Here is a 55360-nt window from a genome sequence, read left to right on the forward strand (position 1 = left end):
TTCTCTTCCGGGGGTTCCCGGTGAGGGCGTACTTCCAATAAACCCGACCGGTGGAGACGGGTCACGCCACTCGAACCCGTGGCTTGACGGAAATGGCCGGCCTCGGTAAAAGGTCGCGCCTTTTGACCGCACGGCGCAGCCACTGCCCCAACCGGGTCAGGGCGACTGTCGTCCGGCGGCACGACCGACCGCCCAGGCGCCGGCCGGCCGCTGCGCCCGGGGCCGTTGTCAGACCCCCGCGAGAAGATCTCCTCATGACGATTCTCACCGCCGATGAGGCGCTGTTCCGCATGTCCGACCGCACCGAGTACGAGGCCGCGCTCCGGCGCCTGCGGGAGGCTTCGCAGGCGTACTACGGCGACGGCGACAGTGCCCTGGACGACGCCACGTACGACCGGCTCCGGCTGGCCGTCCTCGCCTGGGAGGAGGAGAACCCGGCGGAGGTCGCCGCGGACTCCCCCACCGGCCTCGTCGCCGACGGCGCGGCCCCGGCCGGGGACGTCGCGCACACCACCCGCCTGCTGAGCCTGGACAACGTCTTCGACGCCGAGGGCCTGGTGGCCTGGGGTGCTTCCGTCCAGCGCCGGCTGGGCCGGGCCCCGGAGGGCGGGTTCACCGTCGAGCCGAAGATCGACGGCGCGGCCGTGGCCGCCCGGTACCGGGGCGGACGGCTCGTGCAGATCATCACCCGCGGCGACGGCAGCCACGGCGAGGACGTCAGCCATGTCATCGGCCAGATCGACGGGCTCCCCGAGCAGCTGGCCGGGGCGGCCACGGTCGAGGTCCGCGGCGAGGTGGCCTTCACCCAGGAGCAGTTCGAGACGGCGAACGAGGTCCGCACCGCCCACGGCGCGCAGGTCTTCGCCAACCCGCGCAACGGCGCGGCGGGCACGCTGCGGGCGAAGGACCGGCCGTACCGGCTGCGGATGACGTTCTGGGCGTACGGGGCGGTCGAGCTGGACGGCGAAACGTTCCTGCCCGGCGGGGGCACGCACGCCGAGGCCCTGGCCGCCGTGGCCGCCGCCGGGGTGCAGACGACCGCGGACTCCCCCGCCGGGCTGCGCGTCGTCGCCGGCCTCGCGGAGGCGCAGCGGCAGGTCGACGCGATCGCCGCCATGCGCGCGGACCTGCCGGTCGGCATCGACGGCGTCGTCGTCAAGCTGAACGACACCGCCGAGCAGGAAACGACCGGGCTCGGCTCCCGGTTCCCGTACTGGGCCATCGCGTTCAAGCTGCCCGCGGTCGAACGGCAGACGGTGCTGCAGGACGTGGTGTGGGAGGTCGGCCGGACCGGGGTCCTCGCCCCGACCGCGATCCTCGCCCCCGTCGAGATCGACGGCACCACCGTCACCCGCGCCACCCTCCACAACCCCGCCGACATCCGCCGCCGCGACCTCCACCTCGGCGACACCGTGACCGTGTACAAGGCCGGCGACATCATCCCGCGCGTCCAGGCGGCCGTGGTGCGGCTGCGCCCGGCCGGGGCGGCGCAGGTGCCGCTGCCCGAGGCGTGCCCCCGCTGCGGCGGCGAGATCAGCAAGGCCCAGGAGCGGTGGCGCTGCGCCAAGGGCACCTCGTGCGCGCTGCCCGCACTGATCGAGTACGCCGCCGGGCGCGAGATGCTCGACATCGACGGCCTCGGCAAGACGTACGTGGCCTCCCTGGTCGAATCCGGCGCCGTCACCGACGTCGCCGACCTCTTCACCCTCACCGTCGACCAGCTCACCGACGCGTCCGGCAGCGCCAAGCGGGGTGCCAAGCTCGCCGAACAGATCACCGCCGCCAAGGCCCGTCCCCTCAGCCGCGTCTTCTGCGCACTGGGCGTGCTCGGCACCGGGCGCAGCATGTCCCGCCGCATAGCCCGCCACTTCGGCACGATGGACGCGATCCGCGAGGCCGACGCGGCCGCGATGCAGGACGTGGAGGGGATCGGCCCGGAGAAGGCCCCGGTCATCGTCGAGCAGGTCGCCGCCCTCGCCCCGGTCATCGACAAGCTGATCGCGGCGGGCGTCACCATGGCCGAGCCCGAGGAGCCGTCGGCGGCGCAGGGCGCCGGGCCGCTGGACGGCAAGGTCGTCGTGGTCACCGGAAAGATGGCCGGCCCCCTGGAGGGGCTCGGCCGGTCGGAGATGAACGCGCTGATCGAGAAGGCCGGCGGGCGCGCGGGCAGCAGCGTCAACTCCAAGACGTCCCTCCTGGTCTCCGCGCCGTCGGCGAGCGGCAAGCCGAGCTCGAAGGCGGTCAAGGCCGCCGAACTCGGCGTGGAGGTCCTCACGCCGGAGGCCTTCGCCGACCTGATCGCCGACCACGTGGCCTGACCGGCCGTGCCGGTGGCGCCGTACGGCGCACCCGTGCCGGAGTAGCCGGAGGCGATCAGGGCCTGCACCCACGAGCCGCGGTCGGTCTCGATCCCGACCACGACACCGGCCGCGTCCAGACCCTCGCCGCCGTGCCGGGCGACGAGTTCGTGCAGCTTCGCAATGCCCTCCACACCCTCTGACAGCTTCGCGGTGGCCAGCTTCCGGCCGGTCTCGTCCCGGATCTCGACGTCGTGGTGGTCTTCGGCCCAGTCATCGCCGATCAGCAGCAACTCGTCCTCCTGGTCAAGTACGTCACCATGCAGCCTGCGGAAGGCGCGGCACGCGGCCTAATGGATCCAGTGCTCACGCCCCACTGCCCGGCGGGCACGCCACCCCATCAGCGGTCTGGCCTCCCGGCCGACCAGCAGGGGCACGGTCTGCCCCCAGAACTCGCAGTGGCTCCGGCGATGGAAGTGCTCACCTGCTGGCGGCTACGGCACCGAGTCTCTACGACCCGGCAAGTCCCATTAGGCGATGGCGACGGCTTGGAGGGGGCTGAGGGCGGCGGCGCGGCGGGCGGGGAGGGCTGCCGCGGCGGCGCCCACGGCGAGGGAGAGGGTGACGACGAGGGCGAGGGTGCCCCAGGGGAGGGTGAAGGTGTACTGGGGGATGGCTCCGTTGGCCAGGCCGCTCACCTTCCAGGCCCCGAACAGGCCGCCGGCCAGGCCCAGCAGGGTGCCGTAGGCGGCGACGGCGAGGGATTCGAGGCGGATCATGCGGCGGATGCCGGCGCGGTCCATGCCGATGGCGCGCAGGACGCCGATCTCGCGGGTGCGTTCGGCGACCGACATGGCGAGCGTGTTGACCATGCCGAGTGCGGAGATCACCACGCCGAGGGCGAGCAGTCCGAAGACCATGGTGATCAGTTCGCCGGCGACGCCCGCCTGTTCGCGGACGAGCCGGTCGCGGCTCTGGACCTTCAGCAGCGGGCTGTTGTCGACGGCGCCGCGCAGCTGCTTCTCCAGGTCCGCGGAGGTGGCGGCGTCCTTGGTGCGTACGAGGACACGCTGGACGGAGTCGCGCAGGTGGCTGTTCTGCTGGACGTCGCCGCGCCAGGCGAGGACGTCCCGGGCGGTGGGGTTGTCCCGGTAGATGCCGACGACGGTGTAGGAGCGGCCGCGGTCGCCGCCACCGGGGCCGGGGCCGGGGCCGATGCTCGCGTCGACCCGGTCGCCGGCGGTGATGCGGTTCTCGCGGGCGAAGCTGTCGGACACCGCGATCCGGCCCGGGCCGATGCCGGTGGCGGAGCCGCTGGTAAACCGCAGCCTCATGACCTCCCCCACGGTCTTCGGGTCGACCCCGGAGACCTGCCGGGCGAACGCGCCGGTGGAGAAGGTGGAGTCCGCGACGGCGGAGGCGGCGGCGACGCCGGGGATCGCGGCGAGGCGCTGCAGGGCGGCGGGGTCGACGGCGGTGGTGGTGTTGCGGGTGCTGATGACGTAGTCGGCGCTGAGGCCGGCGGCTGCCTGGGAATCCAGGGCCCGGCTGGAGGAGTGGTCGATGACGGCCAGTCCGGAGACCAGCGCGGTGCTGATCATCAGGGCGACGGCGGTGGCGGCGGTGCGGCGGGGGTCCCGCAGGGCGTTGTCCTTCGCGAGGTCGCCGGCGACGCCGAGCCGGGAGGCGCCCCGGCCCAGGAGGCGGATGACCGGGCCCGCGAGCAGCGGGGCCAGCAGGATCAGGCCGGTCACGAGGATGCCGCAGCCGAGCATCGCGGTCCGCAGGTTCGCGTCCGAGGCGTCCTTCGCGTCGCTCAGCGAGACCAGCAGGCCGACGCCGGTGAGGAGTACGGCGGTGCCGGCCGCGCCCCGGATCCGGGACAGCGCCGCGGACGGGGGCTGCTCGGCGGTGCGCATCGCCTCGACGGGGGCGATCCCGGCCGCGCGCCGGGACGGCAGCCAGGCGGCGAGGACGGTGACGCCGACGCCGACGGCGAGGGAGGCGAGCACCGGGGCGGGGCCGATCACCAGCGGGCCCTGCGGCAGCAGGTCGTCCGCGGTGCCGAGCAGGCCGGGCAGGACGGTGGCGACGCCGAGCCCGAGGGCGAAGCCGAGCACGGAGGCGAGCAGGCCGACGAGGGCCGCCTCGGCGAGGACGGAGCCGACGACCTGGCGGCGGGTGGCGCCGACGGCCCGGAGCAGTGCGATCTCCCGGGAGCGGCGGGTGACGAGCATGGTGAAGGTGTTGATGATGAGGAATGAGCCGATGAAGAGCGAGACCGCGGCGAAGACCAGGGGCAGCCGGGAGTGGCTGCGGGTCTTGGTGTCGATGAAGACCTGCTGCTGGCCGGCCTTCGCGGCCGCGGTGGTCGCCTCGGCGCGGTCGGCCGGCAGCAGCGTGCCGATGCGCCGGGCGAGGTCGGACGGGTCGGTGCCGGGCGCGGCGGACAGGTCGATGCCGGTGTAGCCGCCCGGAGTGGCGAACAGCCGCTGCGCGGTGGCCTTGTCGAACACCGCGAGGGTGCCGCCGGACGTGACCCGGGTGTCGTCGGTGGAGACGGTGCCGACCAGCCGCATCCGCAGGACGGGGCCGTCGGCGGCCAGGGTGACGGTGTCGCCGAGGGCGTACGCGCCGGCCGCTGCCGTGCCGCGGTCCAGGGCCACCTCGCCGTCGGCGCGCGGGGCGCGGCCGGCGGTCAGCGGGTGGCGGCCGTCCTTGCCGTCGGGGCCGGGGACGTACGCGGCGGCCAGTTTGCCCATCGCGTTGTCGGCGCGCATCGGGGAGCCGTCCTTGGCGGCCAGCGTGACCGAGCCGTCGACGGTCGGGCGGGCCGCGGTGACACCGGGTACGGCGGCCAGCCGGGCCACGAGCGCGTCGTCGAGGGCGGTGGTCCGTTCGCCCGCGGGGGTGCCCGGCGGGTATTTCGGGTCGACGGTGACCGCGATGCCGGCGTGGCTCTTCGAGAGGGAGGCGCGGTAGGCGGCGGTGGTGGAATCGGCGAAGACGAGCGAGCCGGAGATGAACGCGACTCCGAGACAGACCGCGAGGACGGTCATGGCCAGGCGGGCCTTGTGCGCGAGGACGTTGCGCAGGGCTGTTCGCAGCATGGTGGGCTTTCGAGGGGTGCGGGACGGGGAGGGGACGGGCAGCGGCCGAGGGCGGTACGCGGTCAGTGCGCGCGGCCCTGGGCTTCGAAGGCGAGCATCCGGTCCAGGACGGCGCCGGAGGTCGGCTCGTGCAGTTCGTCCACGAGGCGGCCGTCGGCGAGGAACACCACGCGGTCGGCGTAGGAGGCGGCCACCGGGTCGTGGGTGACCATCACCACGGTCTGGCCCAGTTCCCGTACCGAGTCGCGCAGGAAGCCGAGGACTTCGGCGCCGGAGCGGGAGTCGAGGTTGCCGGTCGGCTCGTCGGCGAACACGATCTCCGGGCGGGAGGCCAGGGCCCGGGCCACGGCGACGCGCTGCTGCTGGCCGCCGGAGAGCTGGGCGGGGCGGTGGGCGAGGCGGCCCGCGAGGCCGACGGTGGCGACGACGGCGTCCAGCCATGCGGTGTCGGGCTGCCGGCCGGCCAGCCGCAGGGGCAGGATGATGTTCTCGAGCGCGGTGAGGGTGGGGAGGAGGTTGAAGCCCTGGAAGACGAAGCCGACCTTCTCCCGCCGCAGCCGGGTGAGCTGCCGGTCGTTCAGGGCGGACAGCTCGACACCGCCGATCCGGGCCGATCCCGCGGTGACCGGGTCGAGGCCGGCCATGCAGTGCATCAGCGTGGACTTGCCGGAGCCGGAGGGGCCCATGACCGCGGTGAACCTGCCCCGCGCGAACTCCACCGTCACCGCGTCCAGGGCGGTGACCCGGGTCTCGTCCTTCCCGTACGTCTTGGTCAGGCCGGACGCGCGGGCGGCCGGCTCCGCGAGCCGTGTGGAGGGGGAACCGGAACCGGGGGAAGGGGACGTCTGCGACATGGGTGCTCCGCTGGGGCGTGCGACGGCCCGCGAGGAGTTCCGGGGGCCTGGGATGCATCCATCGTCACGGCCATGGGCTGTGCAAACATCGTTCCGGAGAACGTAGTTGAGCTCTGCCGAAAGGACGGCGGCACGCGGTCTTCCTCTGCCGAAGGGAAGAGGAAGACCGCGGCCGGGCGGATCCCGCCGAGGGCCCGTCAGGTGGCCAGGCCGGTCCGGTGGGCCAGCAGCGCCGCCTGCACCCGGCTGGTCGAACCGGTCTTGTCGAGGATGGCACCGACATGGGTCTTCACCGTGCCGATCCCGATGCCCATCCGCGCGGCGATGTCCTGGTTCGACAGCCCCTCGCCGAGCATCGCCAGGACCTCCCGCTCCCGGCCGGTGAGCCGCGCGATCCGCTCGTCCGCGGGCGCACCGCCCGCATGGTCCGCGCCGCCGGAGCGCAGCATGCGGGAGATCACCGCCCCGGTGACGCCCGGGGAGAGCACGGCATCGCCGGCGGCGGCCGCGCGGACCGCGCTGATCAGCTCCTGGGGCCCTTCGTCCTTCAGCAGGAAACCGGCGGCGCCCTCGCGTAGCGCCCGGACGACGTTGTCGTCGTCGCCGAAGGTGGTCAGCATGACGACGCGCGGCGCGGGATCGAGGGCGAGCAGCGGGGCGATCGCGGCCAGCCCGTCGCACACGGGCATGCGGATGTCCAGCAGCACCACGTCGGGGTGGTGTGCCGCGGCCAGCTCGACGGCCTGCTGCCCGTCCCGGGCCTCGGCGACGACGTCGATGCCGTCGGCATGCCGCAGGATCAGGCGTACGCCGTGCCGGATCATCGTTTCGTCGTCGGCGAGCAGGACGCGGACGGGCCGGTCGGACAGGGCGGGCCGGGCGGGCCGGTCGGGCTCGGTCAACGGGTCTCCCAGGGTGCGGCGTCCCGGACCGACGGGACGGTGAAACGGTCGATGGCGATGAGCCGCTGCGCGGCGTCGAAGCAGTAGCGGGCGACCCGCAGGGTGCCGGGGCGGGACTCGGTGCCGCCGTTGAACGGGTAGATGCAGCCGGCCGCGGCGGCGGGCCGCGGCGGCTCGTGCCCGGTGGCGGCGGCCCGGACCGCAGCATTGTCCAGGACGCCCAGCCCCGCCACGTCGCCGTACGTCATGCCGACGCGCGGCAGCGGGCGCGGACCGGCGAACTCCGCCCGCGGCGCGGTGGCGTACACGAACATGGTCCCGAGGACCATGAGCACGCTCAGCACCACCAGCCCGAGGGCGGGCGTCAGCACCTGCACGACCCGGCCATGGCCACCCCCGGCGCCCCCGGCGCCCTCGGCGCCCCCGGCGCCCTCGGCGCCCCCGGCGCCCTCGGCGCCCTCGGCGCCCTCGGCGCCCTCGGCCTCCGCGACGTCCGCGACGTCCGCGACGTCCGCGACGTCCGCGGCATCCGTGACGGGCAGGCGGTCCGCTCCCCGCTCTCCGGTGCCGCCCGGCCGGCCGGTCGCGGGGGTGTCGCCGGGCTCGGCGGGCACGGCCGCATGCACGCGGAAGCCGCCGGTCGGCAGCGGGCCCGCGTCGAACGTCCCGCCCAGCAGCCCGACCCGCTCCCCGAGCCCCGTGAGCCCGCGGCCGGTGCCCTCGGGGGCGGCGGGGGCAGGGGGCACGGGCGGGGCGCCGTTGCGGACGGTGACCTGCACGGTCTCGTCGCCGTGCACCACCGTCACCGTGACGTGGGCGGCGCTCGCGTAGCGGTGCACGTTGGTCAGGGACTCCCGGACCAGCCGGTGCACCGCCCGGCGCACCCGAGCCGGCCGTGCGTCGAGGTCCGGCCCGATCCAGTCGAGCCGTACGGCGATCCCGCCGTTCCGGGACCCGGCCACCAGGGCCTCGATGTCGGCGCGGGTCCCGGTCGCGTCGGTGAGCGCCTCGGGCCCGGTGTCGCGGCCCAGCGGCCCGAGCACCCCGAGGGCCTGGCGCAGCTCCCGCATCGCGTCCCTGGTGGTCCGCCGTACCAGGACGGCTTCCTCGCGCAGCTCGGGGTCGGCCCGTTCGAGGGCCAGCTCCAGCCCGCCCGCGTGCAGCGAGATGAGGCTGAGCCGGTGTCCCACCATGTCGTGCATCTCGGCGGCGATACGGGCGCGTTCGTGGATGCGGGCCTCGCTGTCGGCGAGCCGGCGGGCCCGTTCGGCGGCGTCTCCGCGCTCGCGCAGCGCCTGTACGAGGCGGCGCTGCTGCCCGTAGGCGGTGCCGACCAGGCCGGGGACGATCACGGCGGTCGGTGTGAGGATGAGGCCGAGCGCGAGTCCGTACGACACCTGCCCCGGACCGAGCCAGGGCGCGGCCACGGTCGCGGCCGCCACGACCAGAGCGGCCGCGGCTGCCGGCAGCCGGGCACGGCGCCGTGCCTCGACCGTCCGCCGCGCCACCGAGTACGCGGTCGCGGCCGCGACCGGCCCGACGCAGAACGCGAGCCCCGTCAGCGCGGCGAGGGCGAGGAGCACGGCCGCGGGGAAGCGGCGGCGCAGCGGGAAGAGCACGGCGCCGGCCGCCAGCGCCGGCACGGGCACGTACGGGTGGGGCAGCAGTTCCAGGCCGGCGACCGCCACCCACACGCCCAGCCCCGCCAGCACGACCCCGGCCGTCTCCGCCATCGCGCGCACGGCCCGGCCGGGGGACCCGGCGGGCGGATGGACACGGACGAGACGACGACGGAACGGAGCGGTACGCAACACGCTGACCAGTATCGATACCAAACGGGGCACCGGCATGCGCCTCACGGCCGATCCGCCCCTCTGCCGAAAGACAGAGAACAGACAGAGAACAGAGAGAAGACTCAAGACGCGCGATGGGCGAGCGGACCCACGAACGGGCGCGCCGGTGATCCCGGTCCGGGCCGCCGCTCGTTACGGAGGACACCCGAAAGGAGATCCACCATGCCCGCAAACCCATCCGCACAGCAGCCCACGACCGAGCTCGACGCCCGCTACAGTTCGGCACTCAACCCCCGCCCGGGGGCCGAGGACGTCACCGCCACCGAGTGGGCCGAGGCCCAGCGGCAGCTGGAGACCGCCGAGATCTTCTGGGTGTCCACGGTGCGGCCCGACGGCAGGCTGCACGTCACGCCCGTGATCGCCGCCTGGCACGACGGGGTGCTGTACTTCTCCACCGGCCCGGCAGAGCAGAAGGCGAAGAACCTCGCCCATGACACGCACTGCGCGCTGACCACCGGCGGGAACTCGCTCACCGAAGGGCTCGACCTCGTCGTCGAGGGCAAGGCGCATCCGATTGCCGATCCGGCGGTGCTGGAGGAGGTGATCGCGGCGTACGAGACGAAGTACGGGGCGCACATCACCTCGCCCGAGGGCACCTTCCACGGGATCGGGGACGCGTTCCGGCAAGGGAAGGCGATGGTGTTCGCGGTGGCCCCGACCACCGCGTACGGCTTCGGCCGCGACGGCGGGGTGTACAGCCACACGCGCTGGACGTTCTGAGCACCGGGTCACCCGGCGCGGCCGTCCCGCCTCGGGGGGCTGCCGTTCAGGCAGTCCCCCGAGGCGGGTGCGGTCAGTGCCAGAGCTGGTGGCGGCCGTCGTTCTCGTCGTGGAGAGGGATGCCGCTGCTGCCGCGTCGTGTGTCGGTCAGGGATTCGCCGGACGGCCGGACACGAGGTGGAGGCGGGCGCCCGGGAAGGCGTCCACCAGCATCCGGTCGTGGGTGACGAGGACGATCGCGCCGGGGTAGCGGGTCAGGGCCTCCTGGAACTCGTCGGTGAGGGCGGGGGCGATGTGGTTCGTCGGCTCGTCCAGGACGAGCAGGTCGGTGGGACGGGACACCAGCCGGGCCAGTTCGATCCGGCGGCGCTGGCCGGCCGACAGGCCGGCGGCCGGGGTCAGCAGGTCCTCCGGGCGGAAGAGGCCCATGGCGAGGAGCTCGTCCGCGTGGTCGTCGGCCGGGCCGGGGCGGCCGGCCGCGTATGCGGACAGGAGGGTGGTCCCGGGGGCGGCGGGCAGGGCGGCCGGTTCCTGTGGGAGGTAGCCGACGCGGGCGCGGACCCGTACGTGGCCGGCGTCGGGCCGGCGGACGCCGGCTAGCAGGCGGAGGAGGGTGGTCTTGCCGGCCCCGTTCGGGCCCGTGACGAGCAGGCGGCCGCCGGGCGGGACCCGGAGTGCCGGCACCCGGAGCCGGTTGCCGACCACCGCCCCGGCGACCTCGATCACGGGTGAGGGTGACGGTTCCACGGCCTCGTGCGCGGGCGGGTGCAGGGGGGCGGTGAAGCGGAGGGGGGTCGGGGGCGGGGGCATCGGGTGGGTGCGGAGGTGGTCCAGGCGGGCCCGTGCGGCGCGGACCCGGCCGGACAGTTTGGCCTCCGAGGAGCGCCGGTGTTTGCCGAAGCCCTGCCGGGGGTCCTTGCCGGTGCCTGCGAGCCGGGTGCCGACCGCGTCGACGAGGGCCTCGGCGCGGGCCGTCTCCTCCTGCCACTCGCGGTGCTCCTGGGCGAGCCGCCGCCGTTCGGTCGCGCGGGCCGCCCGGCATCCGTCCCAGCCGTCGCCGTAACGGCGGACGGTGCGGGTGTCCGCGTCGACCTCCAGGATCGTCGTGGCGTACTCCCGCAGGAAAGCGCGGTCGTGCGTGACGACCACGACCGTGCCCCGGTGGGTGGCGAGCCGCCGGTGCAGCCAGGCGACGGCGTCGGCGTCGAGGTGGTTCGTCGGCTCGTCCAGGAGGAGGAGTTCGGCGCCCGCGCAGAGCGTGCCGGCGAGGGCCAGCCGGGAGCGTTCGCCGCCGGAGAGGGTGCCGAGGAGCCGCTCCCGGTCGATGCCGCCGATGCCGAGGCCGTGGAGGGCGGCGGCGACGCGGGCGTCGGCCTCGTACCCGCCGCGTTCGGCGAAGGACTCCAGCAGTCCGCCGTAGCGGGTGAGTTCGTCGGTCGAGGCGCCGGCGAGGGTCTGCTCGGCACGGCGCAGCTCGCGTTCCAGGGCGCGCAGGTCGGCCAGGTCGGCGTCGATGGCGTCGCGGACGGTGGCCGTGGGCGGCAGTGCGGAGGTCTGGGCGAGGTGGGCGACCCCGCCGGGGGCGTGGAGCGTGATCTCCCCCTCGTCGGGGGTGTCGAGGCCGACGAGGAGGCGGATCAGGGTGGATTTGCCGGATCCGTTCTCGCCGACGACGGCGACCCGCTCGCCGGGGCGGACGGTGAACGAGACCCGGTCGAGGACGCGGCGGGGCCCGAGGTCCTTGGAGAGGCCACGGACGGCGAGCTGGGACCGGTCGGCGGGGACGGTCGAGGTGGCCACGGGGGCCAAGGGGGCCGCGGAGGCCGAGGGGGCCGAGGGGGCCGCGGGGGCCGAGGGGGCCGAGGGGTGGTGGGCGCGTTCGCGCATGGTTCTTCCCTGACATGGGGGCGGCCGGCTCCGGCAGAGGGGGCGTCGGCCGCTGTGGGCACGGGACATGTCGCGGGAACCCCGACGACGACCCGAACGCTGGATCAGCACTGCGGCGGGTCGGCGGGTCGGCGGGTTCCCGGTCCCGGGAATCAGAGGAAGAAGCGGAAACTGCCCATGTGCCCACCGTAGCCGACGGCCGCACGACGAGGCTTCGCCTTTTCGTGCGGCCGGTGGCGGAGGGCCTGCGGGCGGCGGGAGTGGCCTGCGGGCGGCGGCCGACGTCCGGCGGGCGGCGGGAGTGGCCGGCGGCCGGTCAGCCCGCCCCGGTCCTCCAGGCCTCCGCGGCGGCGTCCAGGCGGGCGAGCCGATCCGGGGCCAGCACCAGCCCGGCGGCGGACGCCGAGTCCCGGGCCGTGTGCGGGCGGGAGGCGCCGGGGATCGGGATCACCACCGGTGCCCGGGACAGCAGCCAGGCCAGGCACACCTGCTGCGGGCTGACCCCGTGTTCGGCGGCGACCTCGTGGAAGGCCGTGCCGGAGGAGGTCGGCCCCGACGGGCCGTCGAGTGAGCTGCGCGAGATCCCGCCCAGCGGGCTCCACGGCAGGAAGGCGATGCCGAGTTCGGCGCAGCGGCGCAGCTGGGGCTCGCTGTCGCGGACGGCGGGAGAGTACCGGTTCTGTACGGAGACCAGCAGGTCGCCCAGGATCAGCCGGGCTTCGTCGAGCTGCTCGACGGTGACGTTGGAGATCCCGGCCGCGCGGATCTTGCCTTGTTCGGCCAGTTCGCGCAGGGTGCCGACGGATTCCGCCCAGGGCACCTGCGGGTCGGGCTTGTGGAGCTGGTACAGCCCGATCGTCTCCACGCCGAGGCGGTGCAGCGAGGCCTCGCAGGCCCGCCGGAGGTGTTCGGGGCGGGCGTCCACGGTCCACGAGCCGTCGCCGGGCCGGCCGCGGCCCCCCTTGGTGGCCACCAGGACGGCATCGCGGTCCGGGCCGCGACGCCCGGCCAGGGCCTGTGCGATGAGTTGCTCGTTGTGGCCGGTCTCGTCGGCGTGCCAGTGGTACGAGTCGGCCGTGTCGAGGAGGGTGACGCCGGCGTCCAGCGCGGCGTGCAGGGTGGCGAGGGCCTGCCGCCGGTCGGGGCGGCCTTCCACGGACAGCGGCATGGCACCGAGTCCGACCGCGGACACGCGCACCCCGCCGATGAAGCGTTCGTCCGTCATCGCGCACCCCCGCCCCGGACCGCGGCCGTGCGCGCGGCAAGGGCTTCGTCGATCGCCTGCGGCATCCAGTCCGTGACCCGGCTGAAGGAGAAGCCCAGTCGGCTCGCCCGCCCGTTGTCCATCGGGTAGGCGCGGTCGTACGAGAACGGGGACGCGGTTGCTCCGTCCTCCACGCGGGTGTAGCGCGGCGGCCTGCCGGCCCGTTCGGCGACCAGGTCGCCGAGCTCGGTCACGGTCAGCGTGCCGTGCGAGCAGGCGTTGACCGGCCCGGTGAACGCCGCTCCGGCCGTCCAGTGCAGGAACCCTGCGATCTCCCGGTGGTGGATGAACGTCGTCGGCCGGGCCCGCCGGTGGGCCAGGACCGGCTCTCCGGCAGCGATCCGGTCGGTGTAGTGCGCCAGCCGTCCGGTGAAGTCGGCCCGGCCGCCGCCCAGGACGTGGGCGGTACGCACGACGGCGGTCGGGAAGACCGGGTCGGTCAGGAGCATGCTCTCGGCCTGCCGCTTGCCCTCGGCGTACGCCGTCGCCTCGTCGGTGCCGGCCGGGACGCCGGGGGCGGGTCGGCCGACCGGGTCGTACACGTCCTCGGTGACGGGGAGCGTGACGCCGGCACCGGCGGGTGCCTGCGTCGTCGCCGGGTCGTACACCTCGACCGTCGAGGTCATGACGTAGCGGCCGGTCCGGCCGGCGAGGACCCGGCGGGCGACCGCGGCCTGCTCGGGCGTGTAGCACACCTGGTCGATGACCACGTCGAAGGTCCGGGAGCCCAGTACGGCGCGCAGCTGCCGCTCGTCGCCGCGGTCGGCGACCAGACGGTCCACTCCCTGCGGTGCGGGGGCCGAGCCCCGGTTGACCACCGTCACGTGCGAGCCCGCCTCGCGCAGCAGCTCCACCAGGTGCCTGCCGAAGTACCGGCTCCCGCCGATCACACATACGTTTCGCATGCCCCGACTCTGCCGCTGTACGGTCCGCAGCAGAACTGGTCATCTACTGAACGCGTATGAAGGAAAACTGATGATCGATGTGCAGCGGCTGCGTGTCCTGCGGGCGGTCGCCGAACACGGCAGCTTCAACCGGGCCGCGGCCGCGCTCCTGCTCACGCCCTCGGCCGTCTCCCAGCACATCGCCGTACTGGAGCGGTCCCTGGGGCGGCCGGTCGCGATCCGCAGCACCCGCGGGGTGACCCTGACCGAGGCCGGGCGGCTGCTGGTGGAGGCCGCCGAGACCATCTCGGCGGAGCTCGACCACGTACGCCGGGAGATCGACCGGCTGAGCGCCGCCCGGCCGCGCCTGACGGTGGCCACGTTCACCAGCGGCGGCCGCCACCTGCTGCCCGAGGCGCTGGCCCGGTTCGTGGCCGCGCACCCGGATGTGGAGCTCACCGTCCGTGAGAGCGAGCCGGAGGCGGCCTTGCCGATGCTCCGGCGCGGCGAGGCCGATCTGGCGCTCACCTACCACTTCGACGGCCCGCTCCCGGTGCCGCCGTCCGAACGGCCCGGGATCGACTGGACCCCGCTGATGGACGATCCGCTCTCGGTGGTGCTGCCGCGCGGGCACCGCCTGTCCGGGCGGGCCGGCATCGACCTCGGGGAGCTGGCCGCGGACCGGTGGGTGCTGGGCTGTCTGAAGACGGAGGCGTACCTGCGCCGGCATGCGCAGCGGGCCGGCTTCGACCTCCAGGTGGCCGCCTCCACCACGGACTATTTCTTCGCCCAGACCCTGGTCTCGGCCGGGGTGGGGGTGTCGCTGGTCCCGAAGGTCTCGCTGGCGCCGGGCCCGGGGCTCACCGTGGTCGACGTCGAACCACCGCGTCCGGCCCGGCACATCGGCGTGGCGGCACCGCGCCGCCGCCGGCCCGCTCCGTACGCCGCCGCCTTCACGGATGCCCTGCTCGCGGCCGCCGCCCTGGTCGGATAGCCGGACGGCGCCGGGGGGGTGAGGACGGCGGCGCGCCATGGGGACGCAGCGCCCTGGGCGCGCAATGCCGTGGGGGCGCAATGCCGTGGGGGCGCAAGGCTGTGGGGGCGCAATGCCCTGGGCACGCAATGCCGTGGGGGCGCAGTGCCCTGGATGCCGCATGTCTGACGCGTCCGGGCGCGGGTCGTGCCTCACCATGGGCGCGTGGCGGCGGTGCCCGGTCGGGCGGCGCGGCCGGTCCGGGCGGTGGCCGTCGGCGGAGGGAGCGGGCGTGCGGGAGGAGTTGGCGGTCATCGAGGCGCCGTCCGTGCTCGGCCTGCGGCCGTCCGGCGTCGAGGACCTTCCGACGGCTCTGATCGGTGCCGGACTGCTGGACCGGCCGGGGGCGCTGCGCGCCGGGCGGGTCGAGCCCCCGGCCTATGATCCGAGGCGGGATCCCGGGACCGGGGTCCTCAACGCTGCGGGCATCGCCCGGTACTCCGTCGAGCTCGCCGACGCGGTCGGCAGGGCCCTCGACGCGGGGCGGTTTCCGGTGGTCCTCGGCGGCGACTGCAGCATCCTCCTCGGCAACCTCCTGGCCCTGCGCCGCCGGGGCCGCTACGGCCTGCTGTTCCTCGACGGCCACACCGACTTCTACCAGCCCTCGGCAGAGCCGACCGGAGAGGCGGCCTCGATGGAGCTCGCCCTGGCCACCGGCCGCGGCCCCCGGCTGCTCGCCGACCTCGAAGGACGCGGGCCGCTGCTCCGCGACGAGGACGTCGTCGCGTTCGGGTTCCGCGACGCCGCCGAATCGGCCGGCGCCGGGATGCAGCCGCTGCCGGACGGGCTGTACGCGGTCGACCTGGACGGTGTGCGTGCCGTCGGAGCCGCCGCGGCAGCACGCCGGGCCGTCTACCGGCTCACGGGCGGCAGCGCCGCCGGGTACTGGGTCCACCTCGACGCCGATGTCCTGGACGACGCGGTGATGCCCGCCGTCGACTACCGGCTGCCGGGGGGACTGGCCTGGGCGGAGCTGGAAGCCGTGCTGCGGGTGGCGCTGGCCGACGAGCGGGCCGTCGGCCTCGACGTCACCGTCTTCAACCCCCGCCTCGACCCCGGTGGAACCATCGCGGCCCGGCTCACCGAGTGCCTGCGCAGGGGGCTGTCGACGCGCCCCGGCCGCTGACTCCCCCGCCCGTCGGGCGATGGTCCCGCCGAGGGCGTACACGGTCGGGCCTGAGGTCCTGCGGCATCGGGACACCCCCGCGGTGTGTCTTCACGGGCGGGTCTTGAGGCCGTCCAGGGTGAGGTCGAGCAGGCGTTCCGCCCGCTGCCGTTGCTCGGGGCCCGCCGAGGTGAGGGCGATGCCTTCGAGGGCGGCGCCGAGGTCGGCGGGGCTGATGTCGGTACGGATCATCCCGGCGGCCGCGCATGCGACGAGCTGCGCCGGGACGACTGGGACGCCATGGTCGCCACCCACATCACCGGCCTGCTGAACGGCATCGGGGCGGCACTGCCCGTCTTCCGGCGGCAACGCTCCGGCCAGTTCGTCAATGTCGCCTCCACCGCGGCCTACGTCGTGAAGCCCCCTCAGGCCGTCTACGCGGCCACCAAGGCGGCGGTGAAGGTGCTGACCGAGGGCCTGCGGCAGGAGTCGGGGCCCGACCTGCGGGTCACCCTGGTCTCGCCGGGGTTCACCGACACGGAGGGCGTGGGCAAGGGAGGGAGTCCCGAAGCCGCGGCGGCCGCCGTCCGGCTGCGCGACGAAATCGCCATACCGCCCTCCGCCGTCGCCTCGGCCATCGGTTACGCGATCGAGCAGCCCGACGGCGTCGACATCAGCGAAATCGTCGTCCGGCCACCGCGCAAGCCTGACGGCGGCGCGGGCGTCGGGCCGCGACAGCGGACCCCGGTGCGGTCAGAGCACGCCGCCCGGGGTGAAGGTCACCGGCAGGCTCACGGGGCCGCGCAGGCCGCCGGGGCGCCAGCGGATCTCGTCCGGCGCCACCGCGAGGGCGAGCCCGGGGAGCCGGCGCAGGGCGGTACCGATGGCGATCTGCCCCTCCAGCCGGGCCAGCGGCGCGCCCAGGCAGTAGTGCACGCCGTGGCCGAACGCGAGGTGGGCGTTGTCCTGCCGTGTGATGTCCAGGCGGTCGGGGTCGGGGAACCGCGCCGGGTCGCGGTCGGCGATGGCCGAGGCGATCAGCACGGTCGCGCCGCGCGGGACGGCCACGCCCGCGATCTCGACGTCCTCGCGCGCGAACCGGGCGATGCCGGGGCTGACCGGGCCGTCGTAGCGGAGGAACTCCTCGATCGCGCCCGGCAGCAGCTCCGGGTCGGAGCGCAGCAGGTCGAGCTGGTCGGGGTGGGCGAGCAGCGTGGCGATGCCGCCGCCGATCAGGTTGACGGTGGTGATGTAGCCGGCGGCCAGCAGCAGGAACACCATGGCGATGAGCTCGTCCTCGGTGAGCTGCTGCTCCTCGTCGCGGGCCGTGATGAGGCCGCTGAGCAGGTCGTCGCCGGGGGCGGCGCGTTTGTCCCGGATGAGGTCGGTGACGTACGGGCGCATGTGCTGCCATGCCTCGTTGACCACGGCGGGGTCGACGGGCTTCGCGCCCCGCGTGAGCATGCGGTCGGTCCAGTGCTGGAACTCGTGGCGGTCGTCCACCGGCACCCCGAGCAGTTCGCTGATCACCGTGACCGGGAGCGGCAGCGCGAAGTCGGCGACGAGGTCGGCGCGGCCGGCCGGGACGACCGCGTCCAGCAGCCGGTCGGTGATGGCCTGGATGCGCGGCTCCATCCCCGCCACCCTGCGGGCGGTGAACGCCTTGGAGACCAGGCGGCGCAGCCGGGTGTGGTCGGGCGGGTCGCTGCGGAGCATATTGCTCAGCATCGAATCCCGTTCCGTCTCGGGCAGCTGCTGCAGGAGCCGGCGGTCGGAGGCGTCGCGTACGTCGCTGCTGAGGCGGGAGTCGGAGAGGGCCGCGAGCCCGTCCTCGTAGCGGGTGACGAGCCAGGCCTCCAGGCCGCCTGCGATGACGGCGCGGCGCACCCGGCCTTCCTCGCGCAGCTGCCGGTAGAGGGGGAACGGGTCCGCGACGAAAGCCGGGTCGGCGTAGGGCAGAAGGACCGGCCGCTCACTCAAGATGCCTCCCGGGGTGCGTCGCCTGGCCGTCGGGAGCGACGCTATAGGGCCCGACCTCCCCGCATACGCGTTTCCGTCCGCATGTATCGCATGTACACCCGACTGGTCCGGGCGTGGGGATCAGTCGGCCGAAACCGGGGCCTCGACGGCCGCGAGGAGCAGGTCCCCCTCGTGGAAGTACGCGTCCGGAAGCGGTTCCTCGATCAGCAGGCGCACGGCGAGGGGTAGCCACCGGCTCAGGCGTCGGTGACGGCCAGCCATATCTGGAACTCGTGGTCGCCGTCGCCGACGAGGCAGTAGAACTGCAGGACCAGGTGACGGCCGTCCTGCATCTCCCAGGTGGCCGACCATTCGCCGTCGCCGCTGCGCAGGCAGCTCGCCACGTTCGTGAGGGGAGCACCGAAACGGTCGCCGAGGCGCTGCTCCAGGGTGTCGCACATCTCGCCGAAGCGGTCCTGGGTGTTGTCCAGGAGGAAGGGGTACTCGGAGAGCCATTCGGCGGCCAGCCAGACGCTCGCGATCACGTGCATCGCGCCGTTCCCGGTGCGCTCCAGATCGTATTCGTCGAGCTCCGAGAGGTCGTACGGGTCCTCGTTGCGGTCGAAGATCAGCGAGCGGGGGTGGAACGCGCGGGCCGGCAGGTCCAGCAGTTCCTGCACCACCGCGGCGATGTCGCCTTCCCAGGCCTCGGTGTGGTCGACGTACGTCCGGGGGTCCCCGGAGAGGAACGGCACGTGCCGTTCGAAGGTGCCCGGTTCGGCGGCGCCCTGCCAGACGGCCTCGCCCGACGCGTCCCGGAGGGTGACGGCGCTGCCGTCCGCGGCGGTGGCCTCGACCCGGCACACGTCGCGGCCGTCACGGCCGACGTGGACGACGTCCCCCTCGTCGGTGAGGAAGGGGGCGAGGCCGTGCCCGCCGTCGAAGCCGGTGATCCAGCTCTCGGAGTCGGTGAGCGGTTCCCGGTGCGGGACGGGGGTGAACGAGCCGTCCGTGCGCAGCACTCCCCACGCATCCGGGTCCAGGGCCCGGGCCACCGCCGCGCCGCCGGCGTCGAAGCGGTCGGCCCACTCGTACGCGTCCACGATCGCCCACGCGCCGGACGCGTCCAGGAAGCCGCTCAGGTGGTTGTCGCCGACTTTCAGCAGGCCGCAGCTCAGGACGTCGTCCATCTCCCCCTTGCACCGGATGACCAGCTCGCCGCGGGGGTTGACGAACCCGGAGAACATGCTGCCGGTGTCGCCGCCGATGACGTACGCGAGCCCGTTCTCGTCGAACGCGTTGAGCAGGCTGAAGCACGGCTCGACGATCCACTCCCCCGCGGTGTCGACGATTCCCCACTCCTCGCCGACCAGTGCGGGCGCCGTCCCCTCCGGGGTGAACGGGCGGGTCCCGTCGAACCGGGCGGCGATCACGAGGCTGCCCTCCCGGTCGACGTAGCCGCAGCGGCCGTCCGCCTGCCGGACGGCGCCGAGGCCGTTCGGCCCGAAGAGCCCGGCCTGCCGGTACGCCCCGCCGATCACGACGGCACCGGTCGGGTCGGCGTACCCGACGCCGGTCTCCGTCCGTACGACGGCCAGCCCGTGCCGGAACGGTCCGGCCTCCTGGAAGCGGGCGGACACGACCGGTGCCCCGGTGGTGTCGGCGTACCCCCACAGCCCGTCGGCGAGGTACCGCGACAGGCCCGCCCCGTCGAACGCGGTGGCGTGCCCCAGCGAGGGCTCGGCCAGCCAGCAGCCCTGCCCGTCCAGGTAGCCCCAGCTGCCGGAGAGGTCGGCGGCGGGCGCTGTCAGCCCGCCCCGCCCGTCCTCGTGGAACGGTCCGACGGCGGAGAGGTCCGGCGGGCGGACGAGGTGTCCCGCCCGGTCGACGAGCGCGAAGCGCCGGCCGAAGGGCGCGCCGCCCTCGACGGGGACGGCGTGGGGCGCGGGCGGCGTGGACTGCATGGCGGTGGCTCTCCTTCGGGGTTCCGCTGAACGGGTGCGGAACCGGGCCCAGGGTAAGCGGGCCTGCCGACAACCGGACGGACAGCCAGGCGGGCAGGCGGCAGCCGCGGCCGCTGCCGCCGGCTCAGAACCGGCGCAGGAGAACGGACTCGGCGAAGCGGCCCCGCGCCAGGTCCTCGCGGTGGATCAGCCATGCCAGTACGCCGCGCCGCCCGCCGCCCGATGGCGCCTTCGCAGCCAGCACCCCGTCCGCCGGGTCGCACTGGAACTGCGCCAGCAGCACCCACTCCCGTGCCCGTCCGGTGTCCTGTGCGCCCACCGCCAACGGCCCGACCCGCTCCGCCCGGCCGCCTCCGGCCCCGGCGGCATCAGCATCAGCTGCGGCTGCGGCTGCCTCGTACTCGACGGGGACGGCGCCGGCGCATACCGCGTACCCGCCGACCCTGTGCTCGAAGCGGTGCCCGTGCTCGGCGAGTTCGTCGAGGAAGCCCTGCCCGTAGAGGGGGTGGTCGTACGGGTCCTCCCAGGTGTGCAGCGCGAACGCGTCCCGTACCCGCGGGTGTTCCGGGAAGGGCGCGGTCAGTTCCGGCCGGGCGGCCAGCCGCACGGAGGGGAACACCGGGACGCCCGGCGGGGCGGTGCGTACGGAACCGGGCGCGTCCGCGGGGATGTGGACGACCCGGCCGGGCGTGGGGCCCGCCTCCCCCGACCGGTACCGGCCGTCCGGGCCCCCGTGCAGTGGCGCGGAGGCGAAGAACGCGAGCACGCCCTCCGGGGGCACGGGCACGTCGAGCGCCCTGGCCGGGAGCGCCGCGCAGTCCACCGCGGCGACGAACGCCAGCGGGGCGCCCGCCGGACCGGTGGGCCATGCGGTGCCGTCCGGCAGCCGGGGCAGCCCGCCCAGCCGGGCGGCGGCCGGGGGTTCGGCCGCGTCCCCCGTCTCGTCCACGGCCCCGGCCACGGCCCCGGCCCCGGCCCCGGCCACATCCTCGTCCTCAGCCTCGGCCTCGGCCTCGGCCTCGTCCACGAGCCGTACGCCGGGCCGCAGCAAGGAAGCCCACCGTACGGCGTCCTCGTCCGGCAGGTACCGCCAGGCGATCTCGCGCAGCGCGCGGGCCTGCATGCCGTCGGTCCATTCCTCGTCCATGGACCGATCATGCAGCCGGGGTTTGACAGGCCGACGGCGGCCCCCGCCGTCAGACCGTGACGGCGGGGGCCGGCGAGGCGGAACAGGAGGTCCTCGCACCTCACCGCGCTGCCGGGAGGCCGAACGTCTTCGACGTCGTTCGGTGCGGGTTCCCCCTTAAGATCCACTCGAATTGATGAACGATCAGGCTCCACAAGGATGAGGACCTCCTCGATGCCACACCGGTCCGGCCCGTCACGCCGTGCTCTGGCCGCCCGCAGCCGGCGGATCACCGACTCGGCCGCCTTCACCACCACCGTGTTCTGCCTCATCGTCGGCAACGCCGCACTCATGGGCATCGAGACCTACGACGGCCTCGTGCAGGACTGGCACGACGGTCTCAAACTCGCCGAACACCTGTTCCTGGCCGCGTTCGCGCTCGAAATCCTCGTGCGCGCCGCCGCGCACGCCGACCGGCCCCGGGACTTCTTCCGCGATCCCTGGAACCTCTTCGACCTGGCCGTGGTCGCGCTCGCCCTCGCGCCCTTCGCCCGGGAGAACGCCACGGTGCTCCGGCTGCTGCGGCTGGCCCGGGTGCTGCGCGCGGCCCGGTTCCTGCCGCAGGTACGCATCGTGATCGTCGCCATCGGCAAGAGCCTGCCGGGCACGCTGAGCTTCCTGCTCGTCGGGGCGCTCCTGCTGTACGTGTACTCCATGGTCGGCTGGGTCTTCCTGGCCGACGACAACCCCGAGCACTTCGGCTCCCTCGGCCGCGCCGCGCTCACGCTGTCCCTGCTCATCACCCTGGACGGCCTCGGCGATGCGGTCCGGGCCGGGCTGGAGGTCTCCCGCTGGACGATCCTCTATTTCGCCTCGTACGTCCTGCTCGGCTCGTTCGTCCTGGTCAACCTGCTCATCGGCGTGGTCATCAACTCCCTGGAGGAGGCACGCCAGGTGGAGGCCGAGTCCGCCGAGTCCGCCACCGCCACCGCCACCACAGCCGCGGCCGCAGCCGGGCCGGATGCCGCGGACGATCAGCCCGCCGACGTCGAGGAGATACGCAGGCGCATCGGCGAGGCCCGTGCCGCGCTCGACGCCCTGGAGCGCGGGCTCCCGGCCACGGCCGAGACGGCCGACGCGATGAGCGGTGACGTCCACACCGCCGCGGTGCCGGCCGGCCGGGCCTGACGGAATTCCCGCCACGCGTACGACCCCCGACCCTGCCCGGGTCGGGGGTCGTGCTTTCGGACGGAATTCCGTTGCGTCTACCTCGTGAGGACTTTCCAGTGCTTCACGGTGCCGTGCCCGCTGCAGTCGCCACCGAATGCCCAGTAGCCGACGCCGACGAAGGGCCCCTTGACCTCAGTACCGTCCGAGCATTCGGTCCACGCCGCGGCCTGCCCCCGGATGACCTTGCAATTCGCCGTCCACTTCTTTCCGTGGTTGACGAAACTGTCGCACTTCGTGGAGCCGCTCGCAGCAAGCGTCTGCGCCGCAGGAGCGGCGGTCGAATTCCCTGCCAGCGCGAGGACCGAGCCGACCGCCACGGAAACGACGACCGCGGCCTTTCGCATTCCTTGGAGTTTCTTCATGCGCCCCAACCTAGGAGAGTGCACGGAACGTACACAAGGACGCATTTCCCGCCTTTTCTGCCGTCATGTTCGGCGGGGAGGAGCGGGCGTTCGGCGGCCATCGCCGCCCGCCTGTGCGCCGACAGGTCATGAAGGTGTCACGGAAAGAGCACAGCAATGTGGCGGCGGGAACTCCGGGGCGGCGCGATGGTGTGTCCGTGGACGTACGGGCCGCTGAGGGCCCGGTCGTGGGCCTCGGGAGGTTCCCCATGCAGTACGCAGCAGGTGTCCGGCAGACCGTGGCCGCGCTGGTGGCAGCCGTGGCGACCACCGCCCTGGTGGCGGGCTGCACCCCGTCCGGGGAGGACGGTGCACCGCAGCCCGCGGGGCCTTCGCAGTCCGCCCAGTCGCCGGCTCCGGGGGCGGCCACGGGCGGGTCCGGCGGGGCGGGGTCGGCGACGCCCGCCGCCCAGGCCTCCCCGGCCTCCCCGACCGCGGCCGGCGGCGGGGCGAAGCCCTGCACGGTCAAGGAGGTCAAGGTCACCGAGGCCCGCCAAGCGGCCGTCCGGCCGCCGGGTACCGGAACCGGCGCCGCCGTGATCACCGTCGCCAACACCTCGAAGAGCACCTGTACGCTCCAGGGCTTCCCCACGGTCGCCGGCGCGGGCAACGGGTCGCCCGACAAGAACGTGCCGCTCGCCACCACGCCCAGCGGGTCCGCCACCACCGTGTCCCTGGCCCCGGGCGCCAAGGCCTGGACGAAGCTCACCTTCGTCAACGTGCAGGGCGAGGCGGACGGCTACTGCGCGTCCGGGGCGACACCCGCCTCGTTCCCCACGCTCGTCGTCGGGGTGCCGGGCGCGGGCGCACACCAGATCGCCCTCGACGACGGCGTCTTCGCCCTGTGCGACAACAAGGCCACCGTCACCGCCTATTCGGCCGCCAAGCCCTCCTGACCCGCGTCGGCGCGGGAAGCCGCGAACGGTCCGGGGTCCCCTCCGCCGGAGCCGGGCGCCGTCACGGCCGGGTCGTCCTCGATCGCGGACAGGCCCGCCGCCATCGTCGCGGGGATCCGGTCGTGCAGTCCCAGCGCGGTCAACACGCCCTCGTACGCGGCTGCGGGAACCGCGATCCAGCTGAAGAGGACCAGTTCGTCGCCGGCGGACGGTGAGCCGCCGCCCGGACGGGCCGGTCACGGCCGACATCGCCACCGCCGTCGTCGGCGTCCTCGCGACGGCGCTCGCCGCGCACCGCACCCGTCCGGAACGCAGCCTCGTCCACGCCAACTCGGTCGCCGAGGCCCTGATGCGGGCCCTGCTGCGGCCGGTGCCCCACCGGGACGGGCACGTGCTGGCGGCCGGCCTGTACCGGCCGAGCGAGGCGGGGACCACGGTGGGCGGCGACCTGTTCGACATCCGGGCCACGCACGCCGGGGAGCGCGCCATCATCGGCGACGTGCGCGGCAAGGGCCTGCAGGCGGTCCGCACGGTCGCGGCGATCCTCGGCAGCTTCCGGGAGGCCGCGTACGAGGACGGGAACCTGGCGGCGGTCGCGGCCCGGCCTCGGCCGACGGGCCGGTGGTGTGGAGCCACCGGTTCGCCCGGGGCGACGTGCTGGTCCTGGTGACGGACGGGCTGGTGGAGGCCCGCAACCTCCACGACGACGTCGCCCTCCTCGCGATCGCCCCGCACGGCGCCGCCCCTGACACCGCGGCCGGCGGCCGCCGATCCGGAGGTGGTCGTCCGGCGCAGCCGAGCACGGTGCCCGGCCGCAGCGGCGGATGCCTCCGGCCGGGCCAACTTGCCGTTCAGGTGCTTTGATCGACGGGCGCACGCGGTACGCATGCCGCGCAGGATGCTTTTCCGCCCCGCCCCCGACCCCGACCCCGACGCCGCCCCTGCCCCTGCCCCTGCCCCTGCCCACCGCCACCGTAAGCAGGCCCCCATGACCACAGGCTGGACCCCCCACCCGCCCACCGCCGCATCCGGGCCGGAAGGCGAACACCTGCCGGAGCTCGACATGCCGGATCCGGGCCGGCAGCGGCGCTGGACCGTGCTGCTGCGATGGCTGCTGCTGATCCCGCAGATGATCGTCGTGGCCCTGCTCGGCATCGCGGCCTTCGTCGTGACGATCGTCGGCTGGTTCGCCGCACTGTTCACGGGGCGGCTCCCGGAGGGCATCGCCCGCTTCCTCGGCGACTACCTGGCGTACGCGACCAGGGTCACGGCAAGCACCATGCTGCTCGTGGACCGGTACCCGCCGTTCGCGTTCGCCGAACCCGGCTACCCGGTGCAGATCGAGCTGCGGCCCGGCGAGCTGAACCGGCTGGCCGTGCTGTTCCGCTTGATCCTGATGATCCCCGCTGCGATCGTGGCCGGCCTGCTGCAGTACGGCTGGGCCGCGATCTGCTGGGTGTTCTGGCTGATCACGCTCGTGCTGGGCCGGATGCCGCAGCCGATCTTCGAGGCCTCGGCCGCCGTACTCCGGTTCCGGATGCGGTTCCTGGCGTACGTGATGATGCTGACGTCGGCCTACCCCAAGCGGCTGTTCGGCGACCCGGTGCCCGCGGCCCCCGGGTACGGCACCCCGCCCCCGCCGACCGCGGCTCCCGGCCTGCCGGAAACGGGGTCCGCCACCCGGCCGCTCGTGCTGGGCACCGGGGCCAAGGTACTGGTCGTCGCCTTCCTCGTCCTCGGCCTCATCGCGGGCGGCTGCTCGTCCATGGGGCGCAACAACACGTACTACGACGACGAGTGGGGCGCGGCGGCACACACGGCGACCCGGTTCGACACCCGAACCGGGTCGTGACCCGCCCGGTGACCGCTCACCCGCCGCGTCAGCCGCCCGGCCGGCTGTCGGTGTCGAGGCGGACCGGGGCGGTCCAGTCGGGCGCGAGGTTCCACTGCCGGCGCAGACCCCGGCACTGGCCCGGGTCGTCATCGGGGTAGAAGTCGATCCCGGCCTCGGGGGCCGCCCCCTGGGCCTGGGCGAAGGCCCCCGCTTCGGGCGTTCCGGCCGAGGCCATGGCGGGCGTCGCGGCGATCAGCGCGCTCGCAACGAGGGCGCAGGCCGTCCGGTTTCCGACCCGTCGATTCCGGACACCGCGCGATGCCCGGCAGCGCGGGAGGGAGGCCGCCACCCCGCGGGATGACGGCCTCCTTCCGGCTTCGCGCTCCTTTACAGCAGGTGCAGCTTCTCCTCGATCCACGCGACGAACCCGGCGACGGTGATGAAGGTGCTCGCGGAAGCGCCGGTACCCATGAGTGCGGTTCCGCCCAAATGGCGGGTGAGGAGGAATGCGATCAGCGCGGCGACGATCCCGCAGAGGATCGCGATGGTGATCGCCATGACCTTCTCGGTCTTCGTCGGGCGTCCGGTCCTGCGCGTGGCGGTTGTCATGGTCGGCGGTCCGTCCTTGTCGTTCCCACCCGCCCCGCTCGGGGCGGCTCGGCCGTTCGGTGAGCGGCGTGGTTCGAGGACACTGCGCCGGGCACCGTTCGCTCCATGCCAGAGCCGTACCTGAATGGTTCGGTTGGGCCCCGAACGTGACGGCGTGTCGATGTACCACCCACTGAACGTGTCCTTCCGTATGTGCGGGATCCTGGAGTTTCCGGTCGAGCGCGAGGGAGCGGCGTACATGAGCATGTGGCAGGGGCAGTTAGCCGGGGCGAGGAACTGGCAGGAGTACCGGGGCGCGCTCCACACCTACCGCGAGGACGGACCCGCCTTCGCCAGGCTGCCCGACCTGAGCGAGGACATGGCCGGGCGGGGGATCCCGGGCCTCAAGGCGTACACCGGGGTCGCGACCTACTCCGCCCTCGTGGACCCGCACTCGAGCAAGCGGCCGAAGTGGGACCAGGTCGAGCTGCTGGTCCGGATCTGTGCCGAGCACCGACGCGAGCCCGACGCCGAGGCGGTCGTCGCCGACTGGGCCGCGGCCTACCACCGGTGCGGAGGCGACCCGGGCCCGCGGTTCCCGGCACCGGACCCCGCACCGGCCCCGACGCCGGCCCCCGCACCGGCCGCGCCGGGCGACACCCCGTCGGCGGCGTCCACCGTTTGGGGGAATCGCCGGATCCGGTTCGCCGCCGTTGCCGTGGTCGTCCTGACCCTGGCCGGCCTGGGCATCAGAGGCATCGTCGGGCCGGGCGGCGGTGAGGGCACCGACACCGCGGACGCCAAGGGCGGCACGTCATCACCCGGCGCTTCGCCTTCCGGTACCGGGGCAGCCGGCAGCGCGGACAAGGGCCCCCTGTTCCTCACCTCTTCGTGGCCCACGCTTCAGGACTGCGACGGCGCCACGTCCGTGGCGATGCCGGCCGGCGGTCCGCCACTGACGTCGTTCCTGGCCCAGAACGTGGACTTCCGCAAGGACGTCACCGCCAAGGGCGGCGCCACCTGGGGCGCCGGGCACCTCTACCTCACGCTCAGCGCCGAAGCGGGCAAGACGGTCGTCATCCAGGGCATCCGCCCCGCCACCCCGCGTCCCACGCCGATCGGCCCACCCGCGTGGATCGCGCTGACGCAAGGGGGATGCGGCGACGCCTACAACCGCGTCTTCGAGTACGACCTCGACCAGGCCGTCCTGACGGACAAGGGCGTGGACAGGAAACCCCCGCCCGGTGAGAAGCCGGCCAACGCCAAACCCTTGGGATCCGGTTTCACGGTCAGCGCCGACGACCCCGCCGTCATCCGCGTCGATGTGACGGCCTGCCAGGGGAACTACGAATGGGGCCTGTTCGTGGACTACGTCCATGCCGGCCAGAGCTACCGCCGACAGCTCGGCCCCTTCCGCTCCATGGGCGTCCGCGGCAAGGACACGGTCGACTACGCACCCGACCCGGAAACCAGGCTCTACGGCAAGGCCGGTGGCCCGCCCCAGAGTGCCGTGCTCTGCCCGTAGGGCACCGATCGAGCGCGCGGCGCCGGCCAGGTCCGGCGCCGCGCGCGCCAGGACCGCGGCGTGCGCGTGTCCGCCGTGATCCCGGTGGCGAGCACAACACGCCGCTCTCCGGCGAAAGGACACGCCATGGGCTTCGCAGACACCCCGGCCGGCCGGCCCGTACGCCTCGGACTGCGCGAGAACCGGCTCCAGTTCACCCTGCTGGTCGTCGTCAACGTGTGCGTCGGCAGCCTCGTCGGCCTGGAACGCACCACCGTCCCGCTCATCGGCACCGAGGTCTTCGGTCTCACCAGCGACCTGGCAGTGTTCTCCTTCATCATCGCCTTCGGCCTCACCAAGGCGATGACCAATCTGGCCGCCGGCGCCCTGACCGCCCGCTTCCGCCGCAAGCAGCTGCTGGTGGCCGGTTGGCTGATCGGCATCCCCGTCCCGTTCGCCCTCGCCTGGGCGCCGTCCTGGGGCTGGATCGTCGCCGCCAATGTCCTCCTCGGCGTCAACCAGGGCCTGACGTGGTCGATGACCGTCAACATGAAGATCGACCTCGTCGGTCCCGCCCGCCGGGGCCTGGCCACGGGCCTCAACGAAGCCGCCGGCTACACCGCGGTCGGCGCCACCGCCTTCCTCACCGGGTACCTGGCCACGGTCCACGGCCTGCGCCCCATCCCCGAACTGATCGGCGTCGTCTTCGTCGCGGCCGGCCTCGCCCTCTCCCTCGTCGTACGCGACACGGCCGCGCACGTCGCCCTCGAACTCGCCCGGCACACCGAACCGGTGCCCTCGGGCGAGGAGACCGGGCTGCGCGCCGTCTTCGCCCGGACGTCCTGGCGGGACCGTTCGCTGCGCGGCGCGAGCCAGGCCGGCCTGGTCAACAACCTGGGCGACGGCCTGACCTGGGGGGTCTTCCCCCTCCTGTTCACCGAACACGGCCTGGGCCTCGCCGCCGTCGGCCTCGTCAAGGGCCTCTACCCGGTCCTGTGGGGCCTCGGCCAGATCCCCACCGGCCATCTCTCCGACCGCGTCGGCCGCAAGCCCCTCATCGTGTACGGGATGCTGGTGCAGGCCGCCGGATTCGTCCTGGCCCTCGTCCTCCTGGGCCGGCCGCTGCTCGCCGGGATCCTCTCCGCCGTCCTCCTCGGCCTGGGCACCGCCATGGTCTACCCGGCGCTGATCGCCTCCGTCTCCGACCACGCCCACCCCGCCTGGCGGGCCAACGCCCTCGGCGCCTACCGCTTCTGGCGCGACATCGGCTACGCCGCCGGAGCCCTCGTCGCCGGCCTCCTCGCCGACGCCTTCGGCCTGGACGCCACCGTGCTCGCGGCCGCCGTCCTCACCGCCGGCTCCGGGTTGCTGGCCGCCCGCTGGATCACCGAACGCCCCGCCCCCTGACCGCGCCACTCCGGTCCGGTCCGGTCCGGTCAGCGGCCGAGGACGTTCATGAGGATGATCGCCGCGATGTCCGCGAAGATGACGGCGACCACCGTGATGATCGTGACCCAGGCCCACTGGGACTCGTCCAGGTGCATGCGTCACCTCCCGGCCCGGGATTGCCGTCGCCGTCGTGCGGGGCGCCCGCGAGCGGTCCCGCGAGCGTCTTCCTCCTCCAGGATGACTCGGTTCCGCCGGACGCACAGCTCGGGCGGAGTGCGCCCCCGGTGACATGCGGGCCGTACGGTGCCGTGCCACCCTGTTTCCCGGGCCTCGGGCAAGGGCCCCCGGCCCCGGCCCCCGGCGGAAGGCAGCCGCGACGAACGGAGCGCGCTGTGGACGTACCGATACGCGTCGCGGCTGTGCGGCGCCGACTGGCCGCCGGGTGCGCGGCCCTGCTGCTGGTGGCGCTCGCCTCGGCCACGAGTGCCGGCGCGGCCCCGTCGCCTTCGCCCTCGCCCTCACCGTCGCCGTCGTCGTGGCCGCCGGGCGGGCTGGACCCGCGCATCACGGCGATCATGCGGAAGCCCGAGTACCGCCATGCCCAGTGGGGCCTCCTGCAGACTGCGCCGGACGACGGGCGGGTGCTGCACAGCATGTTCCCCGGGCAGTTCTTCATCCCGGGTTCCACCGCGAAGCTGTTCTCCGTGTCCGGCCCCTGGCAGACCCTCGGCCCGGACCACCGCTTCGTGACCCCCGTCTACGCGGTCGGCGAGCGGAACGGGGCCACGCTGACCGGCGACCTGGACCTCGTGGCGCAGGGCGACCTCACCATGGGCGGCCGGACCCGGCCCGACGGCACGGTCGCGTACACCGACCTCGACCACACCTACGCCGACGACTTCCCCGGCGCGATCCTCACCCCGGAGAACCCGCTCGCCGGGATCGACCAGCTCGCCCGGCAGGTCCGCGACGCCGGCATCACCCGGGTCGACGGCGACGTGATCGTCGACAGCCGCCTCTTCGCCCCCGACCCGCTCCTGGACCCCGTCCCCACACCGCTGATCATCAACGACAACCTCATCGACCTGCTGACCACGCCCGGGAGTCGGCCGGGCGCCGACGCCCGGCTGGAGTGGCGGCCGAAGGTCGCCCCGTACCGGGTGACGTCCACGGTGAAGACGGTCGCGGCCGGAGGGCCGACGAACATCACGGTGACGGCCGCCGACGGCGGCACCCGGATCCGGCTGTCCGGCACGATCGCCGCCGACGCCGCGCCGCTGCTGCGCGTCTCCCCGGTCGCGGATCCGGCCGCGTTCGGCCGGACCGCGCTGATCGAGGCCCTGCGCCGGGCCGGGGTGCAGGTCACCGCCGACGCGACGGGCCCCAACCCGGTCGCCCGGCTGCCGCGCACGTACGAGGGCCGGCCGCGGGTGGCCGCGTACACCTCGCCGCCCTACGAGCAGTACGCCAAGCTGATCCTCAAGGTCAGCCACAACCTGGGCGCCAACCTGGGCATCTGCCTGATGGCCGTCGCCAACGGCAGCCGGCAGTGCGCCGATGGCTTCCCGGTGCTCGCCGACTTCCTGGACCGGGCGGGCGTCGACCGCAAGCAGGTACAGCTCGCGGACGGCCGCGGCGGCAACCCCGCCGACCGGGCCACGCCCCGGGCGGTGGTGCAGATGCTGGCGTACTGGCAGCGCACTCCGGACGCGCGGCGCTTCCGGGAGGCCCTGCCCGTCCTCGGGGTCGACGGGCTGCTGGCCGAGAACTGCCGGAACTGCCCGGCGCGCGGGAAGGTGTTCGCGAAGACCGGCGCGGCCGTGGGGGCGGACTTCCTGGGCGACCGCCTCGCCGTCGGCGCGATCACCATCGCCGGCTACCTCGACAAGGGCGGCGGCCGCTTCGACACCTTCTACGCGGGCGTCAACGGCGCGTCCACACCGACCGCGGACGTCGCCGGTGTCGAGGCCATCGCGAACGACCTCGCCCTGATCGCCGCCCATCTCCAGGAATCCCCCGGCTGACCCCCTGCCTTGGGGCTGCGGGGCCGGGTGGTTGACCACCGCCCACGGACCGCACCGCCCCGGACGCTCCTCCCCTCGACCCCGAACTCGACCCCGAACCCGGCGCCGCGCCCGCCGCTTTGGGCACCGGGGCGGGGGAGCCGGTCGCTCTGGAGAACCTTGCGGCACGACCCCGCCCGCGATGCCGGCACCCGCCGGCTCCGGCGCGTCCTCGACCCGCTGCCTGCCCACGCCTGGTGTGAACAGCCTTGCGCGAACGCGTGGCTGACGGACCGTCTGATCGCTGATGCCTGCCTCCCGGCGATCGCTCATACGATCAACACATGCGGTGGCTGCACGCCCGCGTCCGGTCCGGTGACGGTTCGTTGGGCGTGTCACCGGGGGCGGTTGCACAGGGATTCGGGTTGCCCCGGGCGGGTTGGGGGGCGGTACTGCTGCTGACGCGGGGTACCGGACGGAGTCCGTGGCAGTGCTCTTGTGAGCCGGATAGGTGATCTTCGCGATGGGGGTTCACTCTGTACCGGTTTGGGTATGCAGAATGCTTTTGCCGCTTCGGCCCTGGGGTGTGCATTCCTGTGTGAGGTCTTGGAGTTGGAGGGAGACCGCCCATGACGGCGAACGGAAGCCCCACCATCAGAAGGCGCCGCCTGGGCGCGGAACTCCGCCGACTGCGCCATGCCGCGGGGATGACGCACCGGCAGGTCGCCGGCCGACTGCTGGTGTCCCAGTCCAAGATCAGCCTGATCGAGACCGGCCGCCGGGCCATCAACCCCCGTGACGTGCGCGATCTGTGCGAGCTGTACGAGGTCACCGATCAGGCGGTCGTCGGCTCGCTGATGCTGATGGCGAGGGAGTCGGGTCGCCGGGGCTGGTGGGTCGCCTACGCCGACGTCCCCTACAGGGTGTACATCGGCATGGAGACGGAGGCCGCCTCCATCCACTCCTACGATCCGCTCGTGATCCCCGGCCTGCTCCAGACACGCGCCTACGCGGCGGCCGTCATCACGGAATCGAACCCTCACATCACCCCCGAACAGGCCGAGGCCCGGCTCGATGTGCGGCTGCGGCGCCAGCACCGCGCCCACCACCCCGCCCGGCCCTTCCGGTTATGGACGGTCCTGGACGAATCCGCCCTGCACCGCAGTGTCGGCAACCCCGGCATCATGCGTGAACAACTCGCGCACCTGAACCACTTGAGCAGCCAGCCGCACATCACCCTGCAGGTCCTCCCGCACAGCGCGGGAGCCCATCCCGGCCTCTCCGGCCAGTTCTCCATCCTCACGTTCCCGGGCACCGACGCGGGAGTCGTGTACCTGGAACGGTTCACCGGCGACCTGTATCTGGAAAAGCCCGCCGACCGCCACCCGTACCACCGCATGTACGACCACCTGCAGGCGCAGGCCCTCGGCCCGGAACAGAGCCGCCGGTTCATCGGCGACACCATCCGCTCCCACACGGGCACGGGCCGGCCACCCCGCATGCCGTGAACGCCGGGCACGCCGCGCCCGGCGCTGCTACGGTTCGCCCCACCCGACGACACCGGACGAGGCTCCGCACGCGGCGCACGGCGCGCCCCGGGTGAGTTCCGGCACGGGCACGGGCTCCACGGCCGCCGCCACCGCCGCTTCCTGATGGGCGAGCCAGACGGCATGCGTGTTCAGGGTCAGGACGTCCCGGAAACGTTGCTGGCGCCTGAGTTCAAGGGCGTCCCTGTGGCACAGTCCCCCCACTCCGGATGACCTCCACGCGGCCCCGAAAACACCCAGCGCAGCACAGATCAGCATGATCCTCAGGAAGACGTCTGGCACGGCGGATCCTTTCCGGCGGTGATTCGATCAAGAGGGGCCCGCAGCAGGAGCCCTCGGCAACACCTCGACATAACGCAGGGGCATATGCAGGGTTGCGCCCTGTCACCTCATTGCAGCCACGCGGGTTGCGGTGCGGGACCGGAGTTCACCGTGCGCCGTGCGCGCCCCGCTCTCCCCGCGCCCGGCGCGCCTGCGCCACGGTGCACCCCACGGCCGTACCGTCACCTTGTTGAGCTGCGGGAATGCGGCGGGGCCGGCCAAGGCCGCGGCGGAGCGGACCTGTTCGGGCCGAACCGAACGGCCGCACGGGAGCGGGTCAACGCGCGGTCGCCGCGTCATCATCACCTGCTTGGCGCATACCCAGTACGCCGTCGGGAGCGTTGGTTGGACTATGACAACAGCAAACCACTCGGCAGGCTTCCGTCGGCATGCGGAAGAGGAGGGGCGCCCGCGCCCTCACGCGGCGACCCGGATGGGGAACTGGACCTTCACGCCCGGGTCGTCGGGCCTGGGGCCGGGTCTGAACGCGACCCTGCAGCATGAGGGGCGGAAGATCGAGCTGAATTACACGTCCTCGATCTTCGAGGATTTCCTGCACGCGATGAGCGCGATCCACAGCGAGTTCGACCGGCGCTCGACGCCGCCGGCCGCCCCGTCCGCCACGTGCGTCGGCGTATACGCAGGGATGGCCTCCCGTGTTTGAGACATACGGTCACCACGACATGAGCGGCTCCCTTCCCCAGCCGGATACGCGCATGTTCTGGACGGGTCCGGACATCGAACAGCCCGCCGCGGCGGGGCAGTCACCACTCGTGCTCGGCCAGGTGGGCAGCCCGTGGGACCCTGCGGAGGAGCTCGCCTACCTGCTGCAGGACTCCATGCCGCACTCCATGCCGCATTCCATGGCGCATTCCATGCACCCCAGGCAGGCGGAGTCCTTCGACCGCGTCGTCTTCGACGAGACGACCGACGCACTCGGCTCGACGAACATGGCCACCGGAACGGCGAATGTCCCGGGACCCACGGGACCCACGGGAGCCGTCGGGCCTGCGGGCGTCGTCGGACCGCCGAGCGTCGTCGGGCTGCCGCCGACGCAAACCTCCGGCGGGCACCGCCACGCCGCGTCGAAGTCGCCGTTCGCGACACTGCTGCGAACGGGGAGCCTCTTCACCGCCGTGCTGGTCGCCGTGATCGCCGCCGTGGTGAGCGTGTTCAGCGGCCTGGCCATCTGTGACGCCCTGCGGCACAGTGCCACGCCCCGCACCGCGCACGACGTCGTCAGCTGGTGGCCGCTGCTGATCTACGGGCCCTGGATGGTCGCCTCCCTGTCCATCCTGCGGGCCGCCCTGCACCAGCGTCGCGCCGTCCATTCCTGGTCCATCGTCTTGTTGTTCTCCACACTTGCCACATTCCTGTGCGTGGCCCAGGCGCCCAGAACACTTGCCGCCCAGGCCGCGGCCACGCTTCCGGCCATCGCCGCGCTCGCCTGCTTCCAGCAGCTCGTACGCCAGATCACGCTCACGCGACCGCCGCGCAACCCCATGCCGCGCCACCGGAACCGGATGCCCTCCCCCGGCCCCACGTTCCACTACGGGGCATGACGGCCGCGCCTCTGTCCTGCCCGCCCGCCCTTCGCCGCCCTGCCGTGGAAGGCGCCGGGAACGAAGACACGGGCGATGGGGCGACAGCCGATAACTGCATGGAGAACGCGGCCCTTCCCGGAGCACCGGAATGATCGTTTACATCTCAGGAACGACAGCCAAAACCAACAGGTCACGGGCTGTACGCAATCTCTGCAGGGCACCTTTCCGTCACCGCCCCCGAGCACGAACGCACGCGCGACGCGCCCCCTCCTCCCTCACCTCCCCCTCGCTTCCCGAAGATGAGGACAGCAGAAATGATGCATGAGCCCTCCTACGCCGAGCGGATCCGGTACAGGCAGCTCCAGGACTCCGCTTACCAGGCCGGACAGGACGCCGTGGCCAACCTCCAGGCCGCTCTCGCCCTCGCCGGTCTGGTCCTCCCCTCCCTCGCCAACGACGGCCCCGTGGGCTGCCGCGGATTCGTCCGGCTCGGCGGATGCGGCGTGGCGCTCGCCAACCAGCTCGCCGAGGTGATCGCCGCCGGCGCCCTTGCTCTGCAGGATCAGCCGCAGCGCTGATCCCTGCCACCAGCGACAGAACGCAGGAGGTTCTTGCATGCACACCTGGCGAGGTTCTTCCCCTTCGCCGACACCGCAGGACGCGCTCGATCCCTACCGGTTCCCCGGGGCGCGGGACTTCGAGGACCACGAGACCACCGCCGCCCTTGCGCCTGCCCCCGGACCGCTTCCGGACCCGGCGCGGGACCGCGCGGAGCGGTCGGCGGGCCGGATCGGCGCGGTGCACCGCCGGCGCCTCGAACTGCACGCGGCCCTGACCGCGGCGGGCATCCCGCCGCTCGCCGGCGACCTGCACGCCATCGAAGTCCTGTCCGCCCTCGACGACGCGGCCAACGCGGCGGTCCAGCGCTGGATCGCGGGCACCCGCCCGCCCGGCCCGTGAGCACGCCCCACTCCGCCTGAGCACATGACAGGGCCCGGCCGAGGTGATGGACGGCGAACCCCGGCCGGGCCCTGCGTGCGTGGGTGCAACGGCGCGACGGCGGGGCCGCGGCCGCGGTCAGCGCTCGTCGTCGCGCGTCTCGTCCTCGTCCCGCCGGCGCGTCATCTCGTCCTGACGGCGCCTGAGCTCCTCGGGGCTCTTGCCCCGGCCGCCTTCCTGGCCGCCGCCCGACTGGGTGGGGTCCTGGCCGCTGCGGTGCTGCTGCTCCTCGCGCCCCTTGCCCGGCTTCCGGCGCTTGTCCTGCATACCGCCCATGACGGCGACTCCTCGCGACGAATGGTTTCTCCTCCCCCACGGTGACACGCAACGTGACACCACGCATCACGGGCATCACCGGCTGTAGCGGTCGGGTGACGCTAGTCTGCGGTCAGCGCGCCCGGATACCGGGCGCGGCGATCACCGCCACCAGCCATGCCCTGGAGGAAGAGATGCCCAGCCCGCAGCAGCCCTTCGGTACGGTCGTCAGCGCCAACGGCGTCAACCTGCGCAGGTATCCCAGCACCGATTCCGCCGTCTCCGGCACCCTCACCCACGGTGCGGAGATCGGCCTCATGAGCAAGGTCCACGCCCAGGACATCGACGGCAACAGCATCTGGTACCTGCTGCGGGACAGGCCCGTCTGGGTCTCGGCCCGGCACGTCGACAACACCGGACAGGTCCCCCTCTCCAAGGACGTGGAACCTCCGCACCCCGAGGGCTGAGGGATCCGAGGGAACGCACCGACCCACGGGTGACGCCCCGGACGCTTCCCCCGGCGGCTTCCCTGATGCGGAGTCAGGGTCGTTTCGGGGTCGGGTCCGGGGGATCCCCGTCGCAGCGGGCGGGCAGGCAGACCAAGATCGAATCATCTTGTTCCCTCCTGCCCAGTGGAGATGTGCCGTGCGTCGTTCTTCTGCCCTTCCCCTGGCCCTCCCCCTCGCCGCAGCCGTGGTGTTCGGCGCCGTCGCCCCCGCGCAGGCTGCCGCCGCCGGGCCCGGCACGGGCCTGAACCCGGCCGCACTGCGCGAGGCGATCGCCCTGCGCCCGGACGACGGTGCCGCCGGTGTCGTGGCCGAGGTCCACAAGAACGGGGAGACGTGGCGCGGCACCTCCGGGGACGCCGTCACCGGCAAGCGCATCAGCCCCGATGCCCACTTCCGGATCGGCAGTATCAGCAAGCCCATGGAGGCGGTGATCCTGCTCCAGCTGTCCGCCGAGGGCCGGGTCGACCTGGACCGGAGCGTCCAGCACTATCTGCCCGGGCTGCTGCCGGAGGACCGGTTCCGGGAGCCGATCAGCGTACGGCAGCTGCTCGACCACACCAGCGGCCTGCCCCACGACCTCGAAGGCGCGCCGGCCTTGTCCCCGGACGAGGAGATCGAGCGCCGGTTCGACTACCTCACCTTCGACGAGGTGATCCGGCAGACGCTCCGCCCGGAGGGCAGGCCGGCGCCCGGCCCGCACTTCCGGCCCGGCACCCGGCAGGAGTACAACTCCTTCGGCTACCGCGTCGCCGGCAAGCTCATCGAGGAGATCACCGGGCACTCGTACCAGTACGAGGTGACCACCCGCATCCTGAAGCCGCTGAAGATGCGGGAGACCAAGGCCGCCGCTCCGGGCCGCAGCACGCCCGTGCCGCGGCCGTACCTGCCCGGCTACCTGCCGAGGAGCACCGGCGAGCTGACGGACGTCAACGTGCAGGGCGGGCTGCCCGCGAGCATGACCTCCACCACGGGCGACCTGAACCGGTTCATCACCGGCCTGTTCGACGGGCGGCTGCTGCGGCCGGAGCAGGCCGCGGAGTTGTTCTCCGTGCCGAAGGGCGCCGACGGCAAGCCGCTGCCGTATGCCGACGATTCCCACTGCAACACCGGTCCCGGCAAGGGCACGGCCTGCTTCAGCGTCGGCCTGATGTCCGTGCCGCTGCCCGACGGTTCGGTCCTGTGGGGCAAGACGGGCTCCGATCGGGGGTACCGCAGCGGCATCTTCGCCACGCGCGACCTCAACCGGCGCGGGGTCTACGCGGTGGGCACCGCGTCGTCCTCCGTCAACGGCGCCCCGGCGGTGTCCCAGCGCCTGACCATGGCCGCGTTCGGGAACTGACGGACGGCCACGGGGCCACGCGGTCAGGCGGCCATACGGTCAGGCGACCCAGGCGGAGGTGAGGGCCTGGACCGCGGAGCCGTCCGTGTCGGCCAGCTTGGTGCCGACGAAGCCGCGGGCCCAGTCGGTGGTCTGGAGCCGGAACGCGGGCTGCTCGGCGGTGAGGGCCTCCATGACCGCCTCCGCCGCGCCGGCCGGGGTCTGGGCGGTGCCGTCCAGGAACTGCGCGACGGTGCGGTCGATGTAGTGGCGGAGCGCGTCGGTGTACGGGCCGGCGTCGATGTCGGCCTCGATGTCGAAGCCGATGTTGTTCACGAACTCGGTGGCCACGGCGCCGGGTTCGACGACGGACACGCTGACGCCGAGGGTGCGGGCGACGGGGGCCAGGCTCTCCATGTAGCCCTCGACGGCGAACTTGGCGGCGCAGTAGGCCTCGTTGAACGGCTGGCCGACGACGCCGCCGACGCTGGTGACGGTGACCAGGCGGCCGCCGGTGGCGCGCAGGTGCGGGAGGGCGGCCTTGGAGACGTTCAGCACGCCGAAGAAGTTGACCTCCATGACCTTGCGGATGTCGGCGAGGGAGTCGTTCTCCAGGGTGCCGAGGTGGCCGGCGCCGGCGTTGTTGACGACGGCGTCCAGTCGGCCGTAGTCGGCGATCACGCCGTCCACGGCGGCGGCGACGGAGGCCTCGTCCGTCACGTCGAGCTGCCGGATGTCGAGCTCGACGCCCGCTTCGGCGGCGGCCTTGCGCAGGGCGTCGGCGCGCCGGGGGTCGCGGAGGGTGGCGATCGTGCGCCAGCCGGCCAGGGCGGCGGCGACTGCGGCGGCGAGGCCGATCCCGGAGGAGGTTCCGGTGATCAGGACGGTACGGGGGGTGGCAGGTGCGGCGGACATGGCGGGGCCTTTCGGACGGACGTCTTATGTGCGTGCACACACAACCATAGACTTGTGTGTGTGCACACGCAACCCGCCTCCCTATACTCGATCCATGTCGAAGAAACTGACCCAGGCCGAGATGCCCGACGCCGATTACGCCTTCTACGGGCTCGTCTGGGCCGGCACGGTACTGACCGAGCGCGTCGACCGGGCCCTCACCAGGGCGCACGACCTCCCCGTGTCCTGGTTCGAGGTCATGCTGTGGCTGGCGTCCAGCCCCGACCCGGTGCCCGCCTCCGTCCTCGGCAACAGCACCATGCTCAGCCGCAGCCAGGTCTCACGCGTCGTCGACGCCCTCCAGTCCCGCGGCCTGGTGTCCCGTACCCCCTCGACGCGCGACGCGCGGTCGGTCGAGGTCTCCCTCACCGACGAGGGCCACCGGGTCTTCGCCGAGGCCGACGCCACCCGCAGGGAAGCACTGGCCCCGGTCTTCACGGAGCTCCTCGACGACCAGGACATGGCAGCCCTCGGCGTGGTGTGGCGCAAGCTCAAGGCGGAGAAGGAACGCCTCGCCGAGGAACCGGGAGCCAGGCCCTCCTGAGGCGTCACCCGCGCCGGCGTCCCGCCGCCCGGGGGAACTCGCGGACCCGGCCCGTCCGGGAACCGGCCCGGCGGACCGGGAGCTGGTTGGCTGGGGAGATGAAGTACTTCGTGACGGTCCAGGCGAACCAGGCGGACTACGACGCGATGGAGGGCAAGGAATCGCCCGCTCCCCGGTGGGGCAGTGACGAGATCACGGCCATGGTCGCCTTCATGAACGAGCTCAACGCGGAACTCACCGCCTCCGGGGAACTCCTGGACGCGCAGGGATTCACCGCACCCGCCGAGGCCCGGTTCGTCACCGGCTCGCCCGGCCGCGAGCCGGTGGTCACCGACCATCCGTACGCCGACACCGACGTCCTCACCGCCGGTTACTGGCTGCTGGAGTGCTCCGGCGTCGACCGCGTCACCGCGATCGCGGCCCGGATCACCCAGTGCCCGGTGCCGGCCGGCTCCCCCGAGTACCCGGTGGTGATCCGCCCGGTCGGCGAGGCCCCCTCGGCCTGACAGCGGCGGCCTCCCCCTCCCGGTTGCGGGAGGGGGAGGCCGTCGTCGAACGCGGAACGCGCGGTGCTGTTTCGCCGGCAGCGCTTGTTTCACCGGCAGCGCTTGTTTCACCGGCAGCATCTACTTCACCGGCAGCATCTACTTCACCGATCCTGCCATCACGCCCTGCACGAAGTGCCGCTGGAAGGCGAAGAAGACGACGAGCGGGACCACCAGGGACAGGAACGCGCCCGGCGCGAGGACGCCGATGTTGCTGCCGAACTGCCTGATCTGGGACTGCAGCGCGACCGTGAGCGGCTGGGACCCGCTGTCCGCGAAGAGCAGCGCCACGAGCATGTCGTTCCAGACCCAGAGGAACTGGAAGATGGCCAGGCTCGCGATGGCCGGGCGGCCGAGCGGCAGCACGAGCCGGAAGAAGATCCGCCACTCGGTGCCGCCGTCCATCCGGGCGGCCTCCAGCATCTCGCGCGGGATCTCGGCGAAGTAGTTGCGGAGCAGGAAGACCGCGAACGGGAGCCCGTAGGCGACGTGGAAGAGGACGACGCCCGGGATCGTGCCGAAGAGTCCGACCGCGCCGAACAGCTTGGCGACGGGCAGCAGGCCGATCTGCACGGGGACGACCAGCAGTCCGACCACCACCAGGAAGACGCCGTCCCTGCCGGGGAACTCCAGCCAGGCGAAGGCGTAGCCGGCCAGGGCCGCGATGCCGACCACCAGGACGGTGGTGGGCACCGAGATCAGGACGGTGTTGCCGAAGGCCGCCGCGATGCCGGAGTCCTCCAGCAGGGCGCCGTAGTTGTCCAGGGACAGCTGTGACGGATCGGTGAGGGCGGTCCACCAGCCGCCGGAGGCGTTGTCCTGCTCGGAGCGCATCGAGGACAGCAGCAGTCCGGCCAGCGGGGTGATCCACACGAGGGCGACCAGCATCAGCAGGGCCTGGACGGCCGAGCTGCCGAGCAGGCGGGACAGCCGGTTGCCGCGGCGCGGCCCGGGCGGGGACGGGACGGGAGCGGGCCGGAGGGCCGTCGCCCGCCCGGACGGCCGGCGTTCGATGGTGCCCTGGCTGCTCATGTTCCACTCCTTCGGAACCGCCGGATGTTGAAGACCATCGCGGGGACGACCAGCAGGAGGAGCACGATGCTGAGCGCGCTGCCGAGGCCCTGGTCGTTGCCGCCGCCGAAGGAGACCAGCCACATGCGGGTGGCCAGTACGTTCGCCTCTTCCTGGACCGGTCCGGGAGCGATGATGTAGACGAGGTCGAAGACCTTCATCACGTTGATCACCAGGGTGACGAAGACGACGGTGAGGACCGGGGCCAGGAGCGGCACGGTGATCCTGCGGAAGATCTGGCCCTCGGTGGCACCGTCCATCCGGGCCGCCTCCAGCGCGTCGCGCGGGATGGTCGCGAGCCCGGCGCCGATCAGCACCATCGCGAAGCCGGTCCACACCCACAGGTAGGCGCCGATGATGGCCGGCGTCACCAGGGCCGGGCCCAGCCAGTTCACGCCCTGGTAGGGGGCGGCGAAGTTGGCCGCGGGCAGCCGGACGGTGTACTCGCCGGCGGCCAGCCCGGTGAGGCGGAACGATCCGTCCGGTCCGGCGGTGGCGGTCGCGGCCACCGTGCCGTCCCGCACGGCCTCGACGGTCATGCCGGGCAGGCCCTTCTCGCCCGGGTCGACCGTGCCGGGGGTGCCGGCTCCGCCGGGGGCGAAGTCCAGGTAGACGACGCCCGCGATGGTGTCGCTGCCGGGTGCCGGCGGTGCGGCCGCGGCCGTGGCGCCGGCGGGTATCGCGCCGGGTGCCACGCCGACGAAGCCGAGGCTGACCGGGTCGCCGGGGCGTACCGGCTTCTCGGTGCTGTACGGGCCGCCCGCGCCTCCCTCGATGCCGTGGCCTTCGCGGGGGCGGGCGGTCGGGTAGGCGGCGGCGTCCTCGAAGGTGTCGTGGATGCCGACGGCCACCGCGTTGAGCACGCCCCGGTCGGGGTTCTGCTCGTAGGCGAGGCGGAAGATGATGCCGGCGGCCAGGAACGAGACGGCCATCGGCAGGAAGAGCACCAGCTTGAAGGCGGTCGCCCAGCGCACCTTCTCGGTGAGCACGGCGAGCACCAGGCCGAGGCCGGTGAGCAGGGTCGGGGCGACGACGACCCAGATGGTGCTGTTGCGGATGGCCTTCAGGGTGGCCGGGTCCTGGACGAGGGCCGCGTAGTTCCCGGCTCCGACGAACCGGTCGCCGCTGGCGTCGAAGAGGCTGCGGACGAAGGAGAAGACGACCGGGTAGACGACCAGTGCGCCGAGGAGGAGCAGGGCCGGCAGGACGAAGAGGACGGCGAGGCGGCGCTGCCTCCTCCGGGCCCGGCGCCGCGGGTCGGCCGCGGCGCGGGCGGTGAGCGTGTCAGCCATGGGGGGCCGCCTCAGTTCCCGTAGGCCTTGGCGGCCTCGGCTTCGAGCTTCGCGGCGGTGCCCTGCGGGTCCGACGGGTCGCGCAGGAAGTCCTGGAGGAGCTTCCACTCGCCCGCGCCCTTGGTGCCGCCGAACGCGGCCGGGGCCTGGTCCGACATGTCGAAGCGGACGGTGTCGCCGGCCGCGACGAGGGACTCGGCCGTGCTGCGGGTGGTGTCGTCGCCGTACGCGGAGAGGGCGACCTTGTTGTTCGGGGACAGGAAGCCGCCGGCACCGGCCCAGACCTCGGCCGCCTCGGGGGAGGCGAGGAACTCGACCAGCTTCATGCCGGCCTTGCCGTTCTTGCCCTGCTTGAGGACGACGGCCGCGTCGCCGCCGCTGACGACCGGCGCCTTGCCGCCGTCGACGGCGGGGAACGGGAAGAACTTGGCGTCGGTGCCGAGCTTCTTGCCGAACTGGTCCTTGGCGACGCCGCCGACGAAGTCGCCCTCGTAGACCATGCCCGCCTTGGGCTGGGGGCCGAAGACCTGCTCGACGGAGGAGGGGAAGTCGGTCTGGAGGGCCGTCTCGGCGCCGCCGGCGACGAGCTGCTTGTCCTTGAACAGCTCACCGAGGGTGGTGAGGGCCCTGACGACGCTGTCGTCGGTCCACTTGATCTTGTGCTGGGCGAGCTGGTCGTACTTCTCCGGGCCGGCCTGGGAGAGGTAGATGTTCTCGAACCAGTCGGTGAGGGTCCAGCCGTCCTCGCCGGCCACGGCGAAGGCCGGGCGGCCGGAGTCGGCGAGCGAGCGGCCGGTCTTCAGCAGGTCGGCCCAGCTCTTGGGCTCGCCGGCGCCGGCCTGGGTGAAGGCGTCGGGGGCGTACCAGACGGTGGACTTGTGGGCGGCCTTGAAGTAGAGGCCGTAGTACGCGCCGTCGACGGTGCCGTAGTTCTTCCACACCGGGGCGAGGGAGGAGTCGGCGGTCTTGGCGGCCTCGTCGGAGAGGGGCTGGAGCCAGCCCTCCTTGGCGAACTGCTTCAGGACGCCGACCTGGGGGACCATCACCACGTCGGGGGCGTTGCCGCCCTCGATCTTGCTCCCGACGAAGGTGGAGACGTTGTCGCCGGAGGGGACGAAGACCGTCTTGGCGCCGGTCTTCGCGGTGAAGGCGTCCAGGACCTTCTTGAAGTTCTTCTGCTCGCTGCCGGTCCAGACGCCGGCCACGGTCACGGTCTGGCCGTTCAGCTCACCGCCGGAGGCGGGTCCGGTGGTGCTGCCGCCGCAGGCGGTGGCACCGAGGGCGAGGACGAGGGCCGCCGAGGTGGTGGCCGCGATGCGTCGGGGCGTCGTGCTGGGTCGTCGCATGAGGAGCTCCTTTTGCGAAGGGGCGGGTGAGGGGCGGGTGGGGAGCGTGGGGAGGAGAGCGGTGGAGGGGCGGGCGGTGGTGCCTGCGGGGCTTACGGGGCGGGGAACTCTCCCGTCCACCAGGCGGCGGTGGCGGCGGGGAGCACGCCGTCGGGGCACGGGCCGCTGGCGAGGAGCGGGGTCCCGGGCACCGGTGCGGGCACCGGCTCCGTGCCGAAGTTGACCGCGCAGACCAGGCCGTCGCCGCGGACCATCGCCAGCACGTGCGGGGGCGTGTCCAGCCAGCGCAGGGTGCCGTCGCCGAGCTGCGGGAGGCTGCGCCGCAGCTGGAGGCCGTCGCGGTAGAGGTGCCAGAAGGAACGGGTGTCGGTGAGGGCGCGGTCGGTGGTGTGCTCGGCGAACCAGGCGGGCTGCGGCAGCCACGGCTTGATGTCGGCCGACGCCTGGCTGAAGCCGAACGGGGAGGCGTGCCCGGACCAGGGCAGGGGGACTCGGCAGCCGTCCCGGATGTGCTTGCGGCTGCCGGTGCGGTGGAAGATCGGGTCGGTGAGGACCTCGTCGGGCAGGTCGAGGACCTCGGGGAGGCCGAGCTCCTCGCCCTGGTAGACGTAGGCCGCGCCGGGGAGGGCGAGCATCAGCAGGGCGGCGGCGCGGGCGCGGGCGGCGCCGAGTCCGCTGCCCTCCACGCCGGGCTCGCCCGCGTAGCGGGTGACGGTGCGGACCTGGTCGTGGTTGTTGAGGACCCAGGTGACGGTGGAGCCGGTGCCGGCGATGTCGCGTACCGCGTCGGTGATGGTCCGGCGGAAGGCGCCGGCGTCCCAGGGTGCGCTGAGCAGGTCGAAGAAGAACGCCTGGTGCAGCTCGTCGGGGCGGACGTACTCGGCGTGCTCGCGGGCGGTCGGCACGGACACCTCGCCGACCAGCAGCCGCTCGTGTCCGTCGCGGGCGGTGTACTCCTCGCACACCGCGCGCCAGCGGCGCCACACGCCGTGGACCTCGGGCTGGTTCCAGGCCAGCTGGTTGACGGCGTCGCGGGCCCGCTCGTCGGCTTCCGGGTCGTCCGAGTCGGGCAGCTCGGGGTGCTTGTACAGGCCTGCGGCGACGTCGATGCGGAAGCCGTCGACTCCGCGGTCCAGCCAGAAGCGCAGGACCTGCTCGAACTCGTCGCCGACGGCCGGGTCGCGCCAGTTCAGGTCGGGCTGCTCGGGCGTGAACAGGTGCAGGTACCAGTCCCCGGGGGTGCCGTCGGGCTCGGTGATCCGGCTCCAGGCGGGGCCGCCGAACATGGCGCGCCAGTTGTTGGGGGGCTGCGCACCGTCCGGGCCGCGGCCGGGGGCGAAGTGGAAGCGGGAGCGGGCGGCGCCGCCGGGGCCGGCGGCGAGGGCGTCGCGGAACCACGGGTGCTCGCTGGAGCAGTGGTTGGGGACGATGTCGAGGAGCAGCTTGAGGCCGAGGCGGTGGGCGTCGGCGACCAGCCGGTCGAACTCGGCGAGGTCGCCGTAGACGGGGTCGACGCCGCGGTAGTCGGCGACGTCGTAGCCGTGGTCGTGCTGCGGCGACGGGTAGAAGGGGCTGAGCCAGATGCCGTCGACACCGAGCTTGCGGAGGTAGGGCAGCCCGGCCCGGACGCCGGCCAGGTCGCCGATGCCGTCCCCGGTGCTGTCGAGGAAGCTGCGGACGTAGACCTGGTAGATCACCGCGTCGCGCCACCAGGCGTCGGCTGCCGTGGCGCTGCGGGAGGGGAGGCCGGTGTCGGCCGGAAGGGTGCTGAGCATCTCGCGTCGACCTGTCTGCTGAATGCGAGAGCGCCCTGATCAGGTGCGCTGTTATGCATGCATGTTAAGTAGCAGCGACCGAAAGGTGTCAACGATGTGTCCAGAAGTAGCCGAAAGCTGGGGTGGTTTGTACCGAAATACCCGCGTGCACAACGAAGGGCATCTACTTAACATGTAAGTAGATGCCCTTCGGGGAGGTGAAGAAGGAGTGCGATCAGCCCTTGCGGGAGAGGGCTCCGAGCTCGCGCGCGAGCCGCGCCACGGACTGCTCGGGGGTCTGCCGCAGCGCCATCAGGTCCTGCGCCACCGCCTGCACGGCGATGCTCACCTGGTCGTAGCGCGGGCTCTTGGGCCGCGGCACGGCCGCCAGCACGCTCTGCCGGAGCGTCGGCAGGTACGGGTACGCGCGGATCAGCTCGGGATCCTCGTACAGCGCGGCGCGCACGGGCGGCAGCGAGCCCTTCGTGAGGACCTTCCGCTGGACCGGTTCGCTGGTGAGGTAGGAGATCAGGTCGGCTGCCGTCGCCGGATGCCGGGCATGGCTGCTGACGGCGAGGTTGGAGCCGCCGAGCACACTGGTGCCGGGACCGTCGGGTCCGGGCAGCGGCACGGCCCCGAACCGGCCAGCGACCTTCGAGCCCTCGGCGCCGGCGTTCGCGTACACGTAGGGCCAGTTGCGCAGGAACAGCAGCCGGCCGTCCTGGAACGCCTGCCGGGACTCCTCTTCCTTCCAGCCGAGCGCCTCGCGGGGGATCCAGCCGTCCCGCACGCCGTCCGCGAGGAACCGCAGTCCCGCGCGCGCCGCGTCGGAGTCCACGGCGACGCGTGCGCCGTCGTCCCGCAGGATCGATCCGCCCGCCGAGTGCACGGCCTCGGTGACGTTGACGGTGAGCCCCTCGTAGGGCAGGAACTGGCCGGCGTAGCCGTCCAGGCCGTGCTTCGGGGCGATCGTGCGGGCCTGCCGGGCCAGGTCGGCCCAGGTCCGCGGCGGCCGTTCGCCCTCCTGGTCGAGGATGTCCTTGCGGTAGTAGAGCAGCCCCGCGTTCGTGACGTACGGGACCGCGTAGAGCCGGCCGTCGAAGGTCGCCGTGTCGACGACCGGCCGCAGGAACGCGTCCAGCGGGAAGCGGCCGCGCTCCAGCGGGGAGATCCATCCGGCCGCGGCGAACTCGGACGTCCAGGCGACGTCGATGTTCAGCACGTCGAAGCGGTGGCCGCCCGAGCGCAGTTCGCTGATCATCTGCGCCCGGGTCTCGTCGGCCGAGTCGGGCAGTTCCACGAGCGTCACGCGCTCGCCGGGACGGCTCTCGTTCCAGTCGGCCAGCAGCGGGGACAGGTAGCCGGTCAGGTCGCCCGCCGTCGCGAGCGTCAGGGGGCCGCGGGCCCCGTCCGCGCCCGCATCGGAGCGGACGCCGAAGCCGGCGTACCCCGCCGCCACCACCGCCGCGACCAGGAGAGCCCTACCCGCGGCACGCATCCACCGCATAGGTTCCTCCCAGTGCACGATCCGGCTGCGCTGCCGAACATTGCGGCCTATATATACCTGTTAGGCATGCGCGATACTAGACGCCCAGGCAGACGGGGTGGGCGGCGGCCCAGAACGGCCGCTGCCCGGTGAACGGTTGACTACGGAGCGAGAAGGAGGGGGGAGCGAGTGCGTCTGGCGCTCCTGGCACTCCTCACGCGTGGCGCGGCCCATGGCTACGAGCTGAAGCAGGGCCTTGAGAAGCTCTTGGGCGCCGCGTACCCTCAGCCGAACGTCGGCCAGATCTACGTCACGCTCGGACGGCTCGAGAAGAGCGGTCTGATCGAGGGCGAGGACGTCGAGCAGTCGGGCCGGCCCAACAAGCGTACGTACCGGCTGACGGACGCCGGGCGCGAGGCCGTGCAGGCCTGGTTCGAGGACACCGCCGAGGAGCCCCGGGTACGGGACGAGTTCTTCATGAAGATCGCCCTCGCACCGGAATCGGGGATGGCCGACCCGATCGCGCTGATCAACAAGCAGCGGCGGCAGTACCTGAACACCATGCGGGACCTGTCGAAGCTGGCCGCAGCCGAGGACCGCGACAACAAGATCTCCCAACTGCTGATCGAGGGCGCCATGCTGCACCTGCAGGCCGACCTCGACTGGCTGGAACGCTGCCAGGAGGAGCTGGAATGAGCGACGCCGCCACCGCCGCTCCGGACGTGCCCATAGTCCGGGCCGAGGGCCTGGCCAAGACGCACCACGGCGAGGGTGCCCCGGTCCACGCGGTGCGCGGGGTGGACCTCACGGTCCGGCCCGGCGAGTTCGTCGCCGTGACCGGGCCGTCCGGAGCCGGGAAGTCCACGCTGCTGCACCTGATCGGCGGCCTCCAGCGGCCGGACGCGGGCAAGCTGTGGATCGGCGGCGAGCGGGTCGACGCGTACCGCGAGGCCCGCTGGGCGGTGCTCAGGCGCCGCAGCATCGGCATCGTCTTCCAGTTCTTCAACCTGGTCTCCAACCTCACCGTCGCCGACAACGTCGAACTGCCCGCCCTGCTCGCCGGCGCCTCCCCCAAGGCCGCCCGCGCATCCCGCGCCGAGCTCCTCGCCGAACTCGGCCTGGAGGGCCGCGAGCGGGCGATGCCCGGCGAGCTGTCGGGCGGCGAACAGCAGCGGGTCGCCCTCGCCCGGGCCCTGGTCAACCACCCCGCCCTGCTCCTCGCCGACGAACCGGCCGGAAGCCTCGACAGCAAGGGCACCCGCGAGGTGTTGCGGCTGCTGTCCCGGTTCCACCAGCGCGGCCAGACGATCATGATGGTGACGCACGACGCACGGATGGCCAGCGCCGCCGACCGCGTCATCAGCTTCTTCGACGGGCGGATCGCCGACGACGCCCGGCTCGGGGCCGGCGACGGCCGTCAGAGCCGGCCCGGCGGAGTCTCCCGCGTCCTCGACCTGAAGGACTGACCGTGCGGGCCACACTGCGCTGGGCACACGCCGACTTCCGCGCACACCGCGGCGAAGCCCTCTTCGTCGTCCTGGCCAGCGCCGGCATCATCGCCTCGCTGCTGCTGGCCGGCGCGCTGTTCGGGTACGCCGCGAACCCCTGGCAGCGGAGCTTCAACCAGTCCCGGGGCGCGCACGTCTGGCTGCACACCCGCCCCGGGGCGGACATGGACGCCCTGTCCGGCCTGGACGGGGTCGCCTCGGTCTCCGGGCCGTTCCGCACGGCGGCGACCACCGTCGAGTCACGCGGCGCCCGGGCCCCGGTCACACTGCGCGCCGCCGAGGTGACGCCGCCGGACACGGGGCGGCCGCTCGTCACCGCCGGCAGCTGGCTGGCCCCGCCGGACGACGACCCCGACCGGGACGGCTCCGCCGGACTGGACGGCTCGATCGTGCTGGAAGCCTCGGTCGCCCGCGCGCTGTGGGCCGAGCCGGGCGACACCGTACGGGTCACCGGGCCGGACGGCACCCCGCGCACCCTGCGGGTGAGCGGCCTGGCCGAGGCGGCCGAGCCCCGCTACCGGCCGGGCGGCGCACCGGGCATCGGCTGGGTCCTCTCCCCCGCCCTCGACGCGATGGCCCAGGGGCAGCCCGTCGGGCAGAGCGTGGGGCTGCGCCTGCAGGATCCCGGCGACACCGACTTCACCGTCCAGCGGGCCGTGACCGTCCTCGGCGCGGACCGCGTGGCCCAGGTCACCAAATGGCAGCAGGCGCGGGCCGAGGCCGGCGGCGACGACCGGCTCCTCGGCCAGGTCTTCGCCGTCTTCGGACTCGGCGCGCTGCTCGCGGCCGCGCTCGCCGCGTCCGGGGCGATCGCCGCGCGGGTCCGCGGGCAGCTGCGGGACATCGCCGTCCTCAAGGCCGTCGGCTTCACCCCCGGCCAGGTGACCCGGGGCTTCCTCGTCCAGCACCTGGCCTTCGCCCTGCTCGGCGTGGCCCTCGGCACCGCGGCGATCGCCCTGCTGGGCGCCCGCATACCGGGGCGGATCGGGGACGCGGCCGAGGTGTGGCAGGGCCTGCCCGGCCACACCGCCCTGATGATCGGCATCCCCTGCGGTGCCGTGCTGCTGATCGCGGCCGCCACGGGGCTCTCCGCCTGGCGGGCCGGGCGGGTGCCGCCCGTCCCGGTGGCCCGGGCGGCCCTGCCGTCCGCCGCGCCGATGACCGCGCTCGGCCGGCGCGCCCTCGGGACACGGGTTCCGCCCGCCCTGGTCCTGGGGTGGCGGGCCGCGTTCCCGCGCCGCCGGCGGACGCTGGTGCCGGTACTCCGGCTCGCCCTGCCCCTGGCCCTCATCACGGTCGCGCTCGTCACCTGGTCGACGCTGGACCAGTTCCGCAGCCGGCCCGCGACGGTCGGCATGCCCGCGGCCCTGACCGTGCGCGCCCAGCAGCCCGGAGGACCGTCGGACACGGAACTGGAGAAGGCCCTCGCGGCGGTCCCGGGCATCGCCGCGGTCCACCCGGGCGCGGAGATGGCGGCGCTCGTACCGGGGCAGACCGGCACGATCACGCTCCGCGGGCTGGGCACGGCGCAGGACCCGTACCCCTCGGCGGTGGTGGAGGGGCGCGCGGCCGGCGGTCCGGACGAGGCCGTGGCCGGGCAGGGGCTGCTCGACCTCCTCGGGGTCCGCGTCGGCGACTGGGTGCGGATGACCGTCGCAGGTCGGCCGCAGATCCTCCATCTCGTCGGCCGCACCATCGAGCCCGAGTCCGGCGGCCGGGTGATCACCACGACCGTGGACGCCCTGCGGGAGCGCGACCCGCAGCTGCGGCCCGACTACCACGCCCTGGTGCTGCACGAGGGCGCCGACCCGCGGGCGGTGAGCGGCGCGCTCGCCGGGGCGGCGGCCGGAACGCTGGAGATCCGCGAGACCCCCAACCCGGCCGACCGGCTGGAGCCGGCCCGGGCGGTGATCGCCGCCCTGGTCGCCGTACTGGCGCTGATCGGGCTGACCGAGCTGCTGACGCTGATCAGTACGGGCGTCCGCGACCGGGGGCGGGACCTGCTCGCGTTGAAGGCGATCGGCCTCACCCCCCGGCAGATCGGGGCCATGATCGTCACGGCCGCCGGGCTGACCGCGCTGGCCTCCGCCGTCCTGGGGACGGCGGTCGGTGCGCTGGCCGGCCGATGGCTCGTGGACGCCCAGGGGGCGTCGAGCGGGATCGGCGCCGGGATCGCCCAGCTGCCGCCCCTGCCCGTGCTGCTCACGGTGATCGCCGGGGCGGTGCTGGGCGCGGTCGCGGCGGCGGCGCTGCCGGCGACGCGGGCGGCGCGGCGGCGCCTGGCGGACTCGCTGAGCGAAACCCTGTGATCCCCCGGGCCGCCCGCCCTCCACTCTGACCGACCCTCCGGTCTGCCGACTCTCCCGTCTGCCGGCTGCGCGTGCAGCAGGCGGTCCGCGACGGGTTCGCCGGCCGTCTTCCGGTGGGCAGCGCGGTGTGTGTCCGGTCGGGGGCGGTCAACCCGAGGTTCCTGATCTCGACGCCGACGATGGCGGCGTCCTCGCAGAACGTGAGCGAGACACTGAACGTGGCCCTGGCGTGTGCCGCCGCGTTCCAGGCGGTCTGCGCCGCACGATCGCGGCGCAGCTCGACGACATCGAGAACGCGCCCGAGGAGCAGCGGATACGCATCGCGCCGCCCCGGCGGGGTCGCTAGCGCTGCGGGACGTCCTTGACGAACACGATCCCGTCGCTGTCCGCCAGGTGGGCCGGGTCGAGCGGGGCGTAGCCGAACCAGGGCGATGTGCGGGGGGCGGGCGGTGTGTTGCCGAGGGCGGCGGCCAGCTGCCGGGCGTCGATGACGTACCGGTCCTCCGGCAGCGTGTACAGGAGTCCTTCGACGGTGTCCGGCGGCGGCGTGTCCACGCCCCGGTGCCGGATCGTGCCGAGGGTGGTGGCCACGAAGGCGTACTCCTCCCCGAGCCGGGTGCTCACCAGCGCGCCGGCACTCCACCACTCCAGCGGCTTCCCGCCCATCTGCATGGTGCTCTTCTGCCGTTGGAGATGGGCGTTGTGGGCGTGGACGATTGCCGGGCCGCGGGCGGCGACGGCGAGGAGGTTCTGCGCCATCATCCGGTCGCGCACGCCCACCAGCCGGGTCAGCCGGGCCGGTGAGGTGTCGGCCATCCAGTGGTGGTAGCGCAGCAGGCCGGTGGCGGTGCGCGCGTACAGGCACGCCCGGTCCCAGTCGTCCCGCGAGGTCGCCGCGAGGAGGTGCGGCGACTGCTCGTCGAGCAGCGCCGCCAGATCGTCGGCGATCAGCCGCAGCTCCCCGGCTTCGGCCGACCGGCCCACGGACCGGGCCGGGTCCGTCATCGCGGCGGGACAGGTCCACCGGTCGTCGGTGCCGAGCAGGCGGTCGAGTGTTTCCGCGGTGCAGGGGAGCAGGTCCGCGTCCACCCGGGCCGAGAGGTAGGCGTGGAGTGCGGTGAGGGCCTGCCGGGGGCTCGCGGCGGCGGTGATCTCCAGCGGGCCGTCGAAGCCGGCGAAGCGGACGTGTTCGGACGCGGGCCGGCCTTCGTTGTGGGCGCGCATCCAGCGCACGAGTTCGCGGTTGGCGGCGGAGGTGCCCCAGCCGTGGCTGATGCCGTGCTCCATGACCTCGTCGAGCGTGCCCGTACCCGAGGTGACGTGGTCGTCCACGGCCAGGCCCATCAGGCAGTCGCTCTCGATCGCGATCGTCCGGTAGCCCTCCTGCTCGACGAGCTGCCGGAAGATCTCGTTGCGCAGGTCGAGCAGCGCGTCCTCGCCGTGGGTGGGCTCGCCCAGGGCGAGCAGCCGGGGCCGGGCCGGGAGCAGCCCCATGACGGCGGCGGCGTCGACGGTGCGGGTGGTTTCCTTGATGTCGGTTGCCATGCCTTCAACGCTATCGTTGAACCTTCGGTGGAAACTTTCCCGCGATATTGTCGGCTGCATGGGGAGAAACCTTCAAAGCAGCGGGCGGCTCAGGCCGGTCGATCTGGCACGCGGGCACGGCCTGTCGACGCAGGCAGTCAGGAACTACGAGGAGGCCGGCATCCTTCCGGCCGCCGGTCGCACCCCGCACGGCTACCGCACCTACACCCCGCTGCACGCGAAGGCCCTGAGCGCGTTCCTCGCCCTGGTGCCCGGCCACGGCCACCGGACGGCGACGTCGATCATGCAGGCCGTGAACCGGGGCGCGGTCGACGATGCGTTGCGCATCGTCGACGAGAGCCACGCCCAGCTCCTCGACGACCGGCGGACCCTCCAGGCCGTGGAGCGTGCCCTCCGCGACCTGGAGCCCGCTGCAGCTCCCGGGCCAGCGGTGCGGTCCGGGCCCGCGGCACGGTCCGGGCCTGCGGCACGGTCCGGGCCTGCGGCACGGTCCGGGGCGGCCGCCCTGTCCGGGCCCGGCAGCGCGTTCATCGGGCCACTCGCGAAGAAGCTCGGAATCCGGCCCGCGACGCTGCGCAAGTGGGAGCACGCCGGGCTGGTGCGCCCGCGCCGCGACCCGCGGACCGGGTACCGCGTCTACGACGAGGCCGACGTACGGGATGCCCGGCTGGCCCACCAGCTCAGGCGGGGCGGCTACCTGCTGGAGCAGATCGCCCCGCTGATCGCCCACGTGCGGGCGGCCGGCGGGCCGGAGCCGCTGGAGGCCGCGCTGTCCGACTGGCACCGCCGGCTGTCCGCCCGCGGGCGGGCGATGCTGGCCGGGGCGGCCGAGCTGGAGGCGTACCTGTCCGCGAGCACGGACGGGACTCCGGCCGCCGGCCGCGGCGACTGACCGGAATGTTCCCCAACCCGCGCGCTAGTCCAGGGTGTTGAGGACGTCGCCGAGGTCGACGAACTTGAAGCCGGTGGCCTCGCGGTCGCCGTCGCCGGGGGTTTCCCGGCCGTCCTGGACGACGAGCAGGCCCTTCGGGTACCTGTCGCCGAGCGGCGCGTTGAGTGCGGCGGCGCCGTCGCAGACCTCCGAGCCGTCGAGGGCGGCCGAGGCCGCGGTGATGCGGAAGGCGCCCTCGTACTCGTTGCCCTCGTCGCGCTCGCGGTCGTAGGCGACGAACCGGTTGTCGCCCTGGCTGGAGGCCAGCAGGTACCCGTCGCCGTCGCGCCGGGTGACCAGGGTCAGGCCCTCGACGTCGGCCGACAGGTGCGTGCCGCCGTATCCGGGGTCGGCGCCCGGCCTGCATTCCTCGGTGGCCTCGTCGTACGCGCCGGGGACGCCGTACTCGCGGACCTTGTCCATCAGCTGCGGGGTGCCGGTGAGGTCCGCCTTGATCCGCCAGATGCCGACGTCCTCCTGGCCCGCGTAGAGCGTGCCGTTCGCCGGGTCGACGACCATGCCCTCGACCTGCGGCAGTTCGCCGGGCTCGGCGCAGGGCGCCCAGGTGGTTCCGTTCGGCAGCCGGAAGGAGGACGGGAGGTCCAGGGTGCGCACGGTGCGGTAGTCCACCGTGCCCGAGCCGGTCGTGACGAGCTCCAGCAGCGCGATCCGGGTGCGGCTGCGCCGGCTGACCAGGGCGTAGGACCGCCCGGTGGTCCGGTCCGTCCACGTGGCCAGGCCGTAGGCGGTGGCCTGCTCGTTGATCTCGCCCTGGTCGGCGGAGAACACGGGCCGCGCGCCGGGGTCGGTGACGTCGGTGAGCGGGCCGCCCGGCCGGTCGCGGTCGATCCGGTAGATCCGCAGCCGGTCGTTGCCGCGGTCGCTGACCACCGCGACGTCCGCGCGGGCGCCGCCGACGCGCAGGCCGTGCACGAGGTCGACGTTGTTGAACCGGCCGGGCGCGTCGTCGGCGCCGGGGCCGGCCGGGGCCGGAAGCGACTGGACCTCCTTGGCGTCCAGGTCGTAGACGCGCAGGCCGCCCTGCTTGGCGGTGGCGATCACCAGACTGCGGCCCGGATCGGCGGGGTTGCGCCAGATCGCCGGGTCGTCCGCGTTGGCGTCGCCGCCCGCCTCGTCGTCGAACAGGGCCCGGGTCTCGGCCTTCGGGTGGACGGCCTTGATGCCGTGCGCCTCGGCCGGCAGCGCGAGCGAGGCGGCGAGCACCCCGCCCAGGACGAGCGCGAGGGCCCGCCCCACAGGACGTGTCGTCATGGTCCTTCTCTCGTACGGGAGTTGGAATGGCGGGCGACACGCTCCCGCGACCGGGCGGCCGCACGAGGACCGATTGCCGACCAGGGGGTGAATTCGCCGGTACGCGCCGGTCGGCGAGCGTACCGCCGGGAGGGGCACTCCGTCGGCCGCCCCGCCTGTCCGGTGAACGGAAGTGCGTTGCCCCGCCAGGGCGGTCGTATCACCAGCCAAGCACATCGGGTGCATGCCGGAGCTACGGCGTCAGCCGCCTCGGGGTCGCGGTTCCGAGCGTGTCGACGCAGTCCGCCACAGTCACCCTTGCTACCGTCCGTTTCGCCCAAATCGCCTTCAAATGAACCATTCGCGCCTGCTGGTGGCCGAGAGGAAACGGACCATGAACGACTTTTCCCGCCGTAAACTGCTCAAGGCGACGGCGGTCGCCGGTGCCGGTGCGGTCGTCACGCAGGGCATCGCGGCCACCGAGGCCACCGAGGCCCACGGTGCGAGCATCGTGAACGACGCGTCCGGGAACGGAAAGTGCTCGCCGGCGAAGCTGACCGGCCGCATCGTCCGCCCCGACAACCCCGGGTACACGGACGCCCGCCTCGGCTGGGACCAGCTCTTCTCCCACTATCCGCTGGTCATCGTCTTCGCCCAGAACACCCAGGACGTGGTCAACGCCCTGACGTGGGCGCGACAGCACGACGTCGCGGTACGGGTCCGGAGCGGCCGCCACAGCCTTGAGGGCTGGTCGAACGTCGACAACGGCCTCGTGATCGACATCAGCGAGCTGAAGTCGGTCCGCATCGACAGCGCCGCCCGTGTCGCGACGGTCGGCGCCGGACTCAACCAGCTGGAAGCGGTGACCACGCTCGCGAAGCAGAACCTCGCGGTGACGACGGGCACCGAAGGCACCGTGGGCCTGTCCGGGGCAACGCTCGGCGGCGGATTCGGCTTCCTCACCCGCTGGCTCGGCATGGCCTGCGACAGCCTGATCGGTGCCGAGGTCGTCGTCGCGGAAGGCGCCGAGTGCGCCAAGGTGGTCAAGGCCGACCTGCACAACAACCCGGACCTGCTCTGGGCGCTGCGCGGAGCGGGAAACGGCAACTTCGGAATCGTCACCTCACTCACCTACAAAGTGGCCCCGCTGAAGAGCGTCACGTATGTGCAGGCCACTTGGGACGGGATCGGCGACCTGCGCAGGATCTTCGACGCCTGGCAGCGCACTGCGCCGTACACGGACGACCGCCTCGGCACCCAGCTCGAAATTCACCGGAACCAGATCCTGCTGTTCGCGGTCCTCGCGGAGGGAACACCCGCGGAGGCGAAGAAGCTGCTGGCCCCGATCCTGTCGGTCGACAGCCCCCAGGTGTCGGTGCAGGTGGGGAACTGGGGCGACGTGTACACGGGCTTCCAGATCCCGACCGCGGACGAACCCGCGAACTGGAAGTTCTTCTCGCAGTTCACCAGGAAGCCGTTCCCGAACAAGGCGATCGACGTGATCTCCTCGTTCATTCGGGACGCGCCC

The 55360-nt window shown here is 73.3% G+C and carries 48 protein-coding genes and 2 pseudogenes (1 of these 50 cut by a window edge); 26 read left to right on the forward strand and 24 right to left on the reverse strand.

The window, feature by feature from the left end; genetic code table 11:
* Positions 1–254: 254 nt before the first annotated feature.
* Positions 255–2318, forward strand: a complete 2064-nt coding sequence (gene ligA, locus ACIQUT_RS15095; RefSeq protein WP_403563188.1) for an NAD-dependent DNA ligase LigA — start codon at positions 255–257, stop codon at positions 2316–2318.
* A 509-nt stretch (positions 2319–2827) separates the two neighbouring features.
* On the opposite strand, the gene ACIQUT_RS15100 is transcribed toward ligA, so the two are convergent.
* The 4 genes from ACIQUT_RS15100 to ACIQUT_RS15115 form a co-directional block, all read right to left on the reverse strand.
* A complete protein-coding gene (locus tag ACIQUT_RS15100) occupies positions 2828–5407 on the reverse strand; it encodes an ABC transporter permease (RefSeq protein WP_403563190.1) in 2580 nt (859 codons plus the stop codon).
* Between the two features lie 62 nt (positions 5408–5469).
* Complete coding sequence (locus ACIQUT_RS15105; RefSeq protein WP_403563192.1) at positions 5470–6261, reverse strand: ABC transporter ATP-binding protein; 792 nt, start codon at positions 6259–6261, stop codon at positions 5470–5472.
* 197 nt (positions 6262–6458) lie between these two features.
* Entirely contained in the window at positions 6459–7163 is a 705-nt protein-coding gene (locus ACIQUT_RS15110; RefSeq protein WP_403563194.1) for a response regulator, read from the reverse strand.
* Positions 7160–8896, reverse strand: coding sequence for a sensor histidine kinase (locus ACIQUT_RS15115; protein ID WP_403563666.1), 1737 nt, complete (start codon positions 8894–8896; stop codon positions 7160–7162). Before ACIQUT_RS15115 ends, ACIQUT_RS15110 begins: the two co-directional genes overlap by 4 nt.
* Before the next feature lie 282 nt (positions 8897–9178).
* On the opposite strand from ACIQUT_RS15115, the gene ACIQUT_RS15120 reads away from it, so the two are divergent.
* Positions 9179–9736, forward strand: coding sequence for a pyridoxamine 5'-phosphate oxidase family protein (locus tag ACIQUT_RS15120; protein ID WP_403563196.1), 558 nt, complete (start codon positions 9179–9181; stop codon positions 9734–9736).
* A 147-nt stretch (positions 9737–9883) separates the two neighbouring features.
* Here ACIQUT_RS15120 and ACIQUT_RS15125 read toward each other — a convergent pair whose 3' ends face one another.
* The 3 genes from ACIQUT_RS15125 to ACIQUT_RS15135 all read right to left on the reverse strand — a co-directional run bounded on the left by ACIQUT_RS15125 (position 9884) and on the right by ACIQUT_RS15135 (position 13792).
* On the reverse strand, positions 9884–11623 hold the full coding sequence (locus ACIQUT_RS15125) for an ABC-F family ATP-binding cassette domain-containing protein (RefSeq protein WP_403563198.1): 1740 nt from the start codon (positions 11621–11623) through the stop codon (positions 9884–9886).
* A 316-nt stretch (positions 11624–11939) separates the two neighbouring features.
* Positions 11940–12848, reverse strand: a complete 909-nt coding sequence (locus ACIQUT_RS15130; protein WP_403563200.1) for an aldo/keto reductase — start codon at positions 12846–12848, stop codon at positions 11940–11942.
* The gene (locus ACIQUT_RS15135) at positions 12845–13792 is read right to left on the reverse strand and encodes an NAD-dependent epimerase/dehydratase family protein (RefSeq protein ID WP_403563202.1); all 948 of its coding nucleotides are present in this window, start codon (positions 13790–13792) and stop codon (positions 12845–12847) included. Before ACIQUT_RS15135 ends, ACIQUT_RS15130 begins: the two co-directional genes overlap by 4 nt.
* Before the next feature lie 70 nt (positions 13793–13862).
* Between ACIQUT_RS15135 and ACIQUT_RS15140 the strand changes: the two genes are divergently transcribed.
* Positions 13863–14765: a LysR family transcriptional regulator gene (locus ACIQUT_RS15140; RefSeq protein WP_403563204.1), complete on the forward strand. Its 903-nt coding sequence runs from the start codon at positions 13863–13865 to the stop codon at positions 14763–14765.
* 271 nt (positions 14766–15036) lie between these two features.
* A complete protein-coding gene (locus ACIQUT_RS15145) occupies positions 15037–15930 on the forward strand; it encodes an arginase family protein (RefSeq protein ID WP_403563206.1) in 894 nt (297 codons plus the stop codon).
* Positions 15931–16020: 90 nt separating this feature from the next.
* On the opposite strand, the pseudogene ACIQUT_RS15150 reads toward ACIQUT_RS15145, so the two are convergent.
* Positions 16021–16179, reverse strand: a pseudogene (locus tag ACIQUT_RS15150) (TetR/AcrR family transcriptional regulator); the annotation flags it as partial.
* Between ACIQUT_RS15150 and ACIQUT_RS15155 the strand changes: the two are divergent.
* A pseudogene (locus ACIQUT_RS15155) lies at positions 16180–16605 on the forward strand (SDR family oxidoreductase); the annotation flags it as partial. It lies immediately after the preceding pseudogene.
* A gap of 57 nt (positions 16606–16662) precedes the next feature.
* Here ACIQUT_RS15155 and ACIQUT_RS15160 read toward each other — a convergent pair.
* The 3 genes from ACIQUT_RS15160 to ACIQUT_RS15170 form a co-directional block, all read right to left on the reverse strand.
* On the reverse strand, positions 16663–17889 hold the full coding sequence (locus tag ACIQUT_RS15160; protein ID WP_403563208.1) for a cytochrome P450: 1227 nt from the start codon (positions 17887–17889) through the stop codon (positions 16663–16665).
* Positions 17890–18125: 236 nt separating this feature from the next.
* On the reverse strand, positions 18126–19832 hold the full coding sequence (locus ACIQUT_RS15165) for a WG repeat-containing protein (RefSeq protein WP_403563210.1): 1707 nt from the start codon (positions 19830–19832) through the stop codon (positions 18126–18128).
* A gap of 124 nt (positions 19833–19956) precedes the next feature.
* The gene (locus tag ACIQUT_RS15170) at positions 19957–20979 is read right to left on the reverse strand and encodes a DUF1963 domain-containing protein (protein ID WP_403563212.1); all 1023 of its coding nucleotides are present in this window, start codon (positions 20977–20979) and stop codon (positions 19957–19959) included.
* A 213-nt stretch (positions 20980–21192) separates the two neighbouring features.
* Between ACIQUT_RS15170 and ACIQUT_RS15175 the strand changes: the two genes are divergently transcribed.
* Positions 21193–22146 carry an ion transporter gene (locus ACIQUT_RS15175; protein ID WP_403563214.1) on the forward strand — a complete coding sequence of 318 codons (954 nt, stop codon included), beginning with the start codon at positions 21193–21195 and terminating at the stop codon, positions 22144–22146.
* Between the two features lie 77 nt (positions 22147–22223).
* On the opposite strand, the gene ACIQUT_RS15180 is transcribed toward ACIQUT_RS15175, so the two are convergent.
* Positions 22224–22550: a hypothetical protein gene (locus tag ACIQUT_RS15180; RefSeq protein ID WP_403563216.1), complete on the reverse strand. Its 327-nt coding sequence runs from the start codon at positions 22548–22550 to the stop codon at positions 22224–22226.
* Positions 22551–22798: 248 nt separating this feature from the next.
* On the opposite strand from ACIQUT_RS15180, the gene ACIQUT_RS15185 reads away from it, so the two are divergent.
* Positions 22799–23485, forward strand: a complete 687-nt coding sequence (locus ACIQUT_RS15185; RefSeq protein ID WP_403563218.1) for a DUF4232 domain-containing protein — start codon at positions 22799–22801, stop codon at positions 23483–23485.
* Here the strand turns inward: ACIQUT_RS15185 and ACIQUT_RS15190 are convergent.
* The gene (locus ACIQUT_RS15190) at positions 23461–23628 is read right to left on the reverse strand and encodes a hypothetical protein (protein WP_403563219.1); all 168 of its coding nucleotides are present in this window, start codon (positions 23626–23628) and stop codon (positions 23461–23463) included. The genes ACIQUT_RS15185 and ACIQUT_RS15190 overlap by 25 nt on opposite strands.
* Positions 23629–23696: 68 nt before the next feature.
* Here ACIQUT_RS15190 and ACIQUT_RS15195 point away from each other — a divergent pair, with 68 nt between their 5' ends.
* Together ACIQUT_RS15195 and ACIQUT_RS15200 are read left to right on the forward strand one after the other, a co-directional pair.
* Positions 23697–24155: a hypothetical protein gene (locus tag ACIQUT_RS15195; RefSeq protein ID WP_403563221.1), complete on the forward strand. Its 459-nt coding sequence runs from the start codon at positions 23697–23699 to the stop codon at positions 24153–24155.
* 318 nt (positions 24156–24473) lie between these two features.
* Positions 24474–25337 (forward strand): DUF4389 domain-containing protein, encoded by an 864-nt coding sequence (locus ACIQUT_RS15200; protein ID WP_403563223.1) that lies wholly within the window; start codon positions 24474–24476, stop codon positions 25335–25337.
* A gap of 28 nt (positions 25338–25365) precedes the next feature.
* Here the strand turns inward: ACIQUT_RS15200 and ACIQUT_RS15205 are convergent, their stop codons facing one another.
* Together ACIQUT_RS15205 and ACIQUT_RS15210 are read right to left on the reverse strand one after the other, a co-directional pair.
* On the reverse strand, positions 25366–25554 hold the full coding sequence (locus ACIQUT_RS15205) for a hypothetical protein (RefSeq protein ID WP_403563225.1): 189 nt from the start codon (positions 25552–25554) through the stop codon (positions 25366–25368).
* Between the two features lie 152 nt (positions 25555–25706).
* Positions 25707–25928, reverse strand: coding sequence for a hypothetical protein (locus ACIQUT_RS15210; protein ID WP_403563227.1), 222 nt, complete (start codon positions 25926–25928; stop codon positions 25707–25709).
* A 178-nt stretch (positions 25929–26106) separates the two neighbouring features.
* On the opposite strand from ACIQUT_RS15210, the gene ACIQUT_RS15215 reads away from it, so the two are divergent.
* The 8 genes from ACIQUT_RS15215 (at position 26107) to ACIQUT_RS15250 (ending at position 35175) form a co-directional block, all read left to right on the forward strand.
* On the forward strand, positions 26107–27432 hold the full coding sequence (locus ACIQUT_RS15215) for a hypothetical protein (RefSeq protein WP_403563229.1): 1326 nt from the start codon (positions 26107–26109) through the stop codon (positions 27430–27432).
* A gap of 126 nt (positions 27433–27558) precedes the next feature.
* Positions 27559–28818 carry an MFS transporter gene (locus ACIQUT_RS15220; protein WP_403563231.1) on the forward strand — a complete coding sequence of 420 codons (1260 nt, stop codon included), beginning with the start codon at positions 27559–27561 and terminating at the stop codon, positions 28816–28818.
* Positions 28819–29192: 374 nt separating this feature from the next.
* Positions 29193–30824: a D-alanyl-D-alanine carboxypeptidase/D-alanyl-D-alanine-endopeptidase gene (gene dacB, locus ACIQUT_RS15225; protein WP_403563233.1), complete on the forward strand. Its 1632-nt coding sequence runs from the start codon at positions 29193–29195 to the stop codon at positions 30822–30824.
* 608 nt (positions 30825–31432) lie between these two features.
* Positions 31433–32311, forward strand: coding sequence for a helix-turn-helix domain-containing protein (locus tag ACIQUT_RS15230; RefSeq protein ID WP_403563235.1), 879 nt, complete (start codon positions 31433–31435; stop codon positions 32309–32311).
* A gap of 793 nt (positions 32312–33104) precedes the next feature.
* Positions 33105–33335: a hypothetical protein gene (locus ACIQUT_RS15235; protein ID WP_403563237.1), complete on the forward strand. Its 231-nt coding sequence runs from the start codon at positions 33105–33107 to the stop codon at positions 33333–33335.
* Between the two features lie 19 nt (positions 33336–33354).
* Positions 33355–34233: a hypothetical protein gene (locus tag ACIQUT_RS15240; protein ID WP_403563239.1), complete on the forward strand. Its 879-nt coding sequence runs from the start codon at positions 33355–33357 to the stop codon at positions 34231–34233.
* 296 nt (positions 34234–34529) lie between these two features.
* Positions 34530–34793: a hypothetical protein gene (locus tag ACIQUT_RS15245; protein ID WP_403563241.1), complete on the forward strand. Its 264-nt coding sequence runs from the start codon at positions 34530–34532 to the stop codon at positions 34791–34793.
* Positions 34794–34830: 37 nt separating this feature from the next.
* Positions 34831–35175, forward strand: a complete 345-nt coding sequence (locus tag ACIQUT_RS15250; RefSeq protein ID WP_403563243.1) for a hypothetical protein — start codon at positions 34831–34833, stop codon at positions 35173–35175.
* Positions 35176–35292: 117 nt separating this feature from the next.
* On the opposite strand, the gene ACIQUT_RS15255 is transcribed toward ACIQUT_RS15250, so the two are convergent.
* The gene (locus ACIQUT_RS15255) at positions 35293–35490 is read right to left on the reverse strand and encodes a hypothetical protein (RefSeq protein ID WP_403563245.1); all 198 of its coding nucleotides are present in this window, start codon (positions 35488–35490) and stop codon (positions 35293–35295) included.
* A gap of 173 nt (positions 35491–35663) precedes the next feature.
* Between ACIQUT_RS15255 and ACIQUT_RS15260 the strand changes: the two genes are divergently transcribed.
* Positions 35664–35936, forward strand: a complete 273-nt coding sequence (locus ACIQUT_RS15260) for an SH3 domain-containing protein (protein WP_403563247.1) — start codon at positions 35664–35666, stop codon at positions 35934–35936.
* A 178-nt stretch (positions 35937–36114) separates the two neighbouring features.
* Positions 36115–37317 carry a serine hydrolase domain-containing protein gene (locus ACIQUT_RS15265; protein ID WP_403563248.1) on the forward strand — a complete coding sequence of 401 codons (1203 nt, stop codon included), beginning with the start codon at positions 36115–36117 and terminating at the stop codon, positions 37315–37317.
* Positions 37318–37356: 39 nt separating this feature from the next.
* Here the strand turns inward: ACIQUT_RS15265 and ACIQUT_RS15270 are convergent, their stop codons facing one another.
* Positions 37357–38211, reverse strand: a complete 855-nt coding sequence (locus tag ACIQUT_RS15270) for an SDR family NAD(P)-dependent oxidoreductase (RefSeq protein WP_403563250.1) — start codon at positions 38209–38211, stop codon at positions 37357–37359.
* A 94-nt stretch (positions 38212–38305) separates the two neighbouring features.
* Here ACIQUT_RS15270 and ACIQUT_RS15275 point away from each other — a divergent pair, with 94 nt between their 5' ends.
* Both ACIQUT_RS15275 and ACIQUT_RS15280 read left to right on the forward strand, forming a co-directional pair.
* Positions 38306–38794: a MarR family winged helix-turn-helix transcriptional regulator gene (locus tag ACIQUT_RS15275; RefSeq protein WP_403563252.1), complete on the forward strand. Its 489-nt coding sequence runs from the start codon at positions 38306–38308 to the stop codon at positions 38792–38794.
* A 98-nt stretch (positions 38795–38892) separates the two neighbouring features.
* Positions 38893–39300 carry a YciI family protein gene (locus ACIQUT_RS15280; protein WP_403563253.1) on the forward strand — a complete coding sequence of 136 codons (408 nt, stop codon included), beginning with the start codon at positions 38893–38895 and terminating at the stop codon, positions 39298–39300.
* A 138-nt stretch (positions 39301–39438) separates the two neighbouring features.
* Here ACIQUT_RS15280 and ACIQUT_RS15285 read toward each other — a convergent pair whose 3' ends face one another.
* From ACIQUT_RS15285 to ACIQUT_RS15305, 5 genes are all read right to left on the reverse strand, one after another.
* Positions 39439–40227 carry a carbohydrate ABC transporter permease gene (locus ACIQUT_RS15285; RefSeq protein ID WP_403563667.1) on the reverse strand — a complete coding sequence of 263 codons (789 nt, stop codon included), beginning with the start codon at positions 40225–40227 and terminating at the stop codon, positions 39439–39441.
* A gap of 140 nt (positions 40228–40367) precedes the next feature.
* Entirely contained in the window at positions 40368–41702 is a 1335-nt protein-coding gene (locus ACIQUT_RS15290; RefSeq protein WP_403563255.1) for an ABC transporter permease subunit, read from the reverse strand.
* Between the two features lie 11 nt (positions 41703–41713).
* The gene (locus tag ACIQUT_RS15295) at positions 41714–43048 is read right to left on the reverse strand and encodes an ABC transporter substrate-binding protein (protein WP_403563258.1); all 1335 of its coding nucleotides are present in this window, start codon (positions 43046–43048) and stop codon (positions 41714–41716) included.
* A 92-nt stretch (positions 43049–43140) separates the two neighbouring features.
* Positions 43141–44823, reverse strand: a complete 1683-nt coding sequence (locus tag ACIQUT_RS15300; RefSeq protein ID WP_403563260.1) for a glycoside hydrolase family 13 protein — start codon at positions 44821–44823, stop codon at positions 43141–43143.
* A gap of 214 nt (positions 44824–45037) precedes the next feature.
* Complete coding sequence (locus tag ACIQUT_RS15305; RefSeq protein ID WP_403563262.1) at positions 45038–46309, reverse strand: ABC transporter substrate-binding protein; 1272 nt, start codon at positions 46307–46309, stop codon at positions 45038–45040.
* Positions 46310–46477: 168 nt separating this feature from the next.
* On the opposite strand from ACIQUT_RS15305, the gene ACIQUT_RS15310 reads away from it, so the two are divergent.
* The 3 genes from ACIQUT_RS15310 to ACIQUT_RS15320 are packed head-to-tail and all read left to right on the forward strand — an operon-like array spanning position 46478 to position 50105.
* Positions 46478–46984, forward strand: coding sequence for a PadR family transcriptional regulator (locus ACIQUT_RS15310; RefSeq protein WP_403563264.1), 507 nt, complete (start codon positions 46478–46480; stop codon positions 46982–46984).
* The gene (locus ACIQUT_RS15315; protein WP_403563266.1) at positions 46981–47754 is read left to right on the forward strand and encodes an ABC transporter ATP-binding protein; all 774 of its coding nucleotides are present in this window, start codon (positions 46981–46983) and stop codon (positions 47752–47754) included. Before ACIQUT_RS15310 ends, ACIQUT_RS15315 begins: the two co-directional genes overlap by 4 nt.
* A 2-nt stretch (positions 47755–47756) precedes the next feature.
* Complete coding sequence (locus tag ACIQUT_RS15320) at positions 47757–50105, forward strand: FtsX-like permease family protein (protein ID WP_403563268.1); 2349 nt, start codon at positions 47757–47759, stop codon at positions 50103–50105.
* Between the two features lie 342 nt (positions 50106–50447).
* On the opposite strand, the gene ACIQUT_RS15325 is transcribed toward ACIQUT_RS15320, so the two are convergent.
* Positions 50448–51650, reverse strand: a complete 1203-nt coding sequence (locus tag ACIQUT_RS15325) for an erythromycin esterase family protein (RefSeq protein WP_403563270.1) — start codon at positions 51648–51650, stop codon at positions 50448–50450.
* A gap of 58 nt (positions 51651–51708) precedes the next feature.
* On the opposite strand from ACIQUT_RS15325, the gene ACIQUT_RS15330 reads away from it, so the two are divergent.
* Positions 51709–52542 carry a TioE family transcriptional regulator gene (locus ACIQUT_RS15330; RefSeq protein WP_403563272.1) on the forward strand — a complete coding sequence of 278 codons (834 nt, stop codon included), beginning with the start codon at positions 51709–51711 and terminating at the stop codon, positions 52540–52542.
* Positions 52543–52566: 24 nt separating this feature from the next.
* Here the strand turns inward: ACIQUT_RS15330 and ACIQUT_RS15335 are convergent, their stop codons facing one another.
* Positions 52567–53853 carry a phytase gene (locus ACIQUT_RS15335; RefSeq protein WP_403563275.1) on the reverse strand — a complete coding sequence of 429 codons (1287 nt, stop codon included), beginning with the start codon at positions 53851–53853 and terminating at the stop codon, positions 52567–52569.
* Positions 53854–54226: 373 nt separating this feature from the next.
* On the opposite strand from ACIQUT_RS15335, the gene ACIQUT_RS15340 reads away from it, so the two are divergent.
* Positions 54227–55360: the 5' portion of an FAD-binding oxidoreductase gene (locus ACIQUT_RS15340; RefSeq protein ID WP_403563277.1), read on the forward strand. 372 nt of this gene lie beyond the right edge of the window; the window shows 1134 of its 1506 coding nt (coding positions 1–1134); the start codon lies at positions 54227–54229; its stop codon lies off the right edge, out of view.

Source organism: Streptomyces sp. NPDC090445 (assembly GCF_044769385.1).
Taxonomy (GTDB): Bacteria; Actinomycetota; Actinomycetes; order Streptomycetales; family Streptomycetaceae; genus Streptomyces.

Excerpts from the sequence above, each read along its gene's own strand:
- ACIQUT_RS15180 (WP_403563216.1), bottom strand. The coding sequence starts at position 22,550 with ATGAAGAAACTCCAAGGAATGCGAAAGGCCGCGGTCGTCGTTTCCGTG.
- ACIQUT_RS15335 (WP_403563275.1), bottom strand. The coding sequence starts at position 53,853 with ATGACGACACGTCCTGTGGGGCGGGCCCTCGCGCTCGTCCTGGGCGGG.
- ACIQUT_RS15200 (WP_403563223.1), top strand. The coding sequence starts at position 24,474 with ATGACCACAGGCTGGACCCCCCACCCGCCCACCGCCGCATCCGGGCCG.
- ACIQUT_RS15315 (WP_403563266.1), top strand. The coding sequence starts at position 46,981 with ATGAGCGACGCCGCCACCGCCGCTCCGGACGTGCCCATAGTCCGGGCC.
- ACIQUT_RS15260 (WP_403563247.1), top strand. The coding sequence starts at position 35,664 with ATGCCCAGCCCGCAGCAGCCCTTCGGTACGGTCGTCAGCGCCAACGGC.
- ACIQUT_RS15120 (WP_403563196.1), top strand. The coding sequence starts at position 9,179 with ATGCCCGCAAACCCATCCGCACAGCAGCCCACGACCGAGCTCGACGCC.
- ACIQUT_RS15295 (WP_403563258.1), bottom strand. The coding sequence starts at position 43,048 with ATGCGACGACCCAGCACGACGCCCCGACGCATCGCGGCCACCACCTCG.
- ACIQUT_RS15280 (WP_403563253.1), top strand. The coding sequence starts at position 38,893 with ATGAAGTACTTCGTGACGGTCCAGGCGAACCAGGCGGACTACGACGCG.
- ACIQUT_RS15130 (WP_403563200.1), bottom strand. The coding sequence starts at position 12,848 with ATGACGGACGAACGCTTCATCGGCGGGGTGCGCGTGTCCGCGGTCGGA.
- ACIQUT_RS15230 (WP_403563235.1), top strand. The coding sequence starts at position 31,433 with ATGACGGCGAACGGAAGCCCCACCATCAGAAGGCGCCGCCTGGGCGCG.
- ACIQUT_RS15135 (WP_403563202.1), bottom strand. The coding sequence starts at position 13,792 with ATGCGAAACGTATGTGTGATCGGCGGGAGCCGGTACTTCGGCAGGCAC.
- ACIQUT_RS15305 (WP_403563262.1), bottom strand. The coding sequence starts at position 46,309 with ATGCGGTGGATGCGTGCCGCGGGTAGGGCTCTCCTGGTCGCGGCGGTG.
- ACIQUT_RS15125 (WP_403563198.1), bottom strand. The coding sequence starts at position 11,623 with ATGCGCGAACGCGCCCACCACCCCTCGGCCCCCTCGGCCCCCGCGGCC.
- ligA (WP_403563188.1), top strand. The coding sequence starts at position 255 with ATGACGATTCTCACCGCCGATGAGGCGCTGTTCCGCATGTCCGACCGC.
- ACIQUT_RS15245 (WP_403563241.1), top strand. The coding sequence starts at position 34,530 with ATGATGCATGAGCCCTCCTACGCCGAGCGGATCCGGTACAGGCAGCTC.
- ACIQUT_RS15240 (WP_403563239.1), top strand. The coding sequence starts at position 33,355 with ATGAGCGGCTCCCTTCCCCAGCCGGATACGCGCATGTTCTGGACGGGT.
- ACIQUT_RS15275 (WP_403563252.1), top strand. The coding sequence starts at position 38,306 with ATGTCGAAGAAACTGACCCAGGCCGAGATGCCCGACGCCGATTACGCC.
- ACIQUT_RS15235 (WP_403563237.1), top strand. The coding sequence starts at position 33,105 with ATGGGGAACTGGACCTTCACGCCCGGGTCGTCGGGCCTGGGGCCGGGT.
- ACIQUT_RS15270 (WP_403563250.1), bottom strand. The coding sequence starts at position 38,211 with ATGTCCGCCGCACCTGCCACCCCCCGTACCGTCCTGATCACCGGAACC.
- ACIQUT_RS15210 (WP_403563227.1), bottom strand. The coding sequence starts at position 25,928 with ATGACAACCGCCACGCGCAGGACCGGACGCCCGACGAAGACCGAGAAG.
- ACIQUT_RS15325 (WP_403563270.1), bottom strand. The coding sequence starts at position 51,650 with ATGGCAACCGACATCAAGGAAACCACCCGCACCGTCGACGCCGCCGCC.
- ACIQUT_RS15285 (WP_403563667.1), bottom strand. The coding sequence starts at position 40,227 with ATGCTGGTCGCCCTCGTGTGGATCACCCCGCTGGCCGGACTGCTGCTG.
- ACIQUT_RS15290 (WP_403563255.1), bottom strand. The coding sequence starts at position 41,702 with ATGGCTGACACGCTCACCGCCCGCGCCGCGGCCGACCCGCGGCGCCGG.
- ACIQUT_RS15170 (WP_403563212.1), bottom strand. The coding sequence starts at position 20,979 with ATGGACGAGGAATGGACCGACGGCATGCAGGCCCGCGCGCTGCGCGAG.
- ACIQUT_RS15330 (WP_403563272.1), top strand. The coding sequence starts at position 51,709 with ATGGGGAGAAACCTTCAAAGCAGCGGGCGGCTCAGGCCGGTCGATCTG.
- ACIQUT_RS15115 (WP_403563666.1), bottom strand. The coding sequence starts at position 8,896 with ATGGCGGAGACGGCCGGGGTCGTGCTGGCGGGGCTGGGCGTGTGGGTG.
- ACIQUT_RS15255 (WP_403563245.1), bottom strand. The coding sequence starts at position 35,490 with ATGGGCGGTATGCAGGACAAGCGCCGGAAGCCGGGCAAGGGGCGCGAG.
- ACIQUT_RS15205 (WP_403563225.1), bottom strand. The coding sequence starts at position 25,554 with ATGGCCTCGGCCGGAACGCCCGAAGCGGGGGCCTTCGCCCAGGCCCAG.
- ACIQUT_RS15250 (WP_403563243.1), top strand. The coding sequence starts at position 34,831 with ATGCACACCTGGCGAGGTTCTTCCCCTTCGCCGACACCGCAGGACGCG.
- ACIQUT_RS15140 (WP_403563204.1), top strand. The coding sequence starts at position 13,863 with ATGATCGATGTGCAGCGGCTGCGTGTCCTGCGGGCGGTCGCCGAACAC.
- ACIQUT_RS15185 (WP_403563218.1), top strand. The coding sequence starts at position 22,799 with ATGCAGTACGCAGCAGGTGTCCGGCAGACCGTGGCCGCGCTGGTGGCA.
- ACIQUT_RS15105 (WP_403563192.1), bottom strand. The coding sequence starts at position 6,261 with ATGTCGCAGACGTCCCCTTCCCCCGGTTCCGGTTCCCCCTCCACACGG.
- ACIQUT_RS15300 (WP_403563260.1), bottom strand. The coding sequence starts at position 44,823 with ATGCTCAGCACCCTTCCGGCCGACACCGGCCTCCCCTCCCGCAGCGCC.
- ACIQUT_RS15220 (WP_403563231.1), top strand. The coding sequence starts at position 27,559 with ATGGGCTTCGCAGACACCCCGGCCGGCCGGCCCGTACGCCTCGGACTG.
- ACIQUT_RS15175 (WP_403563214.1), top strand. The coding sequence starts at position 21,193 with ATGCCACACCGGTCCGGCCCGTCACGCCGTGCTCTGGCCGCCCGCAGC.
- ACIQUT_RS15100 (WP_403563190.1), bottom strand. The coding sequence starts at position 5,407 with ATGCTGCGAACAGCCCTGCGCAACGTCCTCGCGCACAAGGCCCGCCTG.
- ACIQUT_RS15165 (WP_403563210.1), bottom strand. The coding sequence starts at position 19,832 with ATGCAGTCCACGCCGCCCGCGCCCCACGCCGTCCCCGTCGAGGGCGGC.